Raw genomic sequence first — 55,638 nt, 5'->3', positions numbered from 1 at the left:
ACTTTACTACCGGGTAAATGTATCGCTTCGGATTTGTTTTCGAAAATGCGAATCCATTGGTGTGTTTTAGTGAATTCTTCAACTATAGCAGCGGTTTCATCTGTAGAATTATCGTTTACGACAACAACTTTAGTAGGCAAAACGGTTTGGTTAACCAATGATTCTAAGGTTAAACGGATAAATTGCGCTTCGTTATGTGCAGGTATTACAATGTAATATTTCATGATATAGATAATTCACGAACAAAAATAAACAATTACCTACATACAGCAGAATAATCCTTATTTTTGTTTAGAAATAGCATTTTGTGAGAAAAAATATTTTTGTTGTTATCGTTACGTATAATGGTGCTCAATGGTTGGAAAAATGCATTCAATCGTTAGAAGCTTCTTTATATCCCATCAATATATTAGTAGTTGATAATCATTCTACTGATACTTCTGTAAGTGTTGTTAAGTCATTTTCTAAAGTACAATTGATAGAGTCAGATGGCAATCTAGGTTTTGGTAAAGCAAATAATATTGGTATTCGCAAAGCTATTAAGCAAGGAGCCGATTATGTTTTTTTACTAAATCAGGATACATGGATTTATCCTGATACCATTCAAAATTTAGTTGCAGTTGCAGAGCAAAATCCAAAATATGGAATTGTGAGTCCGATGCATTTTTCTGCTGATGAAGTTACTTTAGATTCTAATTTTGATACGTATTATAATCGTAAAACAAATACGTTATCTTCTTTAGTTGATCAAGTTCCTTTTGTAAATGCTGCTGCATGGATGCTGTCTTCAAAAGTAATTGAGAAAGTAGGAGATTTCGAACCGCTATTTGAACATTATGGAGAAGATCGAAATTATTCCGATAGAGTAAGATTTCATGGTTTCAAGACTGTAGTGGTGAAAAATGCTAAAATTTGTCATGATCGTTTCATTTCTAGAAGTTTTTCCAAAGATGTTAAACAAGCAAAGTTTAAAATGTTAGCTGAGGTGTTAAATGTTAACCATGCTTGGATACCATCTTATTTTTATGCATTTAAAAATGTTGTTGGATTGCCAAAGTATTTTTCAAAGTATTACTCTTTTTCACAAGTATGCAGTATGTTTTTTAGCTTGTTTGGCTATTACATTTTATTGAAGCTTCGTTTTATTACCATTTTAAAAGCAAGAAAAAGTTACAGGTAATGCAAGATAACAAAACACACAAGCAAGCATTTTGGTTTACCATCATTAATTATGTGGGTATCCTCATAGGTGTTTTTTCTACTGTTTTTATTTACCCAAACGATAAAGACTTTTTAGGAAAAGTGGGTTTTGTTGATAGTATTGCACAAATGTTGTTTCCTGTTTTTGTATTTGGAGGGGCGCAAGCATTGATTCATTTTTATCCCAATCTTTCTGAAGAAAGCAAGAAGAAGCTTTTCAAATATGGAATTGTAACCATTTTGTGTATTGCAGCAGTTACTTTAGTTGTTTTACTATTAGGACAATTTGCGATAAGTTGGGACAAATACAGTTATTTGTTTTTTGCATTTCCCTTAGCATTAGTTTTAGCACTTATAGAATTGTTCAAGCGACAATCTGCGAATCTACAAAAAATAGCCATCCCCACTTTTTACGATAAGATAATACCTAAGCTTGCTTTACCAATAGTTTTTGTTTTAGTTCTTGCGCACTTTTTTACAGAAAACACAGGTATTGTAATTTTTGTTGGATTTTACTTTTTATTGTTATTAATGGTTGCGCAATATTTGTTTCGATATTTTTCGATCAAAGGAAATTGGAATTTTAAATCCTTATTTGAGTCTATTTCAAAAAGAGAATATTACAATTATTGTTTTTATTCTTTTTTAGGGAGTTTTGGGTCTTTTCTAGCATTTAGAATTGATGGTTTTATGATTCCGCTATTTTTAGAATTTGATGATAATGGGGCGTATCGTATTGCTGTTAATTTGTCTTCAGCATTAGCGATTCCGGCTACCGGATTGTTTACTATTTATGCACCGCAAGTTTCGCATTGGATTAAAAACAAAGAATTCGATGTTTTAAAGATGAAGTATGTAGAAACCTCAAAGTTGTTGTTTTTTATAGGAGCTTTACTATTTAGTTGTGTAATAGTAGGAGTTGAATCTTTTTTTAGTTTGTTACCAACGGCTGATAAACTTATAGCATCATTGCCAGTGATTTATATTTTAGGAGCCAATGTTGTGTTCAATATGGCTACAGGATTTAATTCTGAAATCATTTCCTATTCGCAATACTACCGATTCAATATTGTAGCTGTTTTGGTGCTTGTGGTATTAAATGTTTCACTGAATTATTATTATTTGACGCAAACAGATTTTGGAATTTCTGGTGTTGCTATTGCATCTTTGGTTTCAATGAGTCTTTTCAATATAGCCAAATTGATTTTTATATATAAAAAATTTCGCATACTTCCTTTTGATTGGAGTTATGCGAAACTTATTTTAATTATGTTTTTAATTGCTTTAGGCGTTTATAATTTTCCGCAATTCTCAAATTTATGGGTAGATGTATTTGTAAAAGTTAGCGCATTGGTTATAAGTTCACTTTTGTTAATCTACCAGTTGAAATTATTGCCTTTATTTAATTATTGGGTCAACAAAATTACTAGAAAAATCTAAGATTGGTAAACAATTGCATTGATGTTCATCCCTGCTCCAACAGAAGCAAAAATGATAACATCACCTTTTTCAATAGTTTGATTTTCCAATTGGTTTTTTAAAATTAAATCGTAGAGTGTAGGAACAGTAGCAACACTTGAATTGCCTAATTTATGAATACACATTGGCATGACATCTTTAGGGGCATCTTTTTTATACAACTTATAAAAGCGATTGATAATGGCCTCATCCATTTTTTCGTTTGCCTGATGGATTAGGATTTTTTTCACATCCTCTATTTGAAATCCGCTTTGATCCAAACAAGTAGCCATTGCTTTCGGGACGTTGTTTAGAGCAAACTCATAAATTTTTCTTCCATACATTTTTATGTACCGTACATTTTCGTCTTCTTCTTTATTAAAAGAGTTTCCGAAATATAGATACTTTGCTTCTTCAAATGAATAAGTTGCCGATTCATGAGCTATAATGCCGCCTTCAGCTGTTGTGGCTTCTATAACTGCAGCACCTGCACCATCAGAATAAATCATACTATCTCTATCATGTTTGTCAACTACTCGAGATAAAGTTTCGGAGCCGATGACTAAACATTTTTTAGCCATTCCTGCTTTTATGTAGGCTTGTGCTTGAATTACGCCTTCAATCCATCCTGGGCATCCAAAAAGAATGTCATAAGCAACACATTTCGGATTTTTAATTTGAAGTAAATATTTTACACGAGTAGCTAAACTTGGAACAGTATCTGATTGTATTGTATTAGCTCTTATATCGCCATAGTTATGAGCGAAAATGATATAGTCTAAAGTTTCAGGGTCAATATTTGCGTTTTCTATTGCGTTTTTAGCAGCAATAAAACCGATGTCAGAATTTACTAAATTTTCGGAAACATAGCGACGTTCACGAATTCCTGTTATTTCTACAAATTTCTCTGCAATTACATCGTTAGTAGCATTGAAATTTGAACCATCTTCATTTAAAAATTTATGATTAGCAAAATCTAAATTTGTTACGACTTCTGTTGGAACATAGCTCCCTGTTCCTGTTATTTTGATGTTCATAATTAGTAGGTTTCATTACGAAGTTAAGTATTATCAACAATAAGATGGGTAAAAGGGGAGGTATATTTGAAAAAAAATGCTAAAAGTTTAAAAATATTGATTTTTATTATTGAAAATGAATTATTTAGGTTTTTTATTGCGAAAACTTAATTTGCATAACGGTAGCCATGCTTAAAGCTTGTGTTTTCATCTGTTCAGCATTGTTTCCTTTGAAATTTTCATCTATAGTAGTGTTCAAATGTGACAACCATGTTTCAAAATGTGCTTTTGAAAAAGCTTTTTTATTGTGCAGATTTTTATGTATGTTGAACATATTGTTATAATAACCGCCTTTTAAAAATAGAGATTGTTCCCAAAAAGTAGCTAATATTTCGAAATGTTCGTCTAAGTGATTTTCTATCGATGTGAGTTTTGTGAAATAAAAATTAATTGTTTCATCGGCGAGAAGTTTGTCGTAAAATTCACGCATTATCAATATAATGTCTTCTCTTGTTTGTATGTCATTCATGTTGTTGGAATTAAAAAAGGCTTCAAAATAATTTTGAAGCCTTTTATTTATGTTGTAATCAATTAAAATTGATTTTAAGATTACATGTATGCTTCAATTGGAGCACAAGAGCAAACAAGGTTTCTGTCTCCGTAAGCATCGTCAACACGACGTACTGAAGGCCAGAATTTATTATCAGCGATATAATCCAATGGATAAGCTGCAGTTTCACGAGTGTATGGTAAGTCCCAAGTGTCAGCAGTAAGCATTGCTAATGTATGAGGTGCATTTTTTAATACGTTGTTAGCATCCTCTTTTGATGCTGCCTCGATTTCTTTTCTGATTGAAATCATTGCATCACAGAAACGGTCTAATTCTGCTAAATCTTCAGATTCTGTAGGTTCAATCATTAAAGTCCCAGCAACTGGGAAAGAAACTGTTGGTGCGTGGAAACCGTAATCCATTAAACGCTTAGCAATATCTCCAACTTCGATTCCTTTTTCTTTAAATGCACGACAATCTAAAATCATTTCGTGAGCAGCTCTTCCACATTCTCCAGTATATAGAATCGGATAGTGTTCTTCGAAACGTGCTTTCATATAGTTGGCGTTTAGGATAGCATATTCTGTAGCTTTTCTTAAGCCTTCTGCACCTAACATTGTGATGTATCCGTAAGAAATCAAACATACTAAAGCTGAACCATAAGGAGCAGAAGAAATAGCTGTTATAGCTTGTTCTCCGCCTACGCTTAATACAGGATTAGTAGGTAAGAATGGAAGTAATTTTTCGTTTACACAAATTGGTCCAACACCAGGTCCGCCACCACCATGTGGTATAGCAAACGTTTTGTGTAAGTTTAAGTGGCAAACGTCAGCGCCAATTGTAGCAGGGTTTGTTAAACCTACTTGTGCATTCATATTAGCACCATCCATATAGACTAATCCTCCATTATCGTGGATTAATTGTGTGATTTCGATGATTGATGATTCGTAAACACCATGAGTAGAAGGGTAAGTTACCATTAAGCAAGATAAGTCATCTTTATGCTCAATAGCTTTTGCTCTTAAATCTTCTACGTCAATATTTCCTTCTGGAGTTGTTTTAGTAACTACAATCTTCATTCCCGCCATTGCTGCAGAAGCAGGGTTAGTTCCGTGAGCTGATGATGGAATTAAACATACGTTACGGTGTCCTTCGTTACGAGACATATGGTAAGCACGAATGGCCATCAAACCAGCATACTCTCCTTGAGCACCAGAGTTTGGTTGCAAAGTGGTGCCAGCAAATCCTGTGATGATGCTTAATTGGTTTTCTAACTTTTTAAGCATAGTAATGTAACCTTCTGCTTGTTCAACTGGTGCAAAAGGGTGAATGCTGTTCCAGTTTGGCATTGACAATGGTAACATTTCTGAAGCTGCGTTCAATTTCATTGTACAAGAACCCAAAGAAATCATAGAGTGATTCAATGATAAATCTTTACGTTCTAATTTTTTGATATAACGCATCAATTGGCTTTCAGAACGGTAAGTATTAAATACTTCGTGCGTTAAGAAAGAAGATGTTCTTTCTAAAGCAGCAGGTAATTGAGAAGCTGTTGATAATTCAGTAACTGTGAAAGCATCTTTACCTGTAGCTTCAGCAAAAATCGCAATGATTTGGTTGATATCGTTGATAGAAGTTGTTTCGTTGAATGAGATAGAGATTGTCTCTGTATCTACATAGAAAAAGTTAACTTCATTTCTTTCAGCAACAGCTTTTACTTTTTGAGCGTCAGCTTTTACTAAAATTGTGTCAAAAAATGCAGTGTTCGTTTGGAAAACACCTAATTTATTTAAAGCATCAGCAGTAGTTACAGCCGAAGCGTGAACTTTGTTTGCGATGTATTGTAATCCTTTTGGTCCGTGGTAAACAGCATACATACCAGCCATAACTGCCAATAATACTTGAGCAGTACAGATGTTTGAAGTTGCTTTTTCACGTTTGATGTGTTGCTCACGAGTACCTAAAGCCATACGCAATGCACGGTTTCCGTTAGCATCGATAGAAACACCGATGATACGACCTGGCATTGAACGTTTGTATTCTTCTTTAGTTGCAAAGTATGCTGCGTGAGGACCTCCGTAACCCATTGGTACACCAAAACGTTGTGTAGTTCCTACAACAACAGCAGCTCCCATTTCTCCTGGAGACGTTAACGTAGCTAACGATAAAATATCAGCAGCAACAGCTACTTTAATGTCGTTTTCTGCTGCTTTAGCGATAAACGCAGTGTAATCGTTTACTTGTCCGTATTTACCAGGATATTGAAGAATAGCTCCAAAGAATTCATTAGAGAAATCGAAAGTTTCATGGTTTCCAACAACTAATTCAATTCCAACTGGAGTAGAACGCGTTTGTAATACCGATAGAGTTTGTGGTAAAATTTCTTCAGAAACGAAGAATTTGTTTACGTTGTTTTTCTTTTGGTCACGAGTTCTTACGTCGAACAATAAAGCCATTGCTTCTGCAGCAGCGGTACCTTCGTCAAGTAAAGATGCATTTGCAATTTCCATACCTGTTAGTTCAATAACAGTAGTTTGAAAGTTAAGGATAGCTTCTAAACGTCCTTGAGCAATTTCTGCCTGGTAAGGAGTATAGGCTGTATACCATCCTGGGTTTTCAAAAATATTTCTTTGGATAACCGCAGGTACGATTGTTGGGTGGTACCCTAAACCGATATATGATTTGAAAACTTTGTTCTTTTTGCCTAATTCCATAATATGAGCAGCGTACTCATATTCTGTCATTGCCGGATCAAGTGTTAAATCATTTTTTAAACGAATTCCGTCAGGAAACGTTTCATAAAGTAATTGGTCCATGTTCTCAACACCGATAGTCTTGAACATATGAGTTAAATCACTCTCACGTGGGCCTAAATGTCTCAAAGCGAATGCATCTGTTCTCATTTACGTATAAAATGTAGTTGAAATTTTTGTGTTGTTTTTAAGGGTGCAAATTTAGTTATAAATCTTGTAATAAATGGAGTTGGGTATTTATTTTTTGCTAATTTTTAAGACTATACGAATTGTTTTTGTGACAATGTCTATTTTTGTGACATGCAAATAGCAAAGAATATTCTTAATTTCTACATCGATAGTAGCTTACATGTTGCATTGTCGGTTTATGCGTTAATCCGAATTACTTTTTTAAAATTTGAACTTCCTTATGATGAGGCTGTTGCTTACTTTGGTTTTTATGGAACCATTGTCGGGTATAATTTTATAAAATATGATGAACTAGCTCGCGTTAAAAAAGTAAAATTGACAACTAGCTTTAAAGCTATTATAGTTTTGAGTTTACTTTCCTTTTTTGCTGCGTTTTACTATTTCTTGCAATTGCAGACTATAACCAAAGTGTTGGGAATTATTGGTTTGTTGATTACAATTTTGTACACTTTGCCTTTCTTTCCTAATAAGCCGAATTTGAGAAATTGGGCAGGTATTAAAATTTATTTAGTGGCCCTTGCTTGGGTTGTAGTAACCGTTTGGTTACCGGTGTTGAATGCAGAGTATGGTTTAGATATAGTGGTTGTTTTGAAAAGTATTCAACGCTTTATTTTTGTTTTTGTTTTGATGTTGGTTTTTGAGATTATCGATTTACAACATGATGCCAATTATTTGCAAACGATTCCACAAAAAATTGGAATTCCTGCCACTAAACTTTTGACCTATTTTTTATTAGTTGTTTTCTTTTTAATGGATTTTTTAAAACCTAATGTAAGTAATCGCGAATTGTATATTATCAGTTTGGTTGCTTTAGTTGTTGGTGGGTTTACCTATTTCGCGAATCAAAACCGTTCTAAATACTTCACCAGCTTTTGGGTGGAAGGAATTCCTTTTTTTTGGCTATTGTTGTTATTGATTGTTTTTAAATAATAGATCAAAAAAAACCGAAGGGATTTCCTTCGGTCTTAATTTTTAAATCAATCCTGCTCGTTTCAACAAAGCATCTGGAGTAGGTTCATGTCCTCGGAATTTTTTATACAATTCCATAGGATGTTCCGTTCCTCCTTTTGATAATACATATTCTTTAAATTTTCTGGCAACTTCTGGGTCGAAAATACCTTTTTCTTGAAAATAAGCAAAAGCATCAGCATCTAAAACTTCAGCCCATTTGTAGCTGTAATAGCCTGATGAGTAACCACCTTGAAAGATATGTGAAAAAGCTGTACTCATACAGTTTTCAGCAACTTCTGGATATAATTTAGTGTTTTCAAAAGCTTTTTCTTCAAATGTTTTTACATTATCTATAGTTTGAACTTTACCGTGATATGCCATGTCTAATAATCCAAAGCTTAACTGACGTAATGTTGCCATTCCTTCTAAAAAGTTGGCACTATCCTTAATTTTTTCAACGTATTCTTGCGGAATGATTTCTCCTGTTTCGTAATGTTTTGCAAACAGCGCAAGCGCTTCCGGTTCATAGCACCAGTTTTCCATAATTTGACTTGGCAATTCTACAAAATCCCAATATACAGAAGTACCTGATAAACTTGGATAAGTAGTGTTGGCAAGCATGCCGTGTAAACCATGTCCAAATTCGTGGAACAAAGTGGTAACTTCGTTAAAAGTTAAAAGCGATGGTTTCGTTGGGGTAGGAGGTGTGAAATTACATACGTTTGAAATATGAGGTCTTTCGTTTGCTCCTTCCTTGATGAATTGAGGTTTAAACGATGTCATCCATGCTCCGTTACGTTTGCCTTTTCTCGGGAAAAAGTCGGCATAAAATATAGCAACTAAATTGCCTTCAAAATCTAAAACCTCAAAGGTTTTAACATCTTCATGATATTTGTCGATGTCAAAAATTTCCTTGAATGTAATACCATAAAGTTTTTCTGCAATCGTGAAAACACCATTTAACACGTTTTCCAATTGAAAATATGGTTTTAATTTTTCATCATCCAAATTGAATAATTTTTGTTTTAATTTTTCAGAATAATAAGCACCATCCCATTTTTCTAAAGTCTCAATGCTATCAAGTTCTTTTGCGAAAGCGGTTAATTCTGCAAATTCCTTTTCTGCAGCAGGTTTTGCTTTTTCCAATAACTCATTTAAAAAAGTAATCACTTTTTCAGGACTTTGAGCCATACGCTCTTCCAATACAAAATGTGCATGAGAAGTGTAACCTAATAAATTAGCACGTTCATGACGAAGACGAACAATGTTTTTTACATTCTCTTGATTATCGTATTCGTTTTTTTGAAATGCTTTTTTACCAGCGGCAATTGTCATTTCTTTTCGCAATTCACGATTGTCAATGTAGGTTACAAAAGGTAAATAACTTGGAAAATCCAATGTGAAAATCCAACCTTCCATTTTTTTGCTTTCCGCTAAATGTTTAGCAGCCTCTTTTGCTCCTTCTGGTAATCCTTTTAAATCGGCTTCATTAGTAATGTGCAGCTGATAGTTATTGGTTTCAGCTAACACATTTTCTCCAAAGGTTAATTTTAATTTAGCCAATTGGGTGTCAATTTCACGAAGCTTTGTTTTTTGTTCTTCGTTCAATAAAGCTCCATTTCGCACAAAACCTTTGTATTTTTTATCCAATAAGGTTTGTTGTTCAGTAGTTAAGTTTAATTGATCTTTTTGATCGTAAACAGCTTTAACACGTTTGAACAAATCTTCGTTTAAAGTAATGTCATTGCCAAACTTAGTTAGCTCAGGAGAAACTTCTTGGGCAATTTTTTGCATTTCGTCAGAAGTTTCTGCTGAATTAAGATTAAAAAATATGCTGGACAAACGATCTAAGTTCTCTCCAGAATAGTCAAGTGCTGCAATTGTATTTTCAAAAGTTGGGGCTTCCGTATTGTTTATAATGCTATCAATTTCTTGTTTAGCTTTTTCGATACATTGCTCAAAACCTTCCCTATAATCGGATAGTTTTATTTGACTAAAAGGGGCAGAATTGTATTTTGTGTTATATTTTTTTAAAAAAAGTTTCATAAATATTTGTTTTATTCGACAAAGTGTATAGATTTGCGCCTGAAATGATTAACGAAAAAGACCTTTTTGCTCCAAACAAGAATTTTTTAAGTTGTCGCTTAAAAGTTAATAGATTTTAAAAGTCCCGCTCTAAGCGGGACTTTTTTATTTCTTTAAATTTTCAGCAGCCTTTAAAACCGTTTGTTTTAGGCCTTCTTTATATGCGATAATTTTATCTAAAACGCATTTATCATGACTTCCTATCATTTGTGCAGCTAAGATACCCGCATTTTTTGCTCCGTTTAGTGCTACAGTTGCTACAGGAACACCACCTGGCATTTGTAGGATGGATAAAACTGAATCCCATCCATCAATTGAGTTGCTCGATTTTACTGGAACTCCAATTACAGGTAGTGGAGACATCGAAGCAACCATTCCTGGTAAGTGTGCAGCACCTCCAGCTCCAGCAATAATAACAGAAATTCCTCTATTGTGCGCATTCATACTGAAATCTACTAATTTTTCAGGGGTACGATGTGCCGATACAATATCAACTTCTACTTCAATATCAAATCCTTTTAGTATATCAATTGCTTCTTGCATTACAGGCATATCTGAAATACTGCCCATTACTACTGCTACTTTACTCATAGTTTTTATATTGTGGTTCAATAGAATTACTGAACGCTGATTACTCTAATACTGTTTTTAACTTCTTCTGCAATTTTTCGTGCCAAACTCATGTCTTCATTCACAATGGTTACGTGACCCATTTTACGGAAAGGACGTGTTTCGCGTTTTCCATAAATGTGTGGCGTTACACCATCAATAGCCATGATTTTGTCGATGTTTTCATAAAAAACCTGACCTTCATGTCCTTCTTCGCCTACTAAGTTAACCATAATTCCAGCCACTTTGCTTTCAGTGCTCCCTAATGGTAAGCTTAATATCGCACGTAAGTGATTTTCAAATTGTGAAGTATAACTCGCTTCAATTGAATAATGCCCAGAATTGTGTGGACGTGGCGCTACTTCATTAACCAGAATTTGGTCGTCTTCCGTTTGGAACATTTCCACAGCAAGTAAGCCTACATGATTAAATGCTTCAGAAACTTTTAAAGCAACTTCTTGTGCTTTTTGTGCAACAGCCTCACTTATACGAGCAGGGCAAATCACATATTCTACTTGGTTGGCTTCTGGATGAAATTCCATTTCAACAACAGGGTATGTTTTTACTTCTCCTGAAGCAGATCGCGCAACAATTACAGCTAATTCGTTTTTGAATGGAACTAAAGTTTCGGCAATACATTCTACATCTGGAAGTTTAACCAAGTCCAAAGCAGAACGGCAAATTTTAACGCCATTACCATCGTATCCAAATTGTGCCGACTTCCATACAAATGGAAATTCTAATTCGTCTTTCTCTAAACTATTGCGTAATTCGTTTAATCCTACAAAACGTAGATGAGGAGAAGTTGGAATACCATTAGCAACATAAAAATCTTTTTGACGACCTTTATTTTGAATTAAACGTAAGGTTTTTGGAGACGGATACACTGGTAAACCTTCTTCTTCAAGTTTGTCTAAAGCATCTAAGTTTACGTTTTCAATTTCTATAGTCAACAAGTTTACCATTTTCCCAAACTGATAAACAGTATCGAAATCCATTAAACTTCCTTTGTAAAAAGCATTACTTCCAAAACGAGAAGGTGCTTCTCCACTAGGGTCTAAAACTAGAGTTTGAATATCAAATTTGCGCGTGTCGGTTAAAAGCATTTTGCCTAATTGGCCGCCACCTAAAATTCCTAATTTAAAATCAGAAGAAAAATAATTCATGGTGTTCTTTTTTTATCTGAATGCTTCAGATTTTTTTGTTGTTACGAACTGCAAAGATACTCAGTACAATAATAATTAACAATTGATAGCGAACAATTTGTTATTGGGAGAGTTTTTTTAAAATTTTTTTTGAACAAGATTGGTAGGCTATGGAATGATTAGGATAGTCTTGCGTCAAAATGAGTTTTAGTTCGTCATTAATCCAATCATATTTTTTACCCAAAACATATAACGCTTTCATAGCATACACTTTTGCTGCAACTTTTTCTTCTTGAATCAAACGGTCAATAAGTGCTTCTATGATTTGATGTTCTTGTTCTTGGGTTAACGAAATGCCATTTTTTCTATGATTGCTTTTGGTTAAAAAGTAGCAAATTTTTGTTGCTGGTCGAATCGAAGAATCATTAGTAAGCTTTCGGAGGGTTTCACAAAATAAATCAATATAAGGAGTGAATAACTTTAGTTTTTTTTCACAAACTAATTCCAAACACCAAAAAGCCATTACATGAAGTTTGTTTGAAGTGTCAAAGGCTATGCTTGAAAGTTCTTGAACACTATCTTTTCGGATTACAAAATTACTGATAGCGACTCTACTTTTTTTACTGGCTGTTCCTACTTCGAGCTTGTGGGTTAATTCTGAATTCATGCTGTAAATATATCAATTTTGCAAAAAAGAAAAATTTAAACTATTAGTTTTCTGATTACTTTGTAAATTTGTCGTTCATTTTAAAACTACCTAACTGTGATTCAATTACACGACAAAAAATTTGAAGCGTATATATCAGAAAAGGAATTAGATTTTGCAGTGCAAAATGTTGCAAAGCAGATTGAAGATGACTTTTGCGATGAGGTTCCTGTTTTCGTAGGAGTATTGAATGGATCCTTTATGTTTTTTGCCGATTTATTGAAAAATTACACAAAACCTTGTGAGGTGAGTTTTGTGAAATTGGCATCGTATGAAGGTATGGAATCTACAAATAAAGTAAAACAACTAATAGGACTTAACCAAGATTTAACCGGTAGAAGTGTTATTGTTGTTGAAGATATTGTAGATACAGGGAATACAGTAGAGGAATTGAAAAATCTATTCAAAGCACAAGGGGTTAAGCATTTTAAAATAGCCACCTTGTTTTTCAAGCCAGAAGCCTATACCAAAGATATTAAGTTGGATTACGTAGCCATTCGAATTCCTAATAAATTTATTGTAGGATATGGTTTGGATTATGATGGTTTAGGTAGAAATTTAAAACAAGTATATCAATTAGCAAATACACATAAAAAAATGATTAATATCGTATTATTTGGAAAGCCAGGAGCTGGAAAAGGAACACAAGCAGAATTTTTAAAAGAAAAATATAATTTGGTGCATTTGTCAACTGGAGACATCTTCAGATTCAACATGAAAAATGATACTGATTTAGGGAAATTAGCAAAATCGTATATCGATCAAGGCGATTTAGTTCCAGATGAAGTAACTATTAAAATGTTACAAGATGAGGTAGAGAAAAACCCAGAGGCTAATGGATTTTTATTTGATGGTTTCCCAAGAACAATACCTCAAGCAGACGCTTTAGATGCTTTTTTGAAATCAAAAGATTGGAATGTTACGGCTACAATTGCATTGGATGCAGATGATGAGGTTTTAGTACAACGTTTGTTAGAAAGAGGAAAAACTTCTGGAAGAGCAGATGATCAAGATGTTGAAAAAATCAGAAATCGTTACCAGGAATATAACGAGAAAACAGCTCCACTAATTGAGTATTATACAGCTCAAAGTAAATTTCATGCTGTAAATGGTATTGGTTCTATTGCTGAAATTACAGAGCGTTTGTCTTCAGTTATCGATACTTTATAAGATAAATATAATAGAGACATGGAAAGAGCATTTTAAATAATGCTCTTTTTTTGTTGATACAAAATGAGCTGTCGAGTAAAGTGTCGTTTATTTCAATTATAAATTATACCTTTGCAGCTTGATTAATAAATACGTTTTAAGATTGTATAATCTTTTAATTTTTAACTTCTAACTAAGTTATGACAGAAGGGAATTTTGTAGATTACGTAAAAATATATGTTGCTTCTGGTAAAGGAGGTAAAGGGTCTACACACTTGCACAGAGAAAAGTTTATTGAAAAAGGAGGGCCAGACGGAGGTGATGGTGGTCGTGGGGGTCACGTATATGTGAGAGGAAACAAGAATCTGTGGACGTTATTCCACTTAAAATTTGTACGTCACGTAAAAGCCGGTCACGGAGGTGATGGAGGTAGTTCTAGAAGTACAGGTCATGATGGAGAAGATAAATACCTTGAGGTGCCACTTGGAACTGTAATTAAGGATAAAGAGACGGGAGATGTGCTATTTGAAATTACAGAAGATGGCGAAACAAAAATTTTAGCCAAAGGAGGTAAAGGCGGATTAGGTAACTGGCATTTCAGAAGTTCAACCAATCAAACGCCACGTTATGCGCAACCAGGTATGCCTACAGAAGAGGTTGATATAATTCTAGAGTTGAAAGTATTGGCAGATGTAGGTTTAGTAGGTTTCCCTAATGCAGGTAAATCAACGTTACTTTCGGTTTTAACATCTGCAAAACCAAAGATTGCCGATTACCCTTTTACAACTTTAAAACCAAATTTAGGTATTGTAGCGTACAGAGATTTTCAATCGTTTGTAATTGCCGATATTCCTGGAATTATAGAAGGAGCTGCAGAAGGAAAGGGATTAGGACATTATTTCTTACGTCATATTGAGCGTAATTCAACATTACTTTTTTTAGTGCCTGCAGATGCAGATGATATTAAGAAAGAATATGAAATTCTATTAGATGAATTACGTCGTTATAATCCTGAGATGTTGGATAAAGATAGACTTTTGGTGATATCAAAATCAGACATGTTGGATGATGAATTAAAAACAGAAATGAAATCGCTTTTAGACAAAGAATTAAAAGGAGTACCATATATGTTTATTTCGTCTGTTGCCAATCAAGGACTTACAGAGTTGAAAGATAAACTTTGGCAAATGCTAAATGTTTAAAATAGGGGATTCAAAAGAATCCCTTTTTTTATAAATGCGATTTTCTTATTTTTGATTTTATTTTCACTTAAAATGATAAGAACTCTCTTTTTTATGCTGTTTCCTGTATTGCTCTTTTCTCAAAGCAATTTTGAAAAGGGAGAGCGTTATTTTTTGGAGAATAATTACGAGGAAGCAAAAAAAGTATTTGAAAAGGAATTAAAGTCAACCAATTATTATTATCAAGTGATTGAATATTTGGGAGACATCTCTTGTGGGTTACAAGATTGGGATACTGGAATTAAATATTTTGAAATTTTAAAAGATAAATTCCCAAATAAGGCCAATTATCATTACAAGTACGGAGGTGCATTAGGAATGAAAGCCAAGTCGGTAAATAAGTTTGCAGCACTTCGAATGATAGATGATGTAGAAGCTTCTTTTTTAAAGGCTACAGAATTGGATAAAAAACATATTGAATCAAGATGGGCTTTAGTGATTTTTTATGTTGAAATACCAGCCATCATTGGAGGTAGTGAAAAAAAATCACAACGGTTTGCAAATGAATTAATGGCTATCTCTAAAGTAGATGGTTATTTGGCTAAAGGATATATAGATGTATACTTTGAGCGTTATAATAATGCTTTAGTAAACTTTATGAATGCCCATAAAATTGGGAATTCCAAAACTACTTTTCAAAAACTTTACGATTTGTTATTGAACAAAATGGGAGACAAATCAAAAGCAGAAGAACTAAAAAAAGAATTTAATAAAATATAATTTGTAGGTTAATAACCCGCACCCTTCAAACGTTACATTTATGAGAACACATTTTATTGCAATTGGCGGTGCTGCCATGCATAATCTAGCATTAGCATTACATGAAAAAGGATATCAGGTTACAGGAAGTGATGATGCGATTTTCGAACCTTCAAAATCACGTTTGGAAAAGAAAGGGTTATTGCCAAAAGAACTTGGTTGGTTCGTCGATAAAATAACAAATGATATTGATGCGGTTATTTTAGGAATGCACGCTAAAGCGGATAATCCGGAATTAATTCGGGCAAAAGAACTTGGATTGAAAATCTATTCGTATCCAGAGTTTTTGTATGAGCAGTCTGTAAATAAAACGCGAGTGGTAATTGGAGGGTCGCATGGGAAAACTACGATAACTTCAATGATTTTACATGTAATGCATTATCACAATATTGAAGTGGATTATATGGTGGGAGCGCAATTGGAAGGTTTTGATACCATGGTGCATTTAACAGATAAAAATGATTTTATTGTGCTTGAAGGAGATGAGTACTTGTCTTCACCTATGGATTTGCGACCAAAATTTCATTTGTATCAACCTAACATAGCATTGCTTTCTGGAATTGCTTGGGATCATATCAATGTGTTTCCAACTTTTGAAAATTATGTAGAGCAATTTAAAATTTTTACCAATCAAATTACCAAAGGAGGAATTTTAGTTTATAATGAAGAAGATTCTACAGTAAAACAAGTTGCAGAAGAATCAGAAAATCAAATTCGTCGTATACCGTATCAAACTCCAGAATATAATGTAATTGATGGAGTGACCTATTTAGAAACTTCTGACGGACCTATGCCAATAGAAGTTTTTGGAGCACATAATTTAAATAATTTAGCTGGAGCAAAATGGATTTGTCAATGTATGGGTGTTGATGAAGAAGAGTTTTACGAAGCTATTGCTACATTCAAAGGGGCAAGTAAGCGTCTGGAAAAAATAGCGGAAGGCAAAGGTAAAGTAGCCTATAAAGACTTTGCGCACTCACCTAGTAAAGTAGCAGCAACAACCAGAGCAGTTAAAAATCAATATCCTAATCGTAAATTAGTAGCTTGTTTAGAATTGCATACTTATAGCAGTTTAAATGCTGAGTTTTTAAAAGAGTACCAAGGAGCTTTAGATGCTGCTGATGTTGCAGTTGTGTTTTATTCTCCAGATGCGGTTAAAATTAAACAATTGGAAGAAGTTACTTATGACCAAATAGCCAACTCCTTTAAGCGAGACGATTTAATTATTTATACCAATCCTACAGAATTTAAAGATTTTCTATTCAGTCAAAACTTAGATAATTCCGCTTTACTATTAATGAGCTCGGGGAATTATGGTGGGTTAGAATTTTCATCTGTAAAAGAGTTAATCAACTAATTTTATAAATGGTTGGTTATCCTTTATCTGGTAAGTTTTTAATGTAAACATCTTGCTGAGGGAATGGAATTGAAATATTGTGTTTTTTAAAGATATTATAAACCGCAATAGAAACATCGCTTTTCGCAATAAGTCTTTTTTCATAATGCGTCCAAAAATGAAGGGCGAAATTTAAAGAATTGTCACCAAACTCAATGAATAAAGCATTGGGTTTGGGATATTTTAAAACATGTTCTACACTTAATGCTGCTTCCGTTAATAGTTCGAGTACTTGATTGGGATCAGTATCATAAGAAGCACCTATTAAAATTTCTAATCTGGATGTATTGTCTGATAATGTCCAATTGATTAAATTGTTCGACATTAAATTGTAATTGGGTACAATTACTTCTGCACCATCAAAAGTTTTAATACTTGACGATCGGACCCCTATTTTATTTACGACCCCAATAAGGTTGTCAACTTCTACGGTATCGCCTTGTAAAATAGGTCTTTCAAAAACAAGAATTAAGCCCGAAATAAAATTAGAAATAATGGTTTGTAAGCCAAAACCAATTCCAATTCCCATTGCTCCGGCAAGTAAATTAAACTTACTGAGGTCCATACCTAAAGATGATAAAGCAAAAATAAATCCAAAGGCGAGAATGAAATATCGGACCACTATTGATATTGCTGAAGGAATTCCTTTTGGTAGTTGTAAAAATTTTAAAATACCATCACCATCATCAATTAGGAAAGTTACAAATCCGGTTAATAAAAAAGATATTGCTAAAATTAATACAAAGGATAAAATAGCCCCTATAGTTATTGTGATGTCTCCAATTTTATAAGGTTCTGTAAGTATGGCCTGGAAATATTCTGTTACAGGTTTTAGCAAGTCAACCATTCTCAAGAAAATCAAAAATCCTAGAAACAGTACCAAAAAGATGGTGAATTTCATGATTTTAGTTTCAAAGGTTTTCTTTTGAAAAGCATTAAGATCGGGTCTTTTACGGAATCGATTATAAATTATGATAATTAATGCTCCTTGTAATATTAAAAAGAGGCAATAAAAGATGATGGCAATAGCTCCTATGTTTGAACTAATTTTTAGAATTAGTTCTGCTAAATTGGTGTAACCTAATATAATGGCTGTAAACGATACGAATGTAAAAACATATAAGCCTTTTGTTATTTTATGTAATAATTGGTCAATTAAAACTTTATTTGAGCTTTTGATTTGGCGTAAACGCTGCGTCAATAAGTAAACAGCAATAGCAATTAATGAAGCTTCAATTAATAAGTAGAAGCGATAGAAATTAGTAGGTAACCATAGAAAATTTTTTATTGCATCAATGAGATAAAAAGTGATTATAAAAAAATATAAAATTTTAAACTTTTCTTTAATCTGAGTTCTCACAACAAAAGATGAGGAAAATAATAAAAGCAAAACAATTATGTTCTCAAAGAGTTTAGGCATTCCCTTAAAGAAGAAATAACCAATAAACAGTGCGAAAAAAATTATACTAGCAGTTTTGTGCTTAATGATGATTTCACTTGAGATATCACGGTTTGGATGATTTTCCGGTAGGTCAGCTTGAAGTATTTTCTTTTTTAAAAAGAAAAACAAACCAATTAATATGATGATTAAAGTGAAATATAAATTCAGCGATTCACTATTAGCTTTAATGAAACTTATGGTCTCATTTATATTCACTCGCGCTGATTCCTTTATAGAAGTTTCCGAAGTGTCAGTTTTTACTTTAGGTGAAGATTTCCAAATAGGTTGATGTCTTAAATAAAAAATATTGTATATTTTGGAATCTTTCAGTAAAAGGATGTTGTCCATTACTTCACTAATTTCTTCAATTTTAAAATTAATTTTCGATTCAACAGTTAGAGCAAAATTGTTTTCTGTAATGATGTCATTTTGAATTTTTTCAATATCAATTAAAAGGGTAGTGATTCTTTCTTGGACTTCTGTAGGGGTAGTTTCAGTATTGTTTTTTTTGGCTGTTAGGTTCCATGTTTGTTGATGCAAAGTAATAGCTTCAAGTAACTCTTTATTTTGAGCAGTATAATCGATTGTTTCTTCTTCTAGTTTTTGTAGAAAGATTTTATAACGATTCCACTTCGAATAAATTTGATTTGTTTTCTGAAGATTAGGGTAGGTGGCAAGTAATGTGGTCGTGCTTTTCTTTTGGTTTTCTATAAAAGAAGCATAATTCGAGTAAAGTGAATCAATTTTATGAACGGCTAATTTATTTTCTAGATATTTATCTTCTATTACCTTTAACCCATTAAGTGTTTTGGCTGCACTTTGTATGATTTCGATAGTTGGAATCGATGTTGGAGTTTCAACAGTTAATGTGTCCTTCGTAGTTTCAGTTGTATCACTTTCTTGTCCTAAAGAAAAGTGAAATGTAAATAACAGTAATGTAATTACTAAAGTCTTTAGAAAAGAGAATATTTTTTGAGAGTTATTTTGATGTTTTAAAGCCATAAAACAAAAATTAGTGAACTATAAAAATAACTATAAAATTTTATTTATCAGAATATTATGTCGGAAAATACATGATTTCACTAATTAAATTTTTTCGTTTTTCAAGAAGTTGGAAAAGTACATCCATTTTTCCAATTTCGAGTACTTCGATAACCACCGTATGCATTTGGAATACTTTTTACAAGTTCTGAGCTTTTATTTGGTTTAAAGAAGCTATATGTTCCAAATGTATAATGCACTGAAATAATTATCCTTATGAAGAGTTGTGATTTTCATTGCATAGTTTTATGTAAAATCATGTAATGGCGTTGTTAATCAGGTTTTTAATTGTGGTTTTAGAAATATATTTATTAATTTTGACTTGATAAACGCCAAAATTTAATTATAATGTATACGCCAATAAACCAGTGGGCAGAAGATGATCGTCCACGTGAAAAGTTTTTGTTAAAAGGAAAATCTTCTTTATCCGATTCGGAACTTTTAGCCATACTTATCGGTTCGGGTTCTCGCAACGAAAGCGCTGTGCAACTTTGTCAACGAATTCTATTCAGTACACAAAATAATCTTAATCTTCTCGGTAAACTTTCGGTACAACAATTAATGAATTTTAAAGGGATAGGTGAGGCAAAAGCAATTGCAATTGCTGCGGCTATGGAATTAGGCCGACGTCGTAGAGATGAAGAATTCATGGAACTCAAAAAAATCACTTCTAGTAAAGCTGTTTTTGAAATTATGCAACCTATAATTGGTGAATTATTACACGAAGAGTTTTGGGTATTATACCTAAACAATTCCAATAAAGTGGTGTATAAAAGTCAAATCAGTAAAGGAGGTTTAACAGGTACGGTTGTAGATACGCGAATTGTTTTCAAAATGGCTTTAGAATACAATGCAACTGCTATAATACTATCGCATAACCACCCATCAGGTAAATTACAAGCTAGTGAAGCCGATAAGCAAATTACCACAAAATTACGTGATGCAGGAAATAATTTGGATATTCAAGTTTTGGATCATGTTATAATAACCGAAAAAGCCTACTTTAGCTTTGTAGACGAAGGAATTTTTTAGAAAACATTAAGAGAATTTTCTGTTCAATTTGTTATCTTGCAGCACCTTAAAAATAAAGCGTATCAAACATGATAAGCACCAAGAATATTACATTTTCATATAGTAAAGAACAGTCTTTTATTTTTCCTGATTTGCATTGTGATGCTGGTAACACTATTCTTATCACTGGAGATTCTGGAAAAGGTAAAACAACCTATTTGCACATTTTAGCAGGTTTGTTACGTCCAACTTCTGGTTCTATAGAAATCGACAAAACGGATATCGTTTCATTGTCTGAACATAAGAATGATAAATATAGAGGGCAAAATATTGGCTTAGTACTTCAAAAGTCGCATTTTGTTAGTGCTTTAACGGTTTTGGAAAATTTAGAAATGGCGAGTTGGTTGGCTAATGGTAAAAAAAATACAGAGCGCGCTAAGAAACTTTTAAACGAGTTGAATATTGCCAATCAAGCGAATAAACTACCAAGTCAGTTAAGTATTGGTCAGCAGCAACGTGTTTCTATCGCTAGAGCATTGATGAACGAACCAAAAGTGCTTTTGGCAGATGAACCAACTTCAAGTTTGGACGATAAAAATGCAGAAACGGTAATTCGGCTTTTGACCGATTTATCAAAAGAGTATAAAACGGCATTAGTAATAGTAACGCATGATAGTCGTATTAAAGAAAAGTTTACTAACAAATTAACGCTGATCTAAAATGATAATAAAATTAGCATGGCGTAACATTTGGTTTAAGCCGTTAAATACCATATTGAGTATAATTCTATTAACTTCTAGTGTAGCGATTATCACTATTTTGATTTTGCTAGAAAAGCAATTTGAAGAGAAATTTAGCGACAATATCGACGGGGTTGATTTGGTTTTAGGAGCACAAGGAAGTCCTTTGCAATTGATTTTATCTTCAGTTTATCAAGTGGATGCTCCTACAGGAAATATCAATTACGATTCTGCAAAAGTATGGATGCAGCATCCGTATGTAAAAAAAGCAATTCCATTAGCCTTTGGTGATAATTATAGAGGGTATAAAATTCTTGGAACAACTCCAGATTATTTGGAAAAATATAATGCTAAAATAGCAGATGGTCGTGTTTTCCAAAAAAACTTTGAAGTGGTTTTAGGGGGAGAAATGGCTGAAAAATTGAATTTAAGAGTAGGAGATGAATTTTTTGGTTCTCATGGCGATGCTGCTGAAGGTGAAGTGCATGATCATTATTCTTACAAGGTTGTAGGTATTGCAGCTGTAACAGGAAAAGTTGTCGATAACCTAATTTTGTGTACCATCCCAAGTGTTTGGCAGATGCACGGTGGTCATGAAGCGCATGAAAATCCTGCTCACGGCGAAGAAGGGCATGTGCATGAAGAAGGTGATGATCACGAGCATCATGTAGAAGCAGATATGACTTTGGACGAAAAAGGGATGGATATTACGGCGGTACTTTTACAAATCCGTAATCCTATGGCAAAGTTAACTTGGCAACGTATTATTCCTCAAAACACAAAAATGCAAGCAGCTTCACCGGCATTAGAAATCAACCGGTTGTTTTCTTTGTTTGGGATTGGAATTGATGCGCTACGTTACCTTGCTTATGTAATAATGCTCATTTCAGGGATATCAATTTTTATTGCGTTGTTTAACACCTTAAAAGAACGTAAAAATGAGTTTGCCTTATTACGTGTGAATGGAGCTGAAAGATTCCAACTTTTAAAATTGGTTATGATTGAAAGTATATTACTTTGTGTGGTAGGTTTTCTTTTTGGTACGATTTTGGGTAGAGTAGGGTTGGTTTTGATATCAAATTCAGCCGAACAAGATTTTAAATTAAGTTTCAATCCGTATGAGTTTTTATGGAAAAAGGAGGGGGTATTATTAGCCTTGACGCTTTTAGTAGGAGTTGTTGCCGCACTTATTCCAGCAGTAAAAGCATACCGATTAAATATTTCAAAAACATTAGCAAATGCATAATTATATTAAAATTTCTATAGCTTTAGTAGTAGCTGTTTTCTTCTTTAGTTTTAATGTTAAAGAGGAAAAGTTAAAAGTAAATATGAACAACAAGTATGATACTGAACTTACAGTAGCCGATACTTTAACGTGGAGTTTATTAGCTAAAATTGATTACCGAAATAAACCCGATAAAACATACGGAGAGGTGATGTTTCCCATCATTAATCCGAAATTGAAAGCCATGCAAGGTAAGCCAATTGTTATTAGTGGTTTTATTATTCCTATCGATAATAAGAATTATGCGATAAGTAAAAATGTTTTTGCCGCATGTTTCTTCTGTGGGAAATCTGGACCTGAAACGATTATGGGGATAAAATTTAAAGGGGAAACTCCAAAGTTAAAAACCGATCAATATGTAACCATGAAAGGGACGTTTCGTTATAATGATAGCGATGTCGAAGATTGGATTTATCATATCGAAAACGCTGTTATTACACAAGGAAATTAATTTAGAGCCCATTTTTGGGCTTTTTTTAAAGCATTTAATTTGAAGTTATTTTTGTTAATCTTTAAATTAAATTAAAAGGAAGAGTTTTACCAATGCATTTTAAAAATAAAAAACATCTCTTTTTTGATTTGGATCATACGCTTTGGGATTTTGATAGAAATTCTGAAGTTGCTTTTGAAACAATTTTCAAAAAGCATGATTTTAAATTTTCTATTCAAGATTTTTTAAAACATTATATTCCGCGGAATCAACATTATTGGAAGTTATTTCAAGTTGATAGAATTTCGCATCAAGAATTGCGTTACTATCGTTTGAAAGATGTTTTTGATACCTTAAATGTTGAGGTTTCAAAGGAAACTGTTGACTCTCTTTCTGATGATTATATAGCACAATTGCCCAATAGTAATCACTTGTTTGATGGTACAATTGAACTTTTAGAATATCTTCAAACCAAATACGATTTGCATATCATTACAAATGGACTTCACTTTGTTCAAGATATAAAAATGAAAAATGCTAAAATTAACCATTATTTCAAAACAGTAACCAATTCTGAAACCGCAGGAGTTAAAAAACCGCACCCTTCTATATTTGATTTTGCATTATCTTTGGCTAAAGCATCTAAGGCAGAAAGTATTATGATTGGCGACAGTTATGAAGCGGATGTTTTAGGCGCTTTAGATTTTGGTATGGATGCTATCTTTTTTAATGCTGAGAATATTACAATCGAGAATCCTGTATTTCAAGTCAACCATTTATTAGAACTTAAAAAAATATTTTAATATGAAACGTGTTTTATTTTTATTCCTAATCTGTTTTTCGTTGTCAACTGTAGGACAAGAGAATTATGAGAGCATCATTGTTCCAAGTCAATTTTCTTTTTTCAAAGAGGCGAATAAATTTAATTTAAATGCTTTAACGAAATCTTTTTTTGAAGCGGAAGGATATACCGTTTTTTACGATACAGATAATTTACCTCGTGGCATTGCGAGTGATCGTTGTCAAGCATTATTAGCCGATGTGATTGAAAGTAATACTATGTTTAAAACAATAGTAAAAGTCGTTATTAAAGATTGTACCAATAAAGTAATTTATGAAAGTATAGAGTCAGAATCAAGAGAGAAAGATCTTCAGAAAGCGTATACAATAACTTTAAGAGACGCATTGTCGTCGATGAAAGGCAAAGTGCAATTTAAAAAAGAGCAGGTATCCGTTACTAATCCAGTAAAAACAGCTAGTGTTGTTGCAACTGAAACTGTTGTAAGTGTGAAAAATGAGAATCAACTTTTTGCTATTCCTACTGCGGTAGGGTATAAATTAGTAGATGCTCAACCTGTTACTGTAATGGTTATTAGTAAAACATCTGTTTCTACTATTTATATTGCCGAAAAGGGAAAAACTTCAGGAGTACTTATACAAAAAGGAAGTGAATGGTTTTTCGAGTATTATCAAGAAGGGAAATTAATTTCTGAAAAAATGGATATTAAATTTTAATATCCATACTTATCTTTCCATCTGTTTTTTAAAAACTGACGTAATTCGCGTTCTCGGGCATTTTCACCAGGTTCAAAAAATGTAGTATTGGACAGTTCATTTGGTAAAAATTCTTGTTCTGCAAAATTGTTAGGGTACTCATGTGAATATTTGTATTCGTCCCCGTAACCTAATTCTTTCATGAGTTTAGTAGGAGCGTTACGCAAATGGATTGGGACAGGTAAATCTCCAGTTTGTTTTACCATTTGTTGCGCTCTACCTATAGCCATATAGCTCGCATTGCTTTTTGCCGAGCTAGCCAAGTAAATAGCGCATTGGCTTAAGATTATTCTGCTTTCAGGGTAGCCAATAGTAGTAACAGCTTGAAAGGTGTTGTTGGCCATAATTAAAGCCGTAGGATTTGCATTTCCGATATCTTCGCTTGCTAAAATTAGCATACGACGGGCAATAAATTTTACATCTTCACCACCTTCAATCATGCGTGCTAACCAATATACAGCGCCATTTGGATCACTACCGCGTATGGATTTAATGAAAGCCGATACTATGTCGTAATGTTGTTCGCCTGTTTTGTCATACAGTACAGTGTTTTTCTGTACCAATTGCATAACCTTTTCATTAGTAATAATGATATCATTTGCCTCTGAGGCATTAACGACAAGTTCAAAAATATTCAAAAGTTTACGACCATCACCTCCAGAAAGACGAAGTAAGGCTTCGGTTTCCTGTAGTTGAATATTCTTTGTTTTTAAAATTTCATCAGTGTTTATGGCACGATGTAAAAGTGATTCCAAATCATCTTTACTAAATGCATTCAAAATGTAAACCTGACATCTTGACAATAAAGCGGGAATAACTTCAAAACTTGGATTCTCAGTTGTAGCACCAATTAAGGTAACCCAACCTTTTTCGACAGCCGCTAAAAGTGAATCTTGTTGGGATTTGCTGAAACGGTGTATCTCGTCAATAAATAAGATAGGATTTTTAGCTGTGAATAATCCGCCACTTTGTTTGGCTTTTTCAATAACTTCACGAATATCTTTTACCCCCGAGTGTATAGCACTCAACTGGTAATATGGGCGTTTGCTTTCCTGAGCCATTATTTGGGCTAAGGTTGTTTTACCGGTACCCGGAGGGCCCCATAAAATTAAACTAGGAATAATTCCTTTTGCAATTTGGTGGGTAAGAGAACCTTGTTCACCTACAAGGTGTAATTGACTTACATATTCCGATAAGTGTTGAGGGCGAATTCTTTCTGCTAATGGTGCTTCCATGGAGTAAAATTACATTATTTTCAATTTTATAAAGAAGAAAAAGGTTTGAAAGTTTAATTTCAAACCTAGTTGTTAGAGGTATATATTTGCTTTAGTCACATTTAGCTGTGTTGTCGGTTAGTAATACATCTCGTGTGTTTTTTTGCACTGTAATTGCTGAAAACAAACTTAACAAGAACGACATACCATAGAATCCTTTTTCGCTTAATTCTAATTCAGCATTCCAAAGTCCGATAATCAAAAGAGTTATAGAAGCTATGGTGGTAAACCAACTGATTCCGTAATACATATCGGTTACCGGAATTCCTTCTGCTCTGTCTCTTACCGATTTTTGAACAGAAATTACAGCAAATAGACCGAACAATAAAATTGTAAAATAATAGCCTTTTTCATTTAATTCCATTTGAGCATTCCAAAGGCCAATGCAAAATGAAACCATTCCGGTTAGTAGTGAAATCCAAGCAGCACCTATGAAAGCACTTGTTGGTTTTTGAACTATTAAAATTTCTTTTGATTTTGTATTTGTTACTACTTCAGCACTGCTCACTTGATTTTTTTCCATAATGTTTTGATTTAAATTTCTAAAGCAAAGAAAGGAACTATGGAAAGGTCAAACAATGAACTTCGGTTAACAAAATAGCATGTAATTATATTTTTGAACGAATTCTACTTAGTGCCTGAGGCGTAATACCAATGTATGATGCTAAATATTTTTGAGGGATTTCTTGAATAAGTTTAGGCTGTTCTTTAAACAAATTCAAATAACGCTCTGTTGGAGAGTCTTTCATAAAACTCAATTCCCTTTTTGATTTATTCATAAAAAATTCTTCGGCAAAAACCCTTCCCATAGATTCTCCGCAATTTGTATTGTTGTAAATATCTTGTAAATCTTCTCGGGTGATAAATGTGACTTTAGATTTTGTTAGACTTTGAATACAAACGATACTTGGAGATTGGGTTAAAAAAGAAGAGTAACTACTGATTAATTTGTCTGGGAAACCAAAGTCTAAAGTGATATCTTTATCGGGTAGTTCAAGATAAATTCGAAAAACACCTTCTGCAATAAAATAGATATTTTGCTCAATACAATTCGATTTGATTAAGAACTCTTTCTTTTTAAAATCTTTTGTTTGAAGTTTTGAAGTGATATAGTTCCAATCTTTTTCAGAAATTGCCACTTTTTCATTTAGAATTGTTCGTAATTGATCCATTTAACGAGTAATGTTTGATATGGGACTAAAATAAAATCAATTTAGGAATATGACAAAAATTCACTTAAATATTTTTGGTCTTATCTTTGAAGGGAAGTAAGAATGAAAAAAATGAAACCTACACTCGAAAATCCATTTGTATTCTCACCATCGGTAGTGTTGTTACCTTTGTTATTTGTATTGTCACTTTGGATAGTTTTTTGGGTAGAGCAACATTTTCATATTAATTTGTCGCATTATGGAGTATACCCTAGAACGGGTTTTGGTGTTAAAGGTATTTTTTTTAGTGCTTTTTTACATGGTAACCTTGAACATTTAATCAATAACTCCTTAGCATTAGTAGTACTTTTGCCTGCTTTGCGTTTCTTTTATAGGGACCAAACTTTTACAGTATTAGTGTTTGGAATTCTATTTTCGGGTTTAGGGACATGGTTATTAGGAAGACCTAACTATCATATTGGAGCCAGTGGGTTAATTTATGCATTGGTGAGTTTTATTTTTTTTAAAGGCATTTTTACCAAATATTATCGTCTGGTAGCACTTTCTTTATTAATCGTAATATTGTATGGTGGAATGGTTTGGTATATGTTTCCAAAGGTTGATAATGCCGTTTCTTGGGAAGGGCACTTGAGTGGTTTTTTAACCGGTTTGGCTTTTGCTTTAGTTTTGAAAACTCCACAGTTTGCTAAGCCAATTCTTTATGAATGGGAGAAACCCGATTTTAATCCAGAAAACGACCCTTTTATTAAAAATTTCGATGAATTTGGGAATTTTAATCCACCACCAAAACCAGAAGATTCAATAAAGGAATACTTTACGTCTTCACTTAAAGTAATTTATGATTTTATCGGAATCAATAAAAAGCTATAGTATTCTATAGACGTTGTCTCAAAGCTTCATATAAAAATGCACCGCAAGCTACTGAAACGTTTAACGATTCGATAGTGCCATGCATGGGTAATTTAGCTTTTTCATCAACAATTTTTAAAACAGATGGATTTACACCTCTATCTTCGCTTCCCATTATAATCGCGATTCCTTGATTGAAGTCAATGTCGTAGATAAGATTATCTGTTTTTTCTGTAGCCGCAACAGTTTTGATATCGCTTGCTTGTAAAAAGAAAACAGCATCTTTAATATGATCAACTTTACAAATTGGAATGTTGAAAACAGCACCGGCTGAAGTTTTTACAGTGTCTCCGTTTACAGGAGCAGCTCCTTGTTTTTGGATAATAATTCCGTTGACACCAGTACATTCTGCTGTACGGATAATAGCGCCAAAATTACGAGCGTCTGATAATTGGTCTAAAATTAAGAATAATGGTTTTTTACCAGATTCAATAACGTTGGTAACCAAATCTTCTAAGTTATGAAAAGAAATAGGGGAGATGGTAGCTACAGCACCTTGATGGTTTTTTGAAGTCAAGCGATTTAATTTTTCTACAGGAACGTAAGAAAAATTAACGTTGTTTTTTTTCATCGTTTGCATCAACTCTTTCATTAAATCACCTTGAGCATCTTTTTGTAAAAATACTTTATCGATTTCAGTACCTGCTTGAATAGCCTCTATAATAGCTCTAATTCCAAAAATTTGATGTTCTCTTTCCATGATGCAAAAGTATAAAAAAACCACCTCAAATGAGGTGGTTTTAGAAATAACTATCAAATAAAATTAATTATAGTTCGTCTTCTAAGAATCCAGTTCTTTTATGACCAGCGAATTTGTAAATGTATCCTGGATCCCAGTCAAATTCCGCTTCAAAGTAAATACTGTCTACTGCGTGACCTCCAAAAGAAGTTGCTGCATTTTTTAGTATTTGACCATTCGTAACATGTACAGTACCACCTGTATATAGTTCTTCAGCATCAGGTTGGCCTGCAAATGTAAAGTTTTCAAAGCTATTTACTTGTACTTTACTTTTTATTTCCATCCAGCTATCATGGTCGTCAATCCAAAAATTTTCATCGTTGGAAGATGCGTTATATGTAGAAAATAAGTTGTAGTCTCCACCATATGCTGGGGTTACACCGTCATTTTCAAGGGCAATAATATGCCAATCACCTGCAAAAGCTTCCGTCGTGGTTCCTCCTGGATCAGTATCACCTGTTTCATCACATGAAACGAATACTGATAAAGTTAGTAAAACAATTAAGCTTTTTATATAATTTATCTTTCTCATATTATAAATATCTGTTTTTAAAGTTGAACTTGCGTTAATACTACGTCAAAGATATAACCTGCATCCCATTCTGTAGAAAAGCTTATAGTTGAATTTGCTGCATTAGGTGTCAAAGCGCTCATTATGCATGCACCTCCAAATCCACCCACTTCAAAAGCGGAATACGAAAAGTTATTTGTAGCAAAATCATTAACTGTTATAACAGCTCCTGTCGCTGCATAGCCTACTCCATATCCTCTGCCGATGTCGTAATAACCTCCAATACCATCCGAAATTTCATATGTTCCATCAGGATTCTCCCATATTAATACATACTCCATGTCGGTATATTGACCTGTTAAAACACCATTACGAGTTACAGTCGAGGTATACAATCCGGCTAAACCCAAAGATAAATCATCGTTTGTAGAAACAATTACAGTTCTAGTTGTAGTACCAGAAAAGCCATCTTGATTAGTTGCGCTATAAGTAATTGTGTAAATATCTGAAACATTTGTGTCTAAAGAGCTCCCGCCTTGGAAAAGCCCTTTAACTGAAGAAGTGTAAGGAATCTCAACACCATTTTCAGTTACAATCACTCCAGGGTCTTCAAACGTTCCTCCTGCGTCAACAACAACGGTTTCTTCTCCGATTAATTCAAACACAGGGTAATTGGTAACAAATGAAACATTATCTGTATCAGTAGAATCACAACTAGTGAAAAATGTTAGCCCTGTGAGGACAATAGTTAAAGTCAAAAATATTTTTTTCATACTATTTTTTTTTAAAATTAATTAACATCCCACCAAACTGGAGTTGTGATAGGTACTAATGCCGGTGCATTTTGGTTTCGTGTAATCACTCTGTTAGGAAAAACTACACGTTTAGGAAATAATCCACCGGTTGCTCCATTCCATGAATAAGTTATTTCGCCAGATACATAAGTAGGGTCATCTTGCGTTACAGTTGAAATAGACGGATATCCCGTTCTGTTTTGTTCAAAAAATGATTCAAAACCGTTTCCAGGAAAACTTGCTAACCATTTTTGTGTAATAATAGCCTTTAATTTGTCATCGAATGTGCCTGTTGTAGGGTATTCATATGATCCCCCAGCAGCTACAAAAGACGTTCCATCTAAATTAAATTTATTAAAGGCTTCTACAACAGCATCATCGTATAATGCTTTTGCTCCATTTCCACCATAATAACGTTCTAAAGCTTCAGCTTGTAGTAAATTACTTTCTTCTTTAGTTATAAAATAAACATCTGTTGTTGGAGAAAGTGTCACTATTGAAATTGCCGATTCTGATATAGAAGTATTCGTGTAGTAACCTTGATAAAGCGGTACTCCAGGACCGTAAAATTCATTTTTACGTGTATCTCCGTTATCATCCATAAAAGAATACATCGTATAACTTGCTCTTAGGTTTTTTGGCGTATTTAATTGACGTCTATCGGTTTCGTAAAGTGGATTACTTCTATTTGCTTCGTCGATAAAACCTGTTATTCTAGCATCTTTATCTAAGAATTGTGCTCCGTTATCAAATAATTCCTTTATACCATTTTCGGCAAGATCAGGATTTGCTTCTGTTTGCCTCATGTATAATCGCAATAAAACTGTATTTGCAAATTTAGTCCAATCAGTCATTACACCTTCGAAAAGGAAGTCATCAACACCAGGGGTTTCACCCATTGAAGCTGATAAATCTTTTGATAGAGCATCTTTAAGGTCAGCAATCATTAACCCATAAGTTTCCGCTCCTGATAGAAAATGAGGTTGCAAAATTTCTTGATTATTAGACTCCAAATAAGGAGTTTGATCATATAAATCAGACATTATCTGAGATGCATATATTTCTAAAGTTGTAGCCATCAAATAATAATTCCAGTTTCCTTCAGCCTCTGCTCTTTGCTTCACTTCTTTAATGTCTCCAAGCGCATCATACATTGCTGTCCAACCATTTTCATAATCAAAGCTTCCAATTATATAAGTGTCGATTTCTGTGTATTGATTAGATGCGTTACTCTGGGTCCAAAATTGTGACCAGAATCCACCAATCAGTGCATAATATGATCCTTGCGCTCCAGCGACACCTACCATTCCTGCCGGAAGTTGTTTTGATAACGGTACTCCACCTGGATTCAAGGTGTCTGGATCTTGATTAATATCAAACTTGTCATCACATGAAAATGTAATGAAGGCAATTGATAGTAAGGTTAAAATTGTTTTTTTCATAATGCTATTTTTTAAAAAGATAATCTTAAGAAACCACCGAAACTTCTTTGTGCAGGATTTGATCTAAATTCTGCGAACTCGCTTGCAATTCCCTGTCCATAAGTTGAAACTTCTGGATCTACATAAGGGTTGTCTCCAGGTGTCCATAGAAATAAGTTTTTACCATAAACTCCAAATGCTACTTTACTTAATCCCATTTGATCTACTATTTTAGATGGTAAATTGTAAGTAAAGTTAAGGTCTCTTAAACGTACAAATGTTTTGTCTATTAAATGCGTTCTTTCAATTCCAGGATTTTTGTTAGTTGCATAAAAATCCGTAATCAAGCCATATTCAATAGGAGTTGTATTTTCACTGTATCCTGTTACATTTCCATCTACATCTGTAACTTCATTTACAGAATTAGGGATAATGAATGGATTTCTATCGTTATACGTAGTTTCAATACCATTACCTGTAAAGTGAGACAAACGTTTAGTATTTGAATACATTAATCCACCTTCTTTCCAATCGAAGGCAAAATTCATGCTAAAGTTTTTGTAAGTGAACATATTCTGAAGTCCCATTACGAAATCTCTTTGTCCGTTACCAAGGTATTGACCTGGTTCAGTTTCGTAATATCCAGTTTCTGGGTTTACTACATATTGTCCATCAGCAGTCATTTTAGGAGCGTCTCCATAATAAGAACCAATAGGTTTTCCCTCAACTGCTACAATGTTAATGCCGTAAGCACTATTAATCAATACTTGATCCAATCCTTCCGCAGTTCTAGTTACTTCATTGTCATTTTTGGTAAAAGTATAATTCATTGTCCAAGAGAAATTATCATTTTGTATTGGTATAAATGAAGCGGATAATTCGATTCCTTTGTTTACTAAGTCAGCAAAATTGCCGTTAATAAATCCGAAACCAGTAGAAGGGTCAACCGGTTGTTGTAATATCAAATCTACTGTTTTTCTGTGGTATAATGAAACATCAAAAGTGATTCTTTTGTTAAATAAACTTCCTTCTACTCCGAATTCAGTTTCAGTGGTTCGTTCAGGTTTAAGTTCTTGATTTCCTATTTGAGGTCCAAATTCAAAGTAGTTTAATCCACCAAATGGAGCATTTATGTTACCAAAATAAGCATTTGCTGTAGATTGTGTTAGAGAAGCATTAGTCGCATAAGGATTAGTATCATTAGCAACTTGTGAAATTGCAGCTCTTAATTTTAAAAATGTAGAGTTGTTTTGAATGGCAATTGCACTTAAAGAAGCAGCTGGATAGAAATAACTGTTGTTCTCTAATGGAAGTGTAGAAGTAAAATCATTTCTACCGCTTAATGTTAGATAGAATAATGAATTGTAACTTAGTTCAGCCTGCCCATAAAAACCTAAAGTTCTTCTCAAACTATTTGCTTGTGCTAAATTTGGAAATGCAGCACTATTTGTTAATTCATAATAGTTAGGTATGTCTAAGTTTGTAATTGATGCACCTAAAAAGTCTGATTCTCTTTGGTTGTAGTTGGTTCCTGCTAATAAATTTAAATTAAATTTTTCTGATAAATCTGTATTGTAATTCAAATTGAAAAAAGTATCAAATTGTGTTCTCTGAATTTGATTTTCTGTGACACCACCAACTGTTTCAGTGTTTCCATCATTAGGCGAACCATCTTCAAAACGCATGATAGCTCCCCAAGATTTAACTCTTTCATTTTGAACGTTACCACCTATTTGCCAAGTAGCACTTAATTTAGATGTTAAATTATAATTTAAATTGATGTTTCCATAAATGGTGTTGCTTTTAATTTTGATTCCATTTTCATTTAGAGCAAAATATGGATTTCCTGCATAAGGAGTGTAAAAGTAACTTGGGGAATTAAATGGATTGTTAGTGTAATCTGCTAAATCAACAACACTGATGTCTCTTGGGATTTGTAATAATTCTTCCATCATAGTTGTACCTTCACTCGCTTGATCTCCTTGGCCAGCAGCAACTGCATTTTGATCGATGTTTGAATAGTTGATCGCAGCACGTACAGAAAGTTTGTCATTTTTAATACCTCCGTTGAAACCAAGTGTTCTTTTTAAATATTGATCTGCGTTAGTAGGTATGATACCATCGCTACTTAAATTAGTAAATGCTAATGAAAAATCTGAGTTTTTGCCACCTTTACTAATGTTTATAGAGTTAGTGTTTGTGTTTCCTCTTCTGAAAAAGTCTCTGATATTGTCTTCTAATGCCACATAAGGTTTTACTTGTTGTGAATTATTGTAAATATTTCCCCAAGGGCGTAATTCGCCGTTGAATTTAGGACCCCAAGAACCATTTTCGTTACTGACAGTTGTTCCTCCGTTTGAATAGCCTTCACCATTCCAGCCTTGTCCAAATTCATTCTGTAAATGAGGTACACGAGACACCTCACTAAAGTCGGTAGTAGTAACGATATCTATATTGATTTTTGATTCGTCTTTTCCTTTTTTAGTGGTAACTATAAAAACACCATTTGCGGCTCTGGATCCGTATAGCGCAGTAGCAGCTGCTCCACGAAGTACAGTAATACTTTCAATGTTATTCGGGTCTAATGCGTTTATACCACTACCAGCATCGTATGATCTTTCAATCGATCCATTACTGCTCGAGTTGTTTAATAAAGGAGTACCATCCACAATGTATAAAGGGTCGTTGGATTGAGTTACAGAACCTATACCTCTTATAATTACACGTGTAGAAGCTCCTGGTTGGGCAGGTGCGCTGATGTCTACCCCGGCAATTTTACCTGATAGTGACTCTAATGGGTTATTGTTAACAACGTTTGTAATTTGTTCTTTGTCTACGGTAGTTGTAGCGTAACCAAGAGCTTTTTTTTCTCTTTTAATTCCTAAAGCGGTAACAACTACCCCTTCAAGCTCTTGAACATCTTCTTTCATGGAGATGTTAATAGAGCCTGATGTTACTTTAACTTCTTGAGTTATCATACTCACGTAGCTAAAGACTAAAGTGGCACCTTCCTTTGTGTCTAATTTGTAATTTCCATCAAAGTCAGTTTGAGTTCCATTACTTGTGCCTTTTTCTAAAACTGAAACACCAGGTAGTGGCAGTCCACTTTGATCGGTGACAATCCCAGAAACGGTCTTGATCTGGGCAAAAGCGAAATGCCCAAATAACACTAATAGTAGTGTTATAAATCCGTTAATTTTTGATCTCATATTAGTAAATTTGAATTAGTTAAATCAAATTTGTAAAAAAATAATATCAAATCCTAATTTAATGTTAAATTTTTTGGGTTTTTAACACATGTTTGTTTAAAAAAAAGTTTTAAATGAAATGTGAACTATAGAGTTTGATAGTCTTGCAGGTTGTTTTTCGGTACTACCATTAGCATAAGCTAAATTGAATAGTCCATTTTTTGTAAGTAATCCAAATCCAAAACCCAACCCAAGGAGTTTGTCTTGTAAATTATTTGTTTTGTCTTGGAAATAACCGAAATCACTTATAGAGTGAATGTATAGGTTTGATGCAAGTTGGTATTTGTATTCTAAGAATATTCCTGTAAAGAAATTGGCTTGTAAACTATTTTCTCTAAAACCTCTAATTGAGTTTGTGCCACCAAAGCGGTGAAGTTCATTGATAATGTAATTTTGGCTATCGAGATAAAAGGTTTGATTTTGTAAACTGATGGTGTTTTTTGGATTCAAATAAAAATTATGATTTAAATTTAAAAGGTTGTAAAATTGATTCGTTTTTACTCCAGTTATGGTTCGGTTTCCTAATCCAAATTTCAGAGAAAAGTTTGTTTTTTCAGGGAAAAGATAATTACTGTTATTGCGTTTAGAGTATTCGTAACTGATGTTGTAAAATCTATTTTTGTAATTGTTTAAAGAAATACTATTTGCATTTTGTATGTCGATGGATGTTGTCGACTGTATTCCTAGGTATATTTTTTGGTTATAGGTAAGGTAATATCCTAAGTTGAATTCAGATTTTGTGTTTTGAAAAGTGCTGTCTTGCTTAAATATGTTCAGATTGGCCTTAATGCCTAGTGGAGATTTAAATATATAGGGTATTTCAGCTCCAAGATTAAACGAAGTTTGTTGTTTGCCATCATTTTTCCAGAACAAGTTAAATTTCTCTCCTCCATTTAGAATATTTTGAAGATTTAAATCGAGATAGCCATTAAAAACTAATTTGTTGTTTTCATCATTTGCAAACCCTATGAATCCATCAAATTTGTTTGGACGTGCTTTCTCTACATAGGTGTAAACCTTTGTTGCTTCTTCGGTAAATAATATTTCTGGGTATTTGGTTTGTGTAACAAATGGGAATTGGTTAAAATCAGCGTATATTTCGTCAACTAATTTTTGATTGAAAGTTCTGTTTTTAAGTTTTCGTTTCCAGTTATGCTTTATGTTTTTAGGGAATTTATCATATCCTAATATCACAATGTTGTTTATAGTTCTTATAGTATTCAAATGAATTGTTAAAGTAGAATATAAAATATTTTTTCTTGTATTTTGTTCGGTCAGTTTAAGTTTTGCTAAAGCATATCCATTTGCTTCGAGTAGTTGTGTTTTTTGAAGCATCCAATTTTCGATCTCACCTATAGGGAATTTTAATGTATCGTTTTCTAAAGCTAAAAGTTGTTTTTTTTCTGCAGAAATGCTACCTATATATATATGTATATCTTTTGTTCGATTTCCAAGTTGGTATTTTAATACAAATAAGCTGTCGTTAATTTTCTTTTCAGAGAGTAATTGGTTTTCAAAAAAACCATTATTGATGATTTTTTTCTCAAAAAGTTTTTTTGTTTCCAATAGTGAGTTTACGGTTTCATGTTTTTCTTGGTAACCAATACTGTCGATTGCTTTGGATTCTAAAACGGAATTGCCTTCGATTTTCAGTGTAAATCGCTGAGCAATAGAGAATTGTGTAATGAATAATATGAAGAAAAATATGTGTTTTTTCATGGTTATAAAGAAACGTAAAAAAATAGAAATAATTTTAAAATAGAGGAAGGGAGTGTTTTTTTATTCTTTAAGGCTTGTCTTTGTTGTTTTAAGGAATTTTTTCTCAAAGTGCTAAATGGTATGATTTCTTTTGAAAAGAATTTAATTGTCTTGAAAATAAATAAATTAGGTTTGTTTTATAAAAAAGAATCACTACATTTGCACCCCCTAAATAGTGTTAGGGAGTTAAATTTATTAGTAATAATTATAAACAATTATGCCAACAATTCAACAATTAGTAAGAACTGGAAGAGCCAAAATAACTAAGAAGAGTAAATCGGCTGCTTTAGATTCTTGTCCTCAAAGAAGAGGGGTTTGTACGCGTGTTTATACTACAACGCCTAAAAAACCAAACTCGGCAATGCGTAAAGTTGCGCGTGTGCGTTTGACAAATGGTAATGAAGTAAATGCTTACATCCCAGGAGAAGGACACAATCTACAAGAGCACTCGATAGTATTAGTTAGAGGTGGAAGAGTAAAAGATTTACCAGGTGTACGATACCATATCGTACGTGGAGCATTAGACACTGCGGGTGTTGCGGGAAGAACACAACGTAGATCTAAGTATGGAGCTAAGCGTCCAAAACCAGGACAAGCATCTGCTGCAGCTGGAAAGAAAAAGTAATTTTTAAAACTTTTAAAGAAAAGACATGAGAAAAAGACAGGCCAAAAAAAGACCTCTTTTACCAGATCCAAGATTTAACGATCAGTTAGTGACACGTTTTGTGAATAACTTAATGTGGGATGGTAAAAAATCAGTAGCTTTTAAAGTATTCTATGATGCAATGGATATCGTAGAAGCTAAAAAGCAAGATGAAGAAAAAACGTCATTAGAAATTTGGAAAGATGCATTGACTAATGTTATGCCTCACGTAGAAGTTCGTTCTCGCCGTGTAGGTGGAGCTACATTTCAGATTCCAATGCAAATTCGTCCAGATAGAAAAATTTCTATGGCGATGAAATGGATGATTCTATATGCAAGAAAAAGAAATGAGAAATCTATGGCTGCTCGTTTAGCTTCTGAAGTTTTAGCTGCTGCTAAAGAAGAAGGTGCTGCTGTTAAGAAAAGAATGGATACTCATAAAATGGCAGAAGCAAACAAAGCATTCTCTCACTTTAGATTTTAATTCGTAAAGAAACATTAGAAATGGCTAGAGATTTAAAATATACTAGAAATATCGGAATCGCGGCTCACATTGATGCTGGTAAAACAACAACAACGGAGCGTATTCTATTTTATACTGGAAAATCACACAAAATTGGAGAAGTGCATGATGGTGCTGCTACAATGGACTGGATGGCGCAGGAGCAAGAAAGAGGTATTACTATTACTTCTGCTGCGACAACTTGTGAGTGGAATTTCCCAACAGATCAAGGTAAAGTTTTACCAGAATCACAATCATACCACTTCAATATTATTGATACTCCTGGTCACGTTGACTTTACTGTAGAGGTAAACCGTTCGTTACGTGTATTAGATGGATTGGTATTCTTGTTTTCTGCTGTAGATGGTGTTGAGCCTCAATCAGAAACAAACTGGAGACTTGCAGATCAGTACCGTGTACCTCGTATGGGGTTTGTTAACAAGATGGACCGTCAAGGTGCTAACTTCTTAGCAGTATGTCAGCAAGTAAAAGATATGTTGAAATCAAATGCAGTAGCAATTACTTTGCCAATCGGTGACGAAGCTGATTTTAAAGGAGTTGTTGACTTAGTGAAAAATCAAGCTATTGTATGGCATGATGAAACACAAGGTGCTACTTTTGATATTATCGAAATTCCTGAGGATATGGTGGATGATGTGAAGCATTATCGTTCTATCCTTATCGAAGAGATTGCTAGTTACGACGAGAATCTTTTGGATAAATACATGGAAGATGAAAACTCTATTACAGAGGAAGAAATTAACAATGCATTACGTGCAGCTACTATTGATATGGCAATCATTCCTATGCTTGCTGGTTCTTCTTTTAAAAACAAAGGAGTTCAGTTCATGTTAGATGCAGTTTGTAAATATTTACCATCTCCATTGGATAAAGAAGGAATTGAAGGTATTCATCCTGATGATTTAGATTTATTAGAGGAAGATCAAACTAAGATATTACGTCGTCCTGATGTAAAAGAGCCGTTTGCTGCTTTGGCATTTAAAATTGCTACTGACCCTTATGTTGGTCGTTTGGCTTTCTTCCGTGCTTATTCAGGTCGTTTAGATGCGGGTTCTTATATCTTGAACACGCGTTCAGGAAATAAAGAGCGTATTTCTCGTATCTATCAAATGCATGCTAACAAACAAAATCCAATCGAATTTATTGAGGCTGGAGATATTGGAGCTGCTGTAGGATTTAAAGATATCAAGACTGGAGATACAATGTGTGATGAAAAACACCCAATTATTCTTGAGTCAATGAAATTCCCTGATCCTGTAATTGGTATTGCTATTGAACCTAAAACTAAAGCTGACGTTGATAAAATGGGTATGGCTTTAGCTAAATTGGCTGAGGAAGATCCAACGTTTACAGTTAAAACTGATGAGGCTTCTGGTCAAACGGTTATTTCTGGAATGGGTGAGCTTCACTTAGATGTATTGATCGATCGTATGAAGCGTGAATTCAAAGTTGAAGTGAATCAAGGTGAGCCTCAAGTTGAGTACAAGGAAGCGTTTACAAGATCTGCTCAACACAGAGAGGTGTATAAGAAACAATCTGGAGGTCGTGGTAAATTTGGAGATATCGTTTTCCGTTTAGAGCCTGCTGACGATGTTGATGGTAAACCAGCAATGGGATTACAGTTTGTCAATGAAGTTAAGGGTGGTAACGTACCTAAAGAGTATATTCCTGCTGTAGAAAAAGGATTTAAAGAAGCAATGAAGTCAGGACCTTTAGCTGGTTATGCTGTTGATAGTTTAAAAGTTACTTTATTAGATGGATCTTTCCACCCTGTGGATTCTGATGCTCTATCTTTCGAATTAGCTGCTAAATTAGGATACAAAGAAGTAGCAAAAGCTGCTGGTGCTGTTATTCTTGAGCCTATCATGAAAATCGAAGTTATTACTCCAGAAGAAAATATGGGTGATATCGTAGGTGACTTGAACCGTCGTCGTGGTCAAGTAAATGATATGGGTGATAGAAATGGTGCAAAAACTATTAAAGCTGATGTGCCTTTGTCGGAAATGTTTGGTTATGTTACAACATTGAGAACGTTATCTTCTGGTAGAGCAACTTCTACTATGGAATTCTCTCACTATGCTGAAACGCCATCTAATATTTCAGAAGAGGTAATCAAAAAAGCAAAAGGTAACGCTTAATTCTTAAGAAAATGAGTCAAAAAATCAGAATAAAATTAAAATCATACGATCATAACTTAGTAGATAAATCTGCTGAGAAGATTGTGAAAACTGTAAAAAGTACAGGTGCTGTTGTGACAGGTCCAATTCCATTACCAACGAACAAAAAGATTTTTACTGTTTTACGTTCTCCACACGTTAACAAGAAATCAAGAGAGCAATTTGAACTAAGTTCATATAAAAGATTGTTAGACATTTATAGTTCTTCATCTAAGACTATTGATGCTTTAATGAAATTAGAATTGCCTAGTGGTGTTGAAGTAGAGATCAAAGTATAGTTGATTTTTAGCTGCAATAAAGTAGCATTCAAAATAAAAACCGTCAGTATTTAGTACTGCGGTTTTTTTTTAAATACCCGAGTTTAATTGGTTTAAGGCTTTAAAAAATGATTTTTTTGAGCTAACTAATTAAATTTGCGGTATTTAAATAATATTTATATATTTGCACCCTCAAAAAGAGGAAGTGCTCAAGATTTTGAGTACAATAAAAATAGAGTTTAATTAATAATTAGTTTTATATGTCTGGGTTAATCGGAAGAAAAATTGGCATGACTAGCATCTTTGATGAGAACGGGAAAAATATTCCTTGTACAGTAATTGAAGCTGGTCCATGTGTAGTTACCCAAGTCAGAACCGAAGAGGTTGACGGGTATAGTGCTCTTCAGCTTGGTTTCGATGACAAAACTGAAAAGCATACAATTAAAGCTGAAGAAGGTCACTTCAAGAAAGCTGCAACTGTTGCTAAGAAGAAAGTCGTTGAGTTCAAGTACTTTGAAGAAGAACACAAGTTAGGTGAAGTTTTAACAGTTGATTTATTCGCTGAAGGAGAATTTGTAGACGTGCAAGGTGTGTCTAAAGGTAAAGGTTTTCAAGGGGTTGTTAAACGTCACGGATTTGGTGGTGTTGGTCAAGCAACTCACGGTCAACATAACCGTTTAAGAGCGCCAGGTTCTGTAGGAGCATCGTCTTATCCGTCTAGAGTATTCAAAGGAATGCGTATGGCTGGAAGAACAGGTGGTGATAATGTAACGATTCAAAACCTTAAAGTTTTAAAAGTTGTGGCTGATAAAAATCTTTTAGTTGTTAAAGGATGTGTGCCAGGGCATAAAAACTCTTATGTAATCATTCAGAAGTAATGGAAGTAAAAGTATTAGATTTCAACGGAAAAGATACTGGTAGAAAAGTTCAACTTTCTGATTCAGTATTCGCTATAGAGCCTAACAATCACGCTGTATATCTTGATGTAAAACAATATTTGGCAAATCAAAGACAAGGTACTCACAAGTCTAAAGAGAGAGCTGAAGTTACAGGAAGTACACGTAAGATTAAAAAACAAAAGGGAACTGGTACTGCTCGTGCAGGAAGTATTAAAAACCCTTTGTTTAAAGGTGGAGGAACTATTTTTGGACCAACTCCAAGAAGTTATTCTTTCAAATTAAACAAAAACTTAAAAAGATTAGCGCGTAAATCGGCTTTATCTTTAAAAGCAAAAGAGTCTAATTTGATAGTTGTAGAAGACTTCACATTTGAAGCTCCAAACACTAAAAATTTCATTAACGTATTGAAAGCTTTAGGGTTGGAAAATAAAAAATCATTATTTGTATTGGGCGATGCAAATAAAAATGTATATTTGTCGTCACGCAATTTAAAATCGTCTTCGGTTGTAACTACTTCAGAATTAAATACTTACGGTGTTTTAAACGCATCTAAATTAGTTCTTTTAGAAGGTTCAGTTGACGTAATTGAAGCTAATTTAAGTAAATAAGAAGGTTATGAGTATCATTATTAAGCCTATTATAACTGAAAAAATAACTAAAGATGGTGAATTATTTAACCGTTTTGGTTTTGTAGTTGATAAAAAAGCAAATAAAATTCAAATCAAAAACGCTGTTGAGGCTGCTTATGGGGTGAATGTTGTTGCTGTTAATACAATGAATTACAGAGCTGATAGAAGCGTTAAGTACACTAAAAGTGGTTTAATCAGTGGAAAAACAAATGCTTACAAGAAAGCAGTTGTTCAAGTTCAAGAAGGAGAAACAATAGATTTTTACAATAATATCTAATAGAAAATGTCAGTTAGAAAATTAAAACCTATTACCCCGGGTCAGCGTTTTAGAGTTGTAAATAGCTTTGACACTATTACAACTGATAAGCCGGAAAAGTCATTATTGGCACCGAAAAAAAACTCAGGAGGTAGAAATAGTCAAGGAAAAATGACCATGCGTTATATGGGCGGTGGTCATAAGCAAAAGTATCGTATCGTTGATTTTAAAAGAACTAAAGTAGGTGTTCCTGCTACGGTTAAAACTATCGAGTACGATCCGAACCGTTCTGCTTTTATTTCATTATTAGCTTATGCTGATGGTGCTAAGACTTATGTTATTGCACAAAATGGATTAGAAGTTGGGCAAACTGTAGTTTCTGGACCAGAAGCGGCTCCAGAAATTGGTAATACTTTACCTTTAAGTAAAATTCCTCTAGGTACTGTTATTTCATGTATCGAATTAAGACCAGGTCAAGGAGCTGTTATCGCTCGTTCTGCTGGAACTTTTGCTCAATTGATGGCGAGAGATGGAAAATATGCTACAATTAAAATGCCTTCAGGAGAAACAAGATTAATCTTGTTAACTTGTTCGGCTACAATCGGAGCAGTTTCTAACTCAGATCACCAATTAGTAGTATCAGGTAAAGCTGGTAGATCTAGATGGTTAGGTAGAAGACCAAGAACTAGACCAGTAGCAATGAACCCAGTTGATCACCCAATGGGTGGTGGTGAAGGACGCTCTTCAGGAGGTCACCCACGTTCAAGAAAAGGTTTACCTGCTAAAGGTTATAGAACTCGTTCTAAAGTTAACCCGAGTAATAAGTATATCGTAGAACGTAGAAAGAAATAATAAGTAAGATATGGCACGTTCATTAAAAAAAGGACCTTATGTTCACTATAAATTAGAGAAGAAAGTTCAAGAAAATATCGAAAACGGAAACAAAGCTGTTGTTAAGACTTGGTCTAGAGCATCTATGATTACGCCTGATTTTGTTGGACAAACTATCGCAGTTCATAATGGTCGTCAATTTGTACCTGTTTACGTTACTGAAAACATGGTAGGACATAAATTAGGAGAATTTTCGCCAACTAGATCTTTTAGAGGTCACGCTGGTGCAAAAAATAAAGGTAAAAAATAATAAGAAGCTATGGGAGTTCGTAAAAGAGAAAGAGCAGAGCAGATTAAAGAAGCAAAAACACAAGTTGCATTTGCTAAGTTAAATAACTGCCCTACTTCACCTAGAAAAATGCGCTTAGTGGCAGATTTAGTTAGAGGTAAGAAAGTAGAATTAGCTCTTAATATATTAAGATTTAATAGTAAAGAAGCTTCAAGAAAAGTTGAAAAACTTTTGTTATCAGCAATTGCTAACTGGCAAGCTAAAAATGCTGATGCAAGTATCGAAGAAGCAGGCTTATTTGTAAAAGAAATTCGTGTAGATGGTGGAATGATGTTGAAAAGACTTCGTCCAGCTCCACAAGGAAGAGCACACAGAATCAGAAAACGTTCTAATCACGTTACTATCGTGTTAGGATCAAATAATAACACACAAAGCAATTAATAAACAGTATGGGACAAAAGACAAATCCAATTGGAAATAGACTTGGTATCATCAGAGGATGGGACTCAAACTGGTATGGAGGTAATGACTACGGTGATAAAATCGCTGAAGATTACAAAATCAGAAAGTATATCCATGCACGTTTATCAAAAGCTAGTGTATCAAAAATAATTATCGAGAGAACTTTAAAGCTTGTAACCGTTACTATCACTACTGCTAGACCTGGTATCATTATCGGAAAAGGTGGTCAAGAGGTAGACAAGTTAAAAGAAGAACTTAAGAAAATTACAGACAAAGAAGTTCAAATTAACATCTTTGAAATCAAAAGACCAGAGTTAGATGCTTATTTAGTAGCTAACAGTATTGGACGTCAAATCGAAAGCAGAATCTCTTACAGAAGAGCTATCAAAATGGCTATTGCGGCTGCTATGAGAATGAATGCTGAAGGTATTAAAGTTCAAATTTCAGGTCGTTTGAATGGTGCTGAAATGGCACGTTCAGAAAACTTCAAAGAAGGAAGAATTCCTTTGTCAACTTTCAGAGCTGACATTGATTATGCATTGGCTGAAGCTCATACTACTTACGGTAGAATGGGAATCAAAGTATGGATAATGAAAGGTGAGGTTTATGGTAAAAGAGATCTTTCTCCGTTAGTAGGTATGGACAAACCAAAGTCTAAATCTGCAGGATCTGGAAAAGGTAAACCAAACACACGCAAAAGAAAGTAATTTTTTAAACTAAAGAAAAATGTTACAGCCTAAAAGAACAAAATACCGTAAGGTACAGAAGGGTAGAATGAAAGGGAACTCTCAAAGAGGGCATGAACTTTCAAATGGAATGTTTGGAATTAAATCGGTTCATGAGACTGGGATGTTTATTACATCACGTCAAATCGAGGCAGCTCGTATCGCAGCTACTCGTTTCATGAAAAGAGAGGGTCAATTATGGATCAAAATTTTCCCAGACAAACCTATTACTAAAAAGCCTCTTGAAGTACGTATGGGTAAAGGTAAAGGTGCAGTTGAATATTGGGCTGCAGTTGTAAAACCAGGGAAGATTATGTTTGAAGTTGGTGGAGTGCCACTTTCTGTTGCAAAAGAGGCTTTACGTCTTGCTGCTCAAAAACTTCCTGTTAAAACTAAGTTTGTCGTTGCTAGAGATTTCGAAGCATAATCAAAAAATATTATGAAACAATTAGAAATAAAAGATCTATCTGCAGCTGAGTTACAAGAAAAACTTAGTCAGTTAAATAAAACTTACGCTGACCTAAAAGCGGCTCATACAATTTCTCCAATTGAAAACCCACTTCAATTACGTTCAGTAAGAAGAGGTATCGCGAGAATTAATACTGAGTTAACTAAAAGAGAGTTACAATAATTGTATTCTGCTGAAAGATGGAAAAAAGAAATTTAAGAAAAGAGAGAATTGGTGTTGTTACTAGCAACAAAATGGAGAAATCTATTGTTGTTTCTGAAACAAGAAGAGTAAAACACCCATTATATGGTAAGTTCGTGTTGAAAACTAAGAAATATGTTGCACACGACGAAACAAACGACTGTAACATTGGTGATACAGTAAAGATCATGGAAACAAGACCTTTATCTAAATCAAAATGTTGGAGATTAGTTGAAATCATTGAAAGAGCGAAATAATTATGGTACAACAAGAATCAAGATTAAAAGTAGCAGATAACACGGGAGCTAAAGAAGTTTTAACTATCCGTGTTTTAGGAGGAACGAAACGTCGTTATGCCTCTGTAGGAGATAAAATTGTAGTTTCTATTAAAGATGCAACACCAAACGGAAACGTGAAAAAAGGTGCTGTTTCAACTGCAGTTGTTGTACGTACTAAAAAAGAAGTGAGAAGAGCTGATGGATCTTACATCCGTTTTGACGATAACGCATGTGTATTGTTAAACGCTGCAGGTGAAATGAGAGGTACTCGTGTTTTTGGTCCGGTTGCCAGAGAACTTCGTGAAAAACAATTCATGAAAATTGTATCATTAGCACCAGAGGTGCTTTAATTCTATAAATGATGACAAAGCTAAAAATTAAATCTGGAGACGTAGTAAAAGTAATTGCTGGTGACCACAAAGGTTCTGAAGGTACAGTTTTACGCGTTATCCGTGACAAAAATAAAGCGGTAGTTGAAGGTGTGAACATGGTTTCTAAACACACGAAGCCAAGTGCGAAAAACCCTCAAGGTGGTATCGTTAAGAAGGAAGCTCCAATTCATATTTCTAACTTATCATTAATTGACCCAAAATCTAAGTCAGTTACTAAAGTTGGTTTCAAAGTTGAAGGAGATAAGAAAGTAAGAGTTTCAAAAAAATCTAATCAAGTATTATAGTAATGGCTTATATACCTAGATTAAAAGAAGAATATAAGAGTAGAGTAATCTCTGCTCTTACAGAAGAGTTCGGTTACAAGAATGTAATGCAAGTTCCAAAACTTGAGAAAATTGTTGTAAGCCGTGGAGTTGGAGCAGCAGTGTCTGACAAAAAGTTAGTTGATTACGCTGTAGAAGAAATGACTAAAATTACTGGGCAAAAAGCAGTTGCTACTATTTCTAAGAAAGACGTTGCGTCTTTCAAGTTAAGAAAAGGTATGCCAATTGGTGCTAAAGTAACTTTACGTGGCGAAAGAATGTATGAGTTCTTAGATAGATTGATTACATCTTCTTTACCACGTGTAAGAGACTTCAATGGTATTAAGTCTACAGGTTTTGACGGAAGAGGTAATTATAACCTAGGAGTTTTAGAGCAAATCATTTTCCCAGAAATTGATATCGATAAAGTAAATAAAATTTCGGGATTTGATATTACTTTTGTAACTTCGGCGAAAACTGATAAAGAAGCTAAATCATTATTAACTGAATTAGGTTTACCTTTTAAAAAGAACTAAGACATGGCTAAAGAATCAATGAAAGCCCGTGAGGCGAAAAGAGAAGCGTTAGTAGCGAAATATGCTGGTAAAAGAAAAGCTTTGAAAGAAGCTGGTGATTACGAAGCATTACAAAAGTTGCCAAAAAATGCATCTCCAGTTCGTTTACACAATCGTTGTAAATTAACGGGTAGACCAAGAGGTTATATGCGTCAGTTTGGTATTTCACGTGTAACTTTCCGTGAAATGGCTAACCAAGGATTAATTCCTGGTGTTAAAAAAGCAAGCTGGTAATAAAAAAAGATTATTAATTGATTGAAGGTTCAACAGGCGAGTGCCTGTTGAAAACCACAATCGCAATTCTATACATATGTATACAGATCCAATCGCAGATTTTTTAACGAGAGTTAGAAACGCAGTTAGAGCTAATCACAAAGTGGTTGAAATTCCTGCTTCTAATCTTAAAAAAGAAATCACTAAGATTTTATTCGAACAAGGGTATATCTTAAGTTACAAATTTGAAGATAATACTGTACAAGGTACTATCAAAATCGCTCTTAAGTATGATAAAGATACTAAAGAGTCAGTAATTAAAGATATCCAAAGAATTAGTAAACCAGGTTTACGTAAGTACTCAGGTTCATCAACTTTACCAAGAATCTTAAATGGTTTAGGTATTGCTATCGTTTCGACTTCGAAAGGAGTTATGACAGGGAAACAAGCGAAACAGCTTAACGTTGGTGGAGAAGTAATTTGTTACGTATATTAATAAAAAGGCGAAAGAATGTCAAGAATAGGTAAAAATCCAATTGCAATTCCAGCGGGAGTAACTGTAGAAGTGAAAGATGCTGTAGTTACAGTAAAAGGAAAATTAGGCGAGCTTTCTCAGGACTTTTCTGATGTTACTGTTAAAGTAGAAGACAATCATGTGATTGTTGAGCGTTCATCAGATCATAAGAATGAAAGAGCGAAACATGGTCTTTATCGTTCTCTTATAAACAACATGATTATAGGAGTTTCAGAAGGTTTTACTAAAGAGTTAGAATTAGTGGGTGTTGGTTACAGAGCATCTAATCAAGGTCAAAAACTTGATTTAGCTGTTGGTTTCTCTCACAACATTGTTCTAGAGATTGCTCCAGAAGTAAAAGTGGAAACAGTATCTGAAAAAGGTAAAAATCCAATAGTGAAATTATCATCATTTGACAAACAATTATTAGGTCAGGTATCTGCTAAAATCAGATCTTTCCGTAAACCTGAACCTTACAAAGGGAAAGGTATTAAGTTTGTAGGTGAAGTATTAAGAAGAAAAGCAGGTAAATCAGCTTAAAAATTAAGACTATGTCATTAACAAAAAGTGAAAGAAGACAAAGAATAAAATTCAGAATTAGAAAGGTAGTTAGCGGTACTGCTACTCAACCTAGATTGTCTGTATTTAGATCTAATAAAGAAATCTATGCTCAAATCATAGATGACGTAAACGGTGTTACATTAGCTGCTGCATCTTCTCGTGAAAAAGAAGTGGTTAAAGGTACAAATGTTGAAACTGCAAATGCAGTTGGAAAATTAGTAGCAGAGAGAGCTCTTAAAGCTGGTATTGAGAACATTTCTTTTGATAGAGGTGGTTATTTATACCATGGACGTGTTAAATCATTAGCTGAAGGAGCTAGAGAAGCTGGACTTAAATTCTAAGAAATTATGTATCAAAAATATAAAAATGTAGAGCTAGTAAAACCAGGAGGTCTTGAATTAAAAGATCGTTTGGTGAATGTAAATCGTGTTACTAAAGTTACTAAGGGAGGTAGAGCATTCGGTTTCTCTGCAATCGTAGTAGTTGGAGACGAAAACGGTGTTGTAGGACATGGTTTAGGGAAATCAAAAGATGTTTCTGAAGCTATTGCTAAAGCAGTAGAAGATGCTAAGAAAAATCTTGTTAGAATTCCATTGAACAGTGCTACTGTACCTCACGAACAAAAAGGTAAATTTGGTGGAGCAAGAGTATATTTAATGCCAGCTTCTCATGGTACTGGAGTTATTGCCGGTGGTGCAGTACGTGCAGTATTGGAGTCTGTAGGTGTTCATGATGTATTGTCAAAATCTCAAGGTTCATCAAATCCTCATAACGTTGTTAAAGCTACTTTTGATGCTTTATTACAAATGAGAAGTGCTGCTACTATTGCTAAGCAAAGAGGTATTTCTTTAGACAAAGTATTTAAAAGTTAAAAATTCAAGGAAAAATGGCAAAAATTTTAGTAAAACAAGTTAAAAGTAAAATCAATTGTCCTCTTACTCAAAAGAGAACATTGGAAGCTTTAGGTCTTCGTAAATTAGGACAAGTTGTTGAGCATGATGCAAATCCTGCTATCCTTGGAATGGTAAATAAAGTTAAACACTTAGTTTCTGTTGAAGAAACTAAATAACATTAATCGTTATGAATTTAAGTAACTTACAACCAGCAGAAGGTTCAGTTCACAACCAAAATAAAAGAGTAGGTAGAGGAGAAGGTTCAGGAAAAGGTGGTACTTCTACAAGAGGTCACAAAGGAGCTAAATCTCGTTCAGGTTATTCTAAGAAAATTGGTTTTGAAGGAGGGCAAATGCCACTTCAAAGACGTGTACCTAAGTTTGGATTTAAGAATATAAACAGAGTAGAATATCAAGGAATCAACCTTGATACTATTCAATCATTAGTAGATAATGGTGTTATTACTGATACACTTGATTTAAGTGTATTAATTGACACACGTTTAGCTACAAAAAATAGCTTGGTAAAGATTTTAGGAAGAGGTGAGCTAAAGGCTAAACTTAAAGTAAGTGCTCACAAATTTACTGCTACTGCAAAAGCTGCTATCGAGGCTGCTGGTGGAGAAGTAGTAACTTTATAATCCTTTTAGTAAAATGAAGAAATTTATAGATTCTTTTGTCAATGTTTGGAAAATCGAAGAGTTAAAAAATAGAATTTTGTTAACTCTTGGTTTATTATTAGTGTACCGTTTTGGTGCACAAGTTACATTACCAGGTATTGATGCTACTAAATTAGGAAATCTTACAAACCAAACAGACGAAGGTATTGGATGGTTAATTAATGTATTTACAGGAGGCGCGTTTTCACAAGCCTCTGTATTTGCATTAGGTATTATGCCATATATTTCTGCTTCGATTGTGGTTCAGTTAATGGGTATTGCGGTACCATATTTACAGAAATTACAAAAAGATGGAGAAAGTGGTAGAAAAACCATTAACCAAATTACAAGATGGTTAACGATTCTTATAACTTTGGTTCAAGGACCTGGTTATATTTATAACTTATATAGAACGCTTCCTTCAGACGCATTCTTATTAGGAGTTAGCTCATTTTCATTCTTGTTCTCATCTGTACTTATTTTAGTTACAGGTACTATATTTGCTATGTGGTTAGGTGAAAAAATTACTGATAAAGGTATCGGTAATGGTATTTCGCTTTTAATTATGGTGGGTATTATTGCAAGGATGCCTCAATCTTTTATCCAAGAATGGGGTTCTCGTACTATTCAATCAAACGGTGGTATCATGATGATGGTACTTGAGTTGATTCTTTGGTTTGTGGTTATCATTGCATGTGTTTTACTTGTAATGGCAGTAAGAAAAATTCCTGTTCAATATGCTCGTAGAACTGTTTCTGGAGAATTTGAACAAGATGTGATGGGTTCTAGACAATTTATACCATTGAAGTTAAATGCTTCTGGTGTAATGCCTATTATTTTTGCTCAAGCAATTATGTTTATACCAGCTGCAATTTCAGGCCTTGCAAAGGAATCTGATACAGCACAATCATTAGCTAGTATGTTTAATGATCCATTCGGATTAGTTTATAACATAGTATTTGCTTTGTTAATCGTAATTTTTACGTACTTTTACACCGCAATTACTGTTCCGACTAACAAAATGGCTGATGATCTAAAAAGAAGTGGTGGTTTTATTCCTGGAATTCGTCCAGGTGTTGAAACAGGTGATTATTTAGATAAAATTATGTCTTTAATCACTTTTCCAGGGTCTTTATTCTTAGCATTGATCGCAATATTACCTGCTATTGTAGTAAGTTTGTTGAATGTTCAGGGTGCATGGGGATATTTCTACGGAGGTACTTCACTATTGATTATGGTTGGTGTAGCTATTGATACGATTCAACAAATCAATTCATATTTGTTGAATAAGCATTATGATGGATTGATGAAAACAGGTAAAAATAGAAAAGCAGTAGCTTAATATTTATGGCAAAACAATCAGCAATAGAACAAGACGGAACAATTGTAGAAGCATTATCTAATGCAATGTTCCGAGTAGAATTAGAAAACGGACATGTTGTAATTGCTCATATTTCTGGTAAAATGCGTATGCATTACATTAAATTGTTACCAGGAGATAAGGTAAAACTTGAAATGAGCCCTTACGATTTATCAAAAGCAAGAATTACATATAGATACTAAAGCTAGTAAAATGAAAGTAAGAGCATCAGTAAAAAAGAGAAGTGCCGAGTGCATTATAGTACGTAGAAAAGGAAGATTATACGTGATTAACAAAAAGAATCCTAGATTTAAACAAAGACAAGGATAATTATGGCAAGAATTGCAGGGGTAGATATACCTAAACAGAAAAGAGGAGTTATTGCTTTAACCTATATTTTTGGTATTGGCAGTAGTAGAGCTAAAGAAATATTAGCTAAAGCTCAAGTTAGTGAAGATAAAAAAGTTCAAGAATGGAATGATGATGAAATCAGTGCTATTCGTGAAGCTGTTTCTTATTTCAAAATCGAAGGTGAGTTACGTTCAGAAATTCAATTGAACATTAAGCGTTTAATGGATATTGGATGTCAAAGAGGTATTCGTCATAGAGCTGGACTTCCATTGAGAGGTCAAAGAACTAAAAACAACTCTAGAACTAGAAAAGGAAAACGTAAAACTGTTGCTAACAAGAAAAAAGCAACTAAATAATAAGTAATTATGGCTAAAGCAACTGCAAAAAAGCGTAAAGTTATAGTTGAATCAACAGGAGAAGCACACGTAAGTGCAACTTTTAATAACATCATCATCTCTTTAACAAACAAGAAAGGTGAAGTTATTTCTTGGTCTTCTGCTGGTAAAATGGGCTTTAGAGGTTCTAAAAAGAACACTCCATATGCTGCTCAAATGGCGTCTGAAGATTGTGCTAAGGTAGCGTTAGAAGCTGGACTTAAAAAAGTAAAAGTTTACGTTAAAGGTCCAGGAAACGGAAGAGAATCAGCGATTCGTTCAATTCACAACAGTGGAATCGAAGTAACTGAAATCATCGACGTTACTCCAATGCCTCACAATGGATGTAGACCTCCAAAGAGAAGAAGAGTATAATTTATTAGTATAACCAAGGTAGGTATACGATTATCGAAGGATTAATTTAGACCTGAATTCATAATCCCTACCTTAATTTAATTTAGAAATGGCAAGATATACTGGTCCAAAAACAAAAATTGCTCGTAAATTTGGCGAGGCAATCTTCGGAGATGATAAAGCCTTCGAAAAAAGAAATTACCCTCCAGGGCAACATGGTTTAGCTAAAAAGAGAGGTAAAAAATCTGAATATGCTGTTCAGTTAATGGAAAAGCAAAAAGCTAAATATACTTATGGTATTTTAGAAAAACAATTCAGAAATTTATTCGAAAAAGCTTCTGCTGCATCAGGTGTAACTGGTGAGATCTTATTACAATTATGTGAAGCACGTTTAGATAACGTAGTTTACAGAATGGGTATTGCTCCTTCTCGTAGAGCTGCTCGTCAAATTGTATCACACAGACACATTACTGTTAATGGAGAGTTAGTAAACGTTCCTTCTTACCACCTTAAACCAGGTGATAAGGTTGCAGTTCGTGAAAAATCAAAATCTCTTGAAGCTATTGAGCGTTCTTTATCAAATTCATCTCAAGTTTATGAGTGGATTACATGGAATAATGATACTAAAGAAGGTACATTTGTAGCTGTTCCTCAAAGACTTCAAATTCCAGAAAATATTAAAGAGCAACTAATCGTTGAGTTGTATAACAAATAATAATTGACTTTAGTCGAAATATGGCATTATTTAATTTTCAAAAGCCCGATAAAGTTATCATGATCGATTCTACCGATTTTGAAGGTAAGTTTGAATTCAGACCTTTAGAACCTGGTTACGGATTGACAGTTGGTAATGCATTAAGAAGAGTTTTACTTTCTTCTCTTGAAGGATACGCTATCACATCTGTTAGAATAGAAGGAGTTGACCATGAGTTCTCTACTATTTCAGGTGTTGTAGAAGATGTAACAGAAATTATCTTAAACTTAAAACAAGTTCGTTTTAAAAGACAAATTGAAGATATAGATAATGAGTCTGTTTCTATCGCACTTTCTGGAAAAGAGCAAATTACTGCTGGTGATTTTCAAAAATTCATCTCAGGTTTTCAAGTTTTGAATCCTGATTTAGTAATTTGTAATTTAGATAGTAAAACAACTATCAATATGGAATTAACTATCGAAAAAGGTAGAGGATATGTTCCAGCTGAAGAAAACAAAAAAGCAAACGCACCTATTGGTACTATCTTTACAGATTCTATTTACACTCCTGTAAAAAATGTGAAGTATGCAATTGAAAACTATCGTGTTGAACAAAAAACGGACTATGAAAAGTTGGTTTTCGAAATCATTACAGATGGATCAATTCATCCAAAGGATGCTTTAACTGAAGCAGCTAAAACGTTGATTCACCACTTTATGTTGTTTTCTGATGAGAGAATTACACTTGAGGCTGATGAAATTGCTCAAACAGAATCCTATGATGAAGAATCATTACACATGAGACAGTTGTTAAAAACTAAACTTGTGGATATGGATTTATCAGTGAGAGCGTTAAATTGTTTAAAAGCGGCTGAAGTAGATACACTAGGAGACTTAGTTTCTTTCAACAAAAATGACTTAATGAAGTTCCGTAACTTCGGTAAAAAATCTTTAACAGAGCTAGATGAATTAGTAGCTGCTAAAGGTCTTAACTTCGGAATGGATTTAAGTAAATACAAATTAGATAAAGAATAAATTACTTCATATTTTGCTCTCCAAAGCGGATTGCAGCAAGATGAAGGCTAAATAGAAAGTCATGAGACACGGAAAAAAATTCAATCACTTAAGCCGTCAAAAAGGACATAGAACGGCTATGTTGGCTAATATGGCATGTTCATTAATTGAGCACAAGCGTATTAATACAACTGTTGCTAAAGCTAAAGCTTTAAAACAGTTTGTTGAGCCTTTAGTAACAAAGTCAAAAGAAGATACTACTCACAACAGACGTATTGTTTTCTCTTACTTACGTAACAAATATGCTGTTACTGAACTTTTCAGAGATGTTGCTGTAAAAGTAGGTGATCGTCCAGGTGGATACACTCGTATCATTAAGTTAGGTAATCGTTTAGGAGATAACGCTGATATGGCGATGATCGAATTAGTAGATTACAACACACTTTATAACGGTGGTAAAAAAGAAGTTAAGAAAACTACTCGTCGTGGTAGAACTAAAAAAGCGGATGCTGCTACTGAAGCTCCAGCTGCTGAAACTTCTGAAAACACTGAAGCAACTGAATAATCATGATAATATGATTTTTTATATTAAGGATAAACTTTTTAAAGTTTATCCTTTTTTTATATCTATACATTTTAAAGATTTCTTTTGTCAATTTTTTGCTTTAAATTTGCAAACTCAACAACACAACAGTAAATGAAATATTCAAATCGTTCACAAGCCGTTTTACTTCTTAAAGACGGAACAATATTTTATGGTAAATCAATTGGTATTGAGGGAACTACTTTTGGTGAAGTAGCATTCAATACTGGAACAACAGGGTATCAAGAGATTTTTACTGACCCTTCTTACTTTGGCCAAATAATGGTAACTACAAATGCTCATATTGGTAACTATGGAGTAAATGAGGAAGAAGTAGAATCAAATGGTGTTAAAATTTCTGGATTAGTTTGTAAAAACTTTAGTTTCAACTATTCTAGAGATAAAGGAACAGAAAGCTTATTCGATTATTTTCAAAAGCAAAATTTAATCGCAATTTCAGATGTTGATACACGTGCTTTAGTGAGCTATATACGTGATAATGGGGCAATGAATGCTGTTATTTCAACTGATGGTAAATCAATTGAAGAGTTAAAGCAGATGTTAAACGATATTCCTGACATGAATGGATTAGAGTTAGCATCAAAAGTTTCTACTAAAGAACCATATTTCTTTGGAGATGAAAATGCAACATACAAGATCTCAGCTTTAGACTTAGGTATTAAAACCAATATCTTACGCAATTTAGCTAAAAGAGATTGTTATATAAAAGTTTTTCCATATGATGCAACTTATGCTGATTTGAAAAGTTTTAACCCAGATGGTTATTTCTTGTCAAACGGACCTGGTGATCCAGAACCATTGACTTCTGCACAACAAGTAGCACGTGATATTTTAGCGGAAAACCAACCCCTTTTTGGAATTTGTTTAGGTCACCAAGTAATTGGATTAGCTAACGGAATTTCAACTTATAAAATGTTTAACGGTCATAGAGGAATTAATCACCCAGTTAAAAATTTAATTACAGGTAAAGGTGAAATTACGTCTCAAAACCATGGTTTTGCAATTGTAAAAGAGGACTTAGATAATCACCCAGATTTTGAAATGACACACCAACATTTAAATGATGGTACAGTGGCAGGTATGCGTATGAAATCTAAAAATTGTTTCTCAGTGCAATATCACCCAGAAGCAAGTCCAGGACCACACGATTCTTCTTACTTGTTTGATCAATTCATAGAAAATATTAAATCATCAAAATAAAATATAGCTTATAATGAGTATTATTATAAAAGTACATGCTAGACAAATTTTAGATTCTAGAGGTAACCCAACTATTGAGGTAGATGTAATTACTGAAAATGGCGTTTTAGGTAGAGCTGCTGTGCCAAGTGGTGCTTCAACAGGCGAGCACGAAGCAGTAGAACTTCGTGACGGAGGGAAAGCATTTATGGGTAAAGGTGTCTTGAAAGCTGTTGACAATGTAAACGTTAATATTGCTTCTGAAATCGTTGGAATGTCAGTTTTTGAGCAAAATGCTATTGATAAAACGATGATTGAATTAGACGGTACGCCTAATAAATCAAACTTAGGAGCAAATGCTATTCTTGGTGTTTCTTTGGCTGTAGCTAAGGCTGCTGCAAATGAATTAGGAATGCCATTATACCGTTACGTTGGTGGTGTTTCCGCT

General features: G+C 33.8%; 66 protein-coding genes (2 of these 66 only partly in view). 48 read left to right on the top strand and 18 right to left on the bottom strand.

Annotated features, from left to right (window positions below; all coding sequences use genetic code 11):
• Positions 1–224: the 5' end (the start) of a glycosyltransferase gene (locus ACFS5J_RS03780; RefSeq protein ID WP_379810674.1), read on the bottom strand. It extends 625 nt beyond the left edge of the window; the window shows 224 of its 849 coding nt (coding positions 1–224); its start codon is at positions 222–224; the stop codon falls past the left edge of the window.
• An 83-nt stretch (positions 225–307) separates the two neighbouring features.
• On the opposite strand from ACFS5J_RS03780, the gene ACFS5J_RS03775 reads away from it, so the two are divergent.
• Together ACFS5J_RS03775 and ACFS5J_RS03770 are read left to right on the top strand one after the other, a co-directional pair.
• On the top strand, positions 308–1,180 hold the full coding sequence (locus tag ACFS5J_RS03775; protein WP_379810673.1) for a glycosyltransferase family 2 protein: 873 nt from the start codon (positions 308–310) through the stop codon (positions 1,178–1,180).
• Positions 1,180–2,640 carry a lipopolysaccharide biosynthesis protein gene (locus ACFS5J_RS03770; RefSeq protein WP_379810672.1) on the top strand — a complete coding sequence of 487 codons (1,461 nt, stop codon included), beginning with the start codon at positions 1,180–1,182 and terminating at the stop codon, positions 2,638–2,640. Before ACFS5J_RS03775 ends, ACFS5J_RS03770 begins: the two co-directional genes overlap by 1 nt.
• On the opposite strand, the gene ACFS5J_RS03765 is transcribed toward ACFS5J_RS03770, so the two are convergent.
• The 3 genes from ACFS5J_RS03765 to gcvP form a co-directional block, all read right to left on the bottom strand.
• Positions 2,637–3,695: a 3-oxoacyl-ACP synthase III family protein gene (locus ACFS5J_RS03765; RefSeq protein WP_379810670.1), complete on the bottom strand. Its 1,059-nt coding sequence runs from the start codon at positions 3,693–3,695 to the stop codon at positions 2,637–2,639. The two genes, ACFS5J_RS03770 and ACFS5J_RS03765, sit on opposite strands and share 4 nt — an antisense overlap.
• Positions 3,696–3,828: 133 nt before the next feature.
• Positions 3,829–4,203 (bottom strand): group III truncated hemoglobin, encoded by a 375-nt coding sequence (locus ACFS5J_RS03760; RefSeq protein ID WP_379810669.1) that lies wholly within the window; start codon positions 4,201–4,203, stop codon positions 3,829–3,831.
• A gap of 80 nt (positions 4,204–4,283) precedes the next feature.
• Positions 4,284–7,127, bottom strand: coding sequence for an aminomethyl-transferring glycine dehydrogenase (gene gcvP, locus ACFS5J_RS03755; RefSeq protein ID WP_379810668.1), 2,844 nt, complete (start codon positions 7,125–7,127; stop codon positions 4,284–4,286).
• Positions 7,128–7,277: 150 nt separating this feature from the next.
• Between gcvP and ACFS5J_RS03750 the strand changes: the two genes are divergently transcribed.
• Positions 7,278–8,096 carry a hypothetical protein gene (locus ACFS5J_RS03750; RefSeq protein WP_379810667.1) on the top strand — a complete coding sequence of 273 codons (819 nt, stop codon included), beginning with the start codon at positions 7,278–7,280 and terminating at the stop codon, positions 8,094–8,096.
• 42 nt (positions 8,097–8,138) lie between these two features.
• Here ACFS5J_RS03750 and ACFS5J_RS03745 read toward each other — a convergent pair whose 3' ends face one another.
• The 4 genes from ACFS5J_RS03745 to ACFS5J_RS03730 form a co-directional block, all read right to left on the bottom strand.
• Positions 8,139–10,163 (bottom strand): M3 family metallopeptidase, encoded by a 2,025-nt coding sequence (locus ACFS5J_RS03745; protein WP_379810666.1) that lies wholly within the window; start codon positions 10,161–10,163, stop codon positions 8,139–8,141.
• Between the two features lie 144 nt (positions 10,164–10,307).
• Positions 10,308–10,793, bottom strand: a complete 486-nt coding sequence (gene purE / locus ACFS5J_RS03740; protein ID WP_379810665.1) for a 5-(carboxyamino)imidazole ribonucleotide mutase — start codon at positions 10,791–10,793, stop codon at positions 10,308–10,310.
• A 26-nt stretch (positions 10,794–10,819) separates the two neighbouring features.
• Complete coding sequence (locus ACFS5J_RS03735; RefSeq protein WP_379810664.1) at positions 10,820–11,977, bottom strand: 5-(carboxyamino)imidazole ribonucleotide synthase; 1,158 nt, start codon at positions 11,975–11,977, stop codon at positions 10,820–10,822.
• A gap of 100 nt (positions 11,978–12,077) precedes the next feature.
• The gene (locus ACFS5J_RS03730; RefSeq protein ID WP_379810663.1) at positions 12,078–12,623 is read right to left on the bottom strand and encodes a hypothetical protein; all 546 of its coding nucleotides are present in this window, start codon (positions 12,621–12,623) and stop codon (positions 12,078–12,080) included.
• Positions 12,624–12,719: 96 nt separating this feature from the next.
• On the opposite strand from ACFS5J_RS03730, the gene ACFS5J_RS03725 reads away from it, so the two are divergent.
• The 4 genes from ACFS5J_RS03725 (at position 12,720) to ACFS5J_RS03710 (ending at position 17,168) form a co-directional block, all read left to right on the top strand.
• Complete coding sequence (locus tag ACFS5J_RS03725; RefSeq protein WP_379810662.1) at positions 12,720–13,832, top strand: adenylate kinase; 1,113 nt, start codon at positions 12,720–12,722, stop codon at positions 13,830–13,832.
• Positions 13,833–14,011: 179 nt separating this feature from the next.
• Entirely contained in the window at positions 14,012–15,013 is a 1,002-nt protein-coding gene (gene obgE, locus ACFS5J_RS03720; RefSeq protein ID WP_379810661.1) for a GTPase ObgE, read from the top strand.
• 72 nt (positions 15,014–15,085) lie between these two features.
• Positions 15,086–15,772, top strand: coding sequence for a tetratricopeptide repeat protein (locus ACFS5J_RS03715; RefSeq protein ID WP_379810660.1), 687 nt, complete (start codon positions 15,086–15,088; stop codon positions 15,770–15,772).
• Positions 15,773–15,812: 40 nt separating this feature from the next.
• A complete protein-coding gene (locus tag ACFS5J_RS03710; RefSeq protein WP_379810658.1) occupies positions 15,813–17,168 on the top strand; it encodes a UDP-N-acetylmuramate--L-alanine ligase in 1,356 nt (451 codons plus the stop codon).
• Positions 17,169–17,184: 16 nt separating this feature from the next.
• On the opposite strand, the gene ACFS5J_RS03705 is transcribed toward ACFS5J_RS03710, so the two are convergent.
• Entirely contained in the window at positions 17,185–19,650 is a 2,466-nt protein-coding gene (locus ACFS5J_RS03705; protein WP_379810656.1) for a mechanosensitive ion channel family protein, read from the bottom strand.
• A 387-nt stretch (positions 19,651–20,037) separates the two neighbouring features.
• On the opposite strand from ACFS5J_RS03705, the gene radC reads away from it, so the two are divergent.
• The 6 genes from radC (at position 20,038) to ACFS5J_RS03675 (ending at position 24,670) form a co-directional block, all read left to right on the top strand.
• Positions 20,038–20,721 (top strand): RadC family protein, encoded by a 684-nt coding sequence (gene radC, locus ACFS5J_RS03700; protein WP_379810655.1) that lies wholly within the window; start codon positions 20,038–20,040, stop codon positions 20,719–20,721.
• Between the two features lie 68 nt (positions 20,722–20,789).
• On the top strand, positions 20,790–21,419 hold the full coding sequence (locus ACFS5J_RS03695) for an ABC transporter ATP-binding protein (RefSeq protein WP_379810654.1): 630 nt from the start codon (positions 20,790–20,792) through the stop codon (positions 21,417–21,419).
• A 1-nt stretch (position 21,420) separates the two neighbouring features.
• Entirely contained in the window at positions 21,421–22,686 is a 1,266-nt protein-coding gene (locus tag ACFS5J_RS03690; RefSeq protein ID WP_379810653.1) for an ABC transporter permease, read from the top strand.
• On the top strand, positions 22,679–23,176 hold the full coding sequence (locus ACFS5J_RS03685; RefSeq protein WP_379810652.1) for a hypothetical protein: 498 nt from the start codon (positions 22,679–22,681) through the stop codon (positions 23,174–23,176). Before ACFS5J_RS03690 ends, ACFS5J_RS03685 begins: the two co-directional genes overlap by 8 nt.
• Positions 23,177–23,268: 92 nt before the next feature.
• On the top strand, positions 23,269–23,958 hold the full coding sequence (locus ACFS5J_RS03680) for a YjjG family noncanonical pyrimidine nucleotidase (RefSeq protein ID WP_379810651.1): 690 nt from the start codon (positions 23,269–23,271) through the stop codon (positions 23,956–23,958).
• 1 nt (position 23,959) lies between these two features.
• Positions 23,960–24,670: a hypothetical protein gene (locus ACFS5J_RS03675; RefSeq protein WP_379810649.1), complete on the top strand. Its 711-nt coding sequence runs from the start codon at positions 23,960–23,962 to the stop codon at positions 24,668–24,670.
• Here the strand turns inward: ACFS5J_RS03675 and ACFS5J_RS03670 are convergent.
• The 3 genes from ACFS5J_RS03670 to ACFS5J_RS03660 all read right to left on the bottom strand — a co-directional run bounded on the left by ACFS5J_RS03670 (position 24,667) and on the right by ACFS5J_RS03660 (position 27,155).
• Positions 24,667–25,944 carry a replication-associated recombination protein A gene (locus ACFS5J_RS03670; RefSeq protein WP_379810648.1) on the bottom strand — a complete coding sequence of 426 codons (1,278 nt, stop codon included), beginning with the start codon at positions 25,942–25,944 and terminating at the stop codon, positions 24,667–24,669. The genes ACFS5J_RS03675 and ACFS5J_RS03670 overlap by 4 nt on opposite strands.
• A gap of 91 nt (positions 25,945–26,035) precedes the next feature.
• Positions 26,036–26,506, bottom strand: coding sequence for an inner membrane protein YiaA (yiaA, locus tag ACFS5J_RS03665; RefSeq protein WP_379810647.1), 471 nt, complete (start codon positions 26,504–26,506; stop codon positions 26,036–26,038).
• Between the two features lie 85 nt (positions 26,507–26,591).
• Complete coding sequence (locus tag ACFS5J_RS03660) at positions 26,592–27,155, bottom strand: Crp/Fnr family transcriptional regulator (protein WP_379810646.1); 564 nt, start codon at positions 27,153–27,155, stop codon at positions 26,592–26,594.
• Between the two features lie 111 nt (positions 27,156–27,266).
• Between ACFS5J_RS03660 and ACFS5J_RS03655 the strand changes: the two genes are divergently transcribed.
• Positions 27,267–28,025 carry a rhomboid family intramembrane serine protease gene (locus tag ACFS5J_RS03655; protein WP_379810645.1) on the top strand — a complete coding sequence of 253 codons (759 nt, stop codon included), beginning with the start codon at positions 27,267–27,269 and terminating at the stop codon, positions 28,023–28,025.
• A 4-nt stretch (positions 28,026–28,029) separates the two neighbouring features.
• On the opposite strand, the gene rlmB is transcribed toward ACFS5J_RS03655, so the two are convergent.
• The 6 genes from rlmB to ACFS5J_RS03625 all read right to left on the bottom strand — a co-directional run bounded on the left by rlmB (position 28,030) and on the right by ACFS5J_RS03625 (position 36,496).
• Complete coding sequence (rlmB, locus tag ACFS5J_RS03650; protein ID WP_379810644.1) at positions 28,030–28,764, bottom strand: 23S rRNA (guanosine(2251)-2'-O)-methyltransferase RlmB; 735 nt, start codon at positions 28,762–28,764, stop codon at positions 28,030–28,032.
• A 67-nt stretch (positions 28,765–28,831) separates the two neighbouring features.
• Positions 28,832–29,335, bottom strand: coding sequence for a lipid-binding protein (locus ACFS5J_RS03645; RefSeq protein WP_379810643.1), 504 nt, complete (start codon positions 29,333–29,335; stop codon positions 28,832–28,834).
• A gap of 17 nt (positions 29,336–29,352) precedes the next feature.
• On the bottom strand, positions 29,353–30,087 hold the full coding sequence (locus ACFS5J_RS03640) for a BT_2262 family domain-containing protein (RefSeq protein WP_379810642.1): 735 nt from the start codon (positions 30,085–30,087) through the stop codon (positions 29,353–29,355).
• Between the two features lie 17 nt (positions 30,088–30,104).
• Entirely contained in the window at positions 30,105–31,550 is a 1,446-nt protein-coding gene (locus tag ACFS5J_RS03635; protein WP_379810641.1) for a SusD/RagB family nutrient-binding outer membrane lipoprotein, read from the bottom strand.
• A gap of 11 nt (positions 31,551–31,561) precedes the next feature.
• Positions 31,562–34,738 (bottom strand): SusC/RagA family TonB-linked outer membrane protein, encoded by a 3,177-nt coding sequence (locus ACFS5J_RS03630; protein WP_379810640.1) that lies wholly within the window; start codon positions 34,736–34,738, stop codon positions 31,562–31,564.
• A gap of 96 nt (positions 34,739–34,834) precedes the next feature.
• Entirely contained in the window at positions 34,835–36,496 is a 1,662-nt protein-coding gene (locus ACFS5J_RS03625) for a hypothetical protein (protein ID WP_379810639.1), read from the bottom strand.
• 256 nt (positions 36,497–36,752) lie between these two features.
• Here ACFS5J_RS03625 and rpsL point away from each other — a divergent pair, with 256 nt between their 5' ends.
• The 34 genes from rpsL to eno all read left to right on the top strand — a co-directional run.
• Complete coding sequence (gene rpsL, locus ACFS5J_RS03620) at positions 36,753–37,160, top strand: 30S ribosomal protein S12 (protein WP_379810638.1); 408 nt, start codon at positions 36,753–36,755, stop codon at positions 37,158–37,160.
• Positions 37,161–37,185: 25 nt separating this feature from the next.
• Positions 37,186–37,662, top strand: coding sequence for a 30S ribosomal protein S7 (rpsG, locus tag ACFS5J_RS03615; RefSeq protein ID WP_379810637.1), 477 nt, complete (start codon positions 37,186–37,188; stop codon positions 37,660–37,662).
• 20 nt (positions 37,663–37,682) lie between these two features.
• Complete coding sequence (gene fusA, locus ACFS5J_RS03610) at positions 37,683–39,839, top strand: elongation factor G (protein ID WP_379810636.1); 2,157 nt, start codon at positions 37,683–37,685, stop codon at positions 39,837–39,839.
• Between the two features lie 11 nt (positions 39,840–39,850).
• Positions 39,851–40,156: a 30S ribosomal protein S10 gene (rpsJ, locus tag ACFS5J_RS03605; RefSeq protein ID WP_045968439.1), complete on the top strand. Its 306-nt coding sequence runs from the start codon at positions 39,851–39,853 to the stop codon at positions 40,154–40,156.
• A gap of 239 nt (positions 40,157–40,395) precedes the next feature.
• Positions 40,396–41,013: a 50S ribosomal protein L3 gene (gene rplC, locus ACFS5J_RS03600; RefSeq protein WP_379810635.1), complete on the top strand. Its 618-nt coding sequence runs from the start codon at positions 40,396–40,398 to the stop codon at positions 41,011–41,013.
• The gene (gene rplD / locus ACFS5J_RS03595; protein ID WP_379810634.1) at positions 41,013–41,642 is read left to right on the top strand and encodes a 50S ribosomal protein L4; all 630 of its coding nucleotides are present in this window, start codon (positions 41,013–41,015) and stop codon (positions 41,640–41,642) included. Before rplC ends, rplD begins: the two co-directional genes overlap by 1 nt.
• A 7-nt stretch (positions 41,643–41,649) precedes the next feature.
• Entirely contained in the window at positions 41,650–41,940 is a 291-nt protein-coding gene (gene rplW, locus ACFS5J_RS03590; protein WP_379810633.1) for a 50S ribosomal protein L23, read from the top strand.
• Between the two features lie 6 nt (positions 41,941–41,946).
• On the top strand, positions 41,947–42,771 hold the full coding sequence (gene rplB / locus ACFS5J_RS03585; protein ID WP_379810632.1) for a 50S ribosomal protein L2: 825 nt from the start codon (positions 41,947–41,949) through the stop codon (positions 42,769–42,771).
• 10 nt (positions 42,772–42,781) lie between these two features.
• Entirely contained in the window at positions 42,782–43,060 is a 279-nt protein-coding gene (gene rpsS / locus ACFS5J_RS03580) for a 30S ribosomal protein S19 (RefSeq protein WP_379810631.1), read from the top strand.
• A 9-nt stretch (positions 43,061–43,069) separates the two neighbouring features.
• The gene (gene rplV / locus ACFS5J_RS03575; protein WP_379810629.1) at positions 43,070–43,480 is read left to right on the top strand and encodes a 50S ribosomal protein L22; all 411 of its coding nucleotides are present in this window, start codon (positions 43,070–43,072) and stop codon (positions 43,478–43,480) included.
• Positions 43,481–43,488: 8 nt separating this feature from the next.
• Positions 43,489–44,208, top strand: coding sequence for a 30S ribosomal protein S3 (rpsC, locus tag ACFS5J_RS03570; RefSeq protein WP_379810628.1), 720 nt, complete (start codon positions 43,489–43,491; stop codon positions 44,206–44,208).
• A gap of 19 nt (positions 44,209–44,227) precedes the next feature.
• On the top strand, positions 44,228–44,653 hold the full coding sequence (gene rplP / locus ACFS5J_RS03565; protein WP_379810627.1) for a 50S ribosomal protein L16: 426 nt from the start codon (positions 44,228–44,230) through the stop codon (positions 44,651–44,653).
• Positions 44,654–44,665: 12 nt separating this feature from the next.
• A complete protein-coding gene (gene rpmC, locus ACFS5J_RS03560; protein ID WP_379810625.1) occupies positions 44,666–44,857 on the top strand; it encodes a 50S ribosomal protein L29 in 192 nt (63 codons plus the stop codon).
• Positions 44,858–44,874: 17 nt separating this feature from the next.
• On the top strand, positions 44,875–45,132 hold the full coding sequence (rpsQ, locus tag ACFS5J_RS03555; RefSeq protein ID WP_023570336.1) for a 30S ribosomal protein S17: 258 nt from the start codon (positions 44,875–44,877) through the stop codon (positions 45,130–45,132).
• Between the two features lie 2 nt (positions 45,133–45,134).
• On the top strand, positions 45,135–45,503 hold the full coding sequence (rplN, locus tag ACFS5J_RS03550) for a 50S ribosomal protein L14 (RefSeq protein ID WP_007803649.1): 369 nt from the start codon (positions 45,135–45,137) through the stop codon (positions 45,501–45,503).
• An 11-nt stretch (positions 45,504–45,514) separates the two neighbouring features.
• Complete coding sequence (gene rplX, locus ACFS5J_RS03545; RefSeq protein WP_140996480.1) at positions 45,515–45,829, top strand: 50S ribosomal protein L24; 315 nt, start codon at positions 45,515–45,517, stop codon at positions 45,827–45,829.
• Between the two features lie 2 nt (positions 45,830–45,831).
• A complete protein-coding gene (rplE, locus tag ACFS5J_RS03540; RefSeq protein WP_379810624.1) occupies positions 45,832–46,383 on the top strand; it encodes a 50S ribosomal protein L5 in 552 nt (183 codons plus the stop codon).
• A gap of 3 nt (positions 46,384–46,386) precedes the next feature.
• The gene (gene rpsN, locus ACFS5J_RS03535) at positions 46,387–46,656 is read left to right on the top strand and encodes a 30S ribosomal protein S14 (RefSeq protein WP_379810622.1); all 270 of its coding nucleotides are present in this window, start codon (positions 46,387–46,389) and stop codon (positions 46,654–46,656) included.
• 76 nt (positions 46,657–46,732) lie between these two features.
• Positions 46,733–47,131: a 30S ribosomal protein S8 gene (gene rpsH / locus ACFS5J_RS03530; protein WP_379810620.1), complete on the top strand. Its 399-nt coding sequence runs from the start codon at positions 46,733–46,735 to the stop codon at positions 47,129–47,131.
• Positions 47,132–47,146: 15 nt separating this feature from the next.
• A complete protein-coding gene (gene rplF, locus ACFS5J_RS03525) occupies positions 47,147–47,689 on the top strand; it encodes a 50S ribosomal protein L6 (protein ID WP_379810619.1) in 543 nt (180 codons plus the stop codon).
• 11 nt (positions 47,690–47,700) lie between these two features.
• The gene (gene rplR / locus ACFS5J_RS03520; RefSeq protein ID WP_379810618.1) at positions 47,701–48,051 is read left to right on the top strand and encodes a 50S ribosomal protein L18; all 351 of its coding nucleotides are present in this window, start codon (positions 47,701–47,703) and stop codon (positions 48,049–48,051) included.
• A 6-nt stretch (positions 48,052–48,057) separates the two neighbouring features.
• Positions 48,058–48,582, top strand: coding sequence for a 30S ribosomal protein S5 (gene rpsE / locus ACFS5J_RS03515; RefSeq protein WP_379810617.1), 525 nt, complete (start codon positions 48,058–48,060; stop codon positions 48,580–48,582).
• A 14-nt stretch (positions 48,583–48,596) separates the two neighbouring features.
• The gene (gene rpmD / locus ACFS5J_RS03510; protein ID WP_379810616.1) at positions 48,597–48,779 is read left to right on the top strand and encodes a 50S ribosomal protein L30; all 183 of its coding nucleotides are present in this window, start codon (positions 48,597–48,599) and stop codon (positions 48,777–48,779) included.
• Between the two features lie 11 nt (positions 48,780–48,790).
• Positions 48,791–49,243 (top strand): 50S ribosomal protein L15, encoded by a 453-nt coding sequence (rplO, locus tag ACFS5J_RS03505; protein WP_379810614.1) that lies wholly within the window; start codon positions 48,791–48,793, stop codon positions 49,241–49,243.
• Positions 49,244–49,256: 13 nt separating this feature from the next.
• On the top strand, positions 49,257–50,603 hold the full coding sequence (secY, locus tag ACFS5J_RS03500; protein ID WP_379810613.1) for a preprotein translocase subunit SecY: 1,347 nt from the start codon (positions 49,257–49,259) through the stop codon (positions 50,601–50,603).
• Positions 50,604–50,608: 5 nt separating this feature from the next.
• Positions 50,609–50,824, top strand: a complete 216-nt coding sequence (infA, locus tag ACFS5J_RS03495) for a translation initiation factor IF-1 (RefSeq protein ID WP_014387717.1) — start codon at positions 50,609–50,611, stop codon at positions 50,822–50,824.
• 10 nt (positions 50,825–50,834) lie between these two features.
• Positions 50,835–50,951 carry a type B 50S ribosomal protein L36 gene (gene ykgO / locus ACFS5J_RS03490; RefSeq protein WP_002987490.1) on the top strand — a complete coding sequence of 39 codons (117 nt, stop codon included), beginning with the start codon at positions 50,835–50,837 and terminating at the stop codon, positions 50,949–50,951.
• Positions 50,952–50,953: 2 nt separating this feature from the next.
• Entirely contained in the window at positions 50,954–51,328 is a 375-nt protein-coding gene (rpsM, locus tag ACFS5J_RS03485; RefSeq protein WP_379810612.1) for a 30S ribosomal protein S13, read from the top strand.
• Between the two features lie 9 nt (positions 51,329–51,337).
• A complete protein-coding gene (gene rpsK, locus ACFS5J_RS03480; RefSeq protein WP_379810611.1) occupies positions 51,338–51,721 on the top strand; it encodes a 30S ribosomal protein S11 in 384 nt (127 codons plus the stop codon).
• Positions 51,722–51,809: 88 nt separating this feature from the next.
• The gene (gene rpsD, locus ACFS5J_RS03475; protein WP_379810610.1) at positions 51,810–52,415 is read left to right on the top strand and encodes a 30S ribosomal protein S4; all 606 of its coding nucleotides are present in this window, start codon (positions 51,810–51,812) and stop codon (positions 52,413–52,415) included.
• Between the two features lie 20 nt (positions 52,416–52,435).
• The gene (locus ACFS5J_RS03470) at positions 52,436–53,428 is read left to right on the top strand and encodes a DNA-directed RNA polymerase subunit alpha (RefSeq protein ID WP_379810609.1); all 993 of its coding nucleotides are present in this window, start codon (positions 52,436–52,438) and stop codon (positions 53,426–53,428) included.
• Between the two features lie 61 nt (positions 53,429–53,489).
• A complete protein-coding gene (rplQ, locus tag ACFS5J_RS03465) occupies positions 53,490–53,972 on the top strand; it encodes a 50S ribosomal protein L17 (protein WP_379810608.1) in 483 nt (160 codons plus the stop codon).
• Between the two features lie 132 nt (positions 53,973–54,104).
• A complete protein-coding gene (gene carA, locus ACFS5J_RS03460; RefSeq protein ID WP_379810607.1) occupies positions 54,105–55,211 on the top strand; it encodes a glutamine-hydrolyzing carbamoyl-phosphate synthase small subunit in 1,107 nt (368 codons plus the stop codon).
• A 13-nt stretch (positions 55,212–55,224) separates the two neighbouring features.
• Positions 55,225–55,638, top strand: partial view of a phosphopyruvate hydratase gene (eno, locus tag ACFS5J_RS03455; protein ID WP_379810605.1) — the 5' portion only. The gene runs 879 nt beyond the window's last position; the window shows 414 of its 1,293 coding nt (coding positions 1–414); the start codon lies at positions 55,225–55,227; its stop codon lies beyond the right edge, outside the window.

Source organism: Flavobacterium chuncheonense, from assembly GCF_042686145.1.
Lineage (GTDB): Bacteria > Bacteroidota > Bacteroidia > Flavobacteriales > Flavobacteriaceae > Flavobacterium > Flavobacterium chuncheonense.
The sequence above is the reverse complement of the archived record's forward strand: the minus strand, read 5'-3'. Positions and strand labels throughout refer to the sequence as shown.

Excerpts from the sequence above, each read along its gene's own strand:
- fusA (WP_379810636.1), top strand. The coding sequence starts at position 37,683 with ATGGCTAGAGATTTAAAATATACTAGAAATATCGGAATCGCGGCTCAC.
- ACFS5J_RS03765 (WP_379810670.1), bottom strand. The coding sequence starts at position 3,695 with ATGAACATCAAAATAACAGGAACAGGGAGCTATGTTCCAACAGAAGTC.
- radC (WP_379810655.1), top strand. The coding sequence starts at position 20,038 with ATGTATACGCCAATAAACCAGTGGGCAGAAGATGATCGTCCACGTGAA.
- rpsS (WP_379810631.1), top strand. The coding sequence starts at position 42,782 with ATGGCACGTTCATTAAAAAAAGGACCTTATGTTCACTATAAATTAGAG.
- ACFS5J_RS03730 (WP_379810663.1), bottom strand. The coding sequence starts at position 12,623 with ATGAATTCAGAATTAACCCACAAGCTCGAAGTAGGAACAGCCAGTAAA.
- rpsD (WP_379810610.1), top strand. The coding sequence starts at position 51,810 with ATGGCAAGATATACTGGTCCAAAAACAAAAATTGCTCGTAAATTTGGC.
- rplN (WP_007803649.1), top strand. The coding sequence starts at position 45,135 with ATGGTACAACAAGAATCAAGATTAAAAGTAGCAGATAACACGGGAGCT.
- ACFS5J_RS03640 (WP_379810642.1), bottom strand. The coding sequence starts at position 30,087 with ATGAAAAAAATATTTTTGACTTTAACTATTGTCCTCACAGGGCTAACA.
- rplF (WP_379810619.1), top strand. The coding sequence starts at position 47,147 with ATGTCAAGAATAGGTAAAAATCCAATTGCAATTCCAGCGGGAGTAACT.
- ACFS5J_RS03630 (WP_379810640.1), bottom strand. The coding sequence starts at position 34,738 with ATGAGATCAAAAATTAACGGATTTATAACACTACTATTAGTGTTATTT.
- ACFS5J_RS03770 (WP_379810672.1), top strand. The coding sequence starts at position 1,180 with ATGCAAGATAACAAAACACACAAGCAAGCATTTTGGTTTACCATCATT.
- secY (WP_379810613.1), top strand. The coding sequence starts at position 49,257 with ATGAAGAAATTTATAGATTCTTTTGTCAATGTTTGGAAAATCGAAGAG.
- rplV (WP_379810629.1), top strand. The coding sequence starts at position 43,070 with ATGGGAGTTCGTAAAAGAGAAAGAGCAGAGCAGATTAAAGAAGCAAAA.
- rpsG (WP_379810637.1), top strand. The coding sequence starts at position 37,186 with ATGAGAAAAAGACAGGCCAAAAAAAGACCTCTTTTACCAGATCCAAGA.
- gcvP (WP_379810668.1), bottom strand. The coding sequence starts at position 7,127 with ATGAGAACAGATGCATTCGCTTTGAGACATTTAGGCCCACGTGAGAGT.
- rplR (WP_379810618.1), top strand. The coding sequence starts at position 47,701 with ATGTCATTAACAAAAAGTGAAAGAAGACAAAGAATAAAATTCAGAATT.
- ACFS5J_RS03695 (WP_379810654.1), top strand. The coding sequence starts at position 20,790 with ATGATAAGCACCAAGAATATTACATTTTCATATAGTAAAGAACAGTCT.
- ACFS5J_RS03635 (WP_379810641.1), bottom strand. The coding sequence starts at position 31,550 with ATGAAAAAAACAATTTTAACCTTACTATCAATTGCCTTCATTACATTT.
- ACFS5J_RS03690 (WP_379810653.1), top strand. The coding sequence starts at position 21,421 with ATGATAATAAAATTAGCATGGCGTAACATTTGGTTTAAGCCGTTAAAT.
- ACFS5J_RS03750 (WP_379810667.1), top strand. The coding sequence starts at position 7,278 with ATGCAAATAGCAAAGAATATTCTTAATTTCTACATCGATAGTAGCTTA.
- rpmD (WP_379810616.1), top strand. The coding sequence starts at position 48,597 with ATGGCAAAAATTTTAGTAAAACAAGTTAAAAGTAAAATCAATTGTCCT.
- ACFS5J_RS03625 (WP_379810639.1), bottom strand. The coding sequence starts at position 36,496 with ATGAAAAAACACATATTTTTCTTCATATTATTCATTACACAATTCTCT.
- rplE (WP_379810624.1), top strand. The coding sequence starts at position 45,832 with ATGGCTTATATACCTAGATTAAAAGAAGAATATAAGAGTAGAGTAATC.
- rpsE (WP_379810617.1), top strand. The coding sequence starts at position 48,058 with ATGTATCAAAAATATAAAAATGTAGAGCTAGTAAAACCAGGAGGTCTT.
- rpsN (WP_379810622.1), top strand. The coding sequence starts at position 46,387 with ATGGCTAAAGAATCAATGAAAGCCCGTGAGGCGAAAAGAGAAGCGTTA.
- ACFS5J_RS03645 (WP_379810643.1), bottom strand. The coding sequence starts at position 29,335 with ATGAGAAAGATAAATTATATAAAAAGCTTAATTGTTTTACTAACTTTA.
- carA (WP_379810607.1), top strand. The coding sequence starts at position 54,105 with ATGAAATATTCAAATCGTTCACAAGCCGTTTTACTTCTTAAAGACGGA.
- ACFS5J_RS03470 (WP_379810609.1), top strand. The coding sequence starts at position 52,436 with ATGGCATTATTTAATTTTCAAAAGCCCGATAAAGTTATCATGATCGAT.
- rplX (WP_140996480.1), top strand. The coding sequence starts at position 45,515 with ATGACAAAGCTAAAAATTAAATCTGGAGACGTAGTAAAAGTAATTGCT.
- ACFS5J_RS03745 (WP_379810666.1), bottom strand. The coding sequence starts at position 10,163 with ATGAAACTTTTTTTAAAAAAATATAACACAAAATACAATTCTGCCCCT.
- rpsJ (WP_045968439.1), top strand. The coding sequence starts at position 39,851 with ATGAGTCAAAAAATCAGAATAAAATTAAAATCATACGATCATAACTTA.
- ACFS5J_RS03760 (WP_379810669.1), bottom strand. The coding sequence starts at position 4,203 with ATGAATGACATACAAACAAGAGAAGACATTATATTGATAATGCGTGAA.
- ACFS5J_RS03675 (WP_379810649.1), top strand. The coding sequence starts at position 23,960 with ATGAAACGTGTTTTATTTTTATTCCTAATCTGTTTTTCGTTGTCAACT.
- rplB (WP_379810632.1), top strand. The coding sequence starts at position 41,947 with ATGTCAGTTAGAAAATTAAAACCTATTACCCCGGGTCAGCGTTTTAGA.
- ACFS5J_RS03715 (WP_379810660.1), top strand. The coding sequence starts at position 15,086 with ATGATAAGAACTCTCTTTTTTATGCTGTTTCCTGTATTGCTCTTTTCT.
- rpsK (WP_379810611.1), top strand. The coding sequence starts at position 51,338 with ATGGCTAAAGCAACTGCAAAAAAGCGTAAAGTTATAGTTGAATCAACA.
- rpsH (WP_379810620.1), top strand. The coding sequence starts at position 46,733 with ATGTATACAGATCCAATCGCAGATTTTTTAACGAGAGTTAGAAACGCA.
- ykgO (WP_002987490.1), top strand. The coding sequence starts at position 50,835 with ATGAAAGTAAGAGCATCAGTAAAAAAGAGAAGTGCCGAGTGCATTATA.
- purE (WP_379810665.1), bottom strand. The coding sequence starts at position 10,793 with ATGAGTAAAGTAGCAGTAGTAATGGGCAGTATTTCAGATATGCCTGTA.
- rplC (WP_379810635.1), top strand. The coding sequence starts at position 40,396 with ATGTCTGGGTTAATCGGAAGAAAAATTGGCATGACTAGCATCTTTGAT.
- ACFS5J_RS03680 (WP_379810651.1), top strand. The coding sequence starts at position 23,269 with ATGCATTTTAAAAATAAAAAACATCTCTTTTTTGATTTGGATCATACG.
- rpsC (WP_379810628.1), top strand. The coding sequence starts at position 43,489 with ATGGGACAAAAGACAAATCCAATTGGAAATAGACTTGGTATCATCAGA.
- ACFS5J_RS03670 (WP_379810648.1), bottom strand. The coding sequence starts at position 25,944 with ATGGAAGCACCATTAGCAGAAAGAATTCGCCCTCAACACTTATCGGAA.
- ACFS5J_RS03685 (WP_379810652.1), top strand. The coding sequence starts at position 22,679 with ATGCATAATTATATTAAAATTTCTATAGCTTTAGTAGTAGCTGTTTTC.
- rpmC (WP_379810625.1), top strand. The coding sequence starts at position 44,666 with ATGAAACAATTAGAAATAAAAGATCTATCTGCAGCTGAGTTACAAGAA.
- rpsQ (WP_023570336.1), top strand. The coding sequence starts at position 44,875 with ATGGAAAAAAGAAATTTAAGAAAAGAGAGAATTGGTGTTGTTACTAGC.
- rplQ (WP_379810608.1), top strand. The coding sequence starts at position 53,490 with ATGAGACACGGAAAAAAATTCAATCACTTAAGCCGTCAAAAAGGACAT.
- ACFS5J_RS03655 (WP_379810645.1), top strand. The coding sequence starts at position 27,267 with ATGAAACCTACACTCGAAAATCCATTTGTATTCTCACCATCGGTAGTG.
- ACFS5J_RS03710 (WP_379810658.1), top strand. The coding sequence starts at position 15,813 with ATGAGAACACATTTTATTGCAATTGGCGGTGCTGCCATGCATAATCTA.
- yiaA (WP_379810647.1), bottom strand. The coding sequence starts at position 26,506 with ATGGAAAAAAATCAAGTGAGCAGTGCTGAAGTAGTAACAAATACAAAA.
- obgE (WP_379810661.1), top strand. The coding sequence starts at position 14,012 with ATGACAGAAGGGAATTTTGTAGATTACGTAAAAATATATGTTGCTTCT.
- rplP (WP_379810627.1), top strand. The coding sequence starts at position 44,228 with ATGTTACAGCCTAAAAGAACAAAATACCGTAAGGTACAGAAGGGTAGA.
- rplD (WP_379810634.1), top strand. The coding sequence starts at position 41,013 with ATGGAAGTAAAAGTATTAGATTTCAACGGAAAAGATACTGGTAGAAAA.
- rpsM (WP_379810612.1), top strand. The coding sequence starts at position 50,954 with ATGGCAAGAATTGCAGGGGTAGATATACCTAAACAGAAAAGAGGAGTT.
- rplW (WP_379810633.1), top strand. The coding sequence starts at position 41,650 with ATGAGTATCATTATTAAGCCTATTATAACTGAAAAAATAACTAAAGAT.
- ACFS5J_RS03660 (WP_379810646.1), bottom strand. The coding sequence starts at position 27,155 with ATGGATCAATTACGAACAATTCTAAATGAAAAAGTGGCAATTTCTGAA.
- rlmB (WP_379810644.1), bottom strand. The coding sequence starts at position 28,764 with ATGGAAAGAGAACATCAAATTTTTGGAATTAGAGCTATTATAGAGGCT.
- rplO (WP_379810614.1), top strand. The coding sequence starts at position 48,791 with ATGAATTTAAGTAACTTACAACCAGCAGAAGGTTCAGTTCACAACCAA.
- ACFS5J_RS03705 (WP_379810656.1), bottom strand. The coding sequence starts at position 19,650 with ATGGCTTTAAAACATCAAAATAACTCTCAAAAAATATTCTCTTTTCTA.
- ACFS5J_RS03735 (WP_379810664.1), bottom strand. The coding sequence starts at position 11,977 with ATGAATTATTTTTCTTCTGATTTTAAATTAGGAATTTTAGGTGGCGGC.
- rpsL (WP_379810638.1), top strand. The coding sequence starts at position 36,753 with ATGCCAACAATTCAACAATTAGTAAGAACTGGAAGAGCCAAAATAACT.
- infA (WP_014387717.1), top strand. The coding sequence starts at position 50,609 with ATGGCAAAACAATCAGCAATAGAACAAGACGGAACAATTGTAGAAGCA.